Source organism: Streptomyces sp. NPDC023541 (genome assembly GCF_055559995.1).
In genome coordinates this window covers 1-56,070 of the sequence record NZ_JBVHJO010000018.1, presented here as the reverse complement: position 1 = coordinate 56,070, position 56,070 = coordinate 1, and the positions used below count along the sequence as shown (strand labels likewise).

Genomic DNA, 56,070 nt, shown 5'->3' with positions numbered 1-56,070 from the left:
GCGTGGTGTCGTCTACCAGCGGTGCCAGACAGCTTCGCGGGCCTTGTCGCGAGTGATCAAGTGGTCGTCTCCCGCGACGAAGAACAGTGCCCAGGACCGACGTGGTCGCCGACGCGCTGGGCACCGAGTTCAAGTTGCAAGCCGTCGCAGAAGAGGTCTCCCGTTGGACTGGACCTCAGGCCGGTGTCGTAGACGTCGGTATGGGGTGGGGTACGTGGAGTTGGATTGTTCCGGACGGGTTGTGGGAGATCGCGGAGCCGTTGATCCCGCCGTCGAGGGTGCGGCCGCAGGGCGGTGGAACGCAGGACACGCCTGATGAGACGCTGTTCGCCGCGATCATCTACGTGCTGGTCAGCGGCTGTGCCTGGCGGGCTCTGCCGCCCTGCTTCGGGATATCGTGGACCGAGGTAGGCCGGGTTCCAAGACGCACGTCCTGTCGGACGCGAACGGACTGCCCCTCCTCGTCGGCGTCTCGGCAGCCAACACCCACGACAGCGAAGCCTTGAAGCCCATGGTCGCCGGTCACCAAACGAGACACGACCCCCACCGCGGCCGCCACTTCAAACCCCAACGCCTGCACGCCGACAAGGCCTACGACGTCCCTCACCTGCGCAGGTGGCTCCGTGGCAAGCGGATCGGCGTCCGCATTGCCCGGAAAGCGTCGAGTCCAGCGAACGATTAGGACGTCGACGCTGGGTGATCGAGCGGACCATGTCCTGGCTGACTGGATACCGCCGACTCAACCACCGGTACGAACGCCAACCCCGCAACTACCTGGCCTTTCTCGGCCTCGCGGCTGCCATCTGCTGCTACAAACGCCTTGTCCGCCTCACCACATCGAGGGCCTTGCCGGTGCGGGGGTTTGCGCCGCCGAACACGACGGAGGGTTCGCCGAAGGCGGTGACGGCATCCGGCAGGTCCCGATCCGCAGCACACCAGTCGTGGAGAGCCCCCGGACTGCGTCGTACTCGTCCTTGGACAGGATCCGGTCGAGGGTGAGCCAGCCCCGACGGTGAGCCAACTCGGCGTACACGGACGCGGCGTGCACGTCGCGTCCGGTCTCCAGGCGCAGCAGCTTCTCGAATGCGCCTTGGATCCCGTCGGCGTAGCAGGCGCCGCTCTCCGTGAGACGGGACTGCTCGGCCGTCCAGGCGCCGGGGCCGTCCTTCTCGACAACGAGCAGGTGGTGCATGAGGAACCAGACGGCGGTGTCGAGGTCCCCGTAGGCTCCAGGACGGCGCAGGACACTCTTGAGCTGGTCCACGAGGTGAGCACGCAGCGCGGACGAGGCGGCAAGGGCGGAAGTCTTCGGCATGGTGTGATTCTGCCGGTTGTCCGGAGGAGGGGGCGTTCCGGTAAAAGAACGCGGCGACCGCGCGATTTCCGCATCTGCATCGGCTGAAGGCCGGCGGGATCGTGGGCACCATCATCTGGCTCTGGATCTCCGCGGCCCGCCCCGGCCGCACCCACGACATTACCGCCGCCCGCCGCGACCACATCCTCACCCACCTGCGCGCGGCCGGCCTCGGCGCCCTGGCCGACCTCGGCTTCCTCGGCCTCACCGACGACAGCGACGACAGCGACGACCCGGTGATCGTCACCGGCTACAAGGCACCCGCGCCCGCGAGCTCACCCCCGGCGAGAAGCAGGCCAACCGGGTCTTGGCCGCCGCACGCGCTCCCGTCGAACACGGCTTCGCGCACCTGAAGACCTGGCGCATCCTCACGAAACTCCGCACCGACCCCGCTCGCGCCACCGACCTTCTGCGCGCTCTCCTGGTCCTCTCGAACCTCGAGCTCTCACGCTGACAGATGATCAGTCATATTCGGCGCGATACGGCTCCGTCCTGCCAGCGGTAGAGGTCGCGCAGCAGGGAAATCTCGGCGCCGTGATGGATCAGCTCCCTGTTGACGTGCAGGACCCTGTTCTCCATGGGAAACCGCTCGGGACCCACCGTGGGCGGATTGTCCAGGTCAGCGTCCGAGAGCTCGCGGACCCCCGCGTTCCATCTCCCATACATCTCATCGAGCTGTTCCAGCGCCTCGTCAGCGGTCCCCGCGTAGGCGAATGTCTGGGAGTCGACGTCCTGGCCGCCGAAGTACCATCCCACCCGATAGCCCAGGCACGAGACGATGATGTGCGCCAGCCGCCAGGCAATCGTCGTCACCGGCGCAGGCACCGGGGCAGGGGACGCGAAGTCCATCGTCCATTCCCCCGAACCTTCCGACATCGGTGCGGGCGACGTGCCACGTGCGCGGATGCTCCAGCAGCCGCGCACCGGCTCCCAGAAGTACTCCTCGTCGGTAAGACCCTCCAGCCGTGGCCGCAGGTTCTTGCTCCAGTACCAGTCCAACTGGTCCGCGAGTCGCTCGCTTCTTGTCATTTCCGCACACTACATACAGCGGAGACCTGGCTGCGCCCCTCGCGGACGCCGTCGCCGGCCGTGGGCCGCGAGACGTACCGCACCAGGAGATGACGCTGGGGCCTGATGTGCCCTTCGGGCCGCGCCGCCGCGAACGGCTCAGCCTCGACCGATAACGTGACGGATGATCAAGACCGCAGACTCCCGCCCGAGATCAGCATGAGTATCCCGAGCGAGCGCCACGCCAGAGCTTCCGACCTGCATGTTCGAAGATGGCGAAGACTCATAGAGGTGCGGTCCTACAGGGCTCCATGCCCTTCGGAGCGGTCGCGCTGCCACGCCAGGCTCCTACGCAGTCTGCACTAAAAGAGCGTTTGTCCTGGCAAGGGTGTTTGGTAAGTAGCGTGGTGTCAGCGGGTTGGGTCCACGCATGGAGGCGTGTGAGGATCCGCCAGTGGAGTGCGATGTGGCGATGGCCGGCGCTGCTGGCGGTGACGCATTCGGAGATCTGGTCCTGTTCCTGGTGCTACGCCTCCACCTGTGTGGGTGGTGAGTGGTTCGAGGTCGCGCGGCCGCCGTATTTGCCCGTGGGGATGCGTTGAGAGCGGGCTGTCGCGGACGGCCTTCCCGCCGGCGTCTCCCACGCCTTCGGCATTTCCTGTTCGGCCTGCACGTTCCAAGATCGGTTGAGATGTGGCTTCTGACACCAAACCTGCACATCGCAGGTGAGCGTCAAGTAGTGGACCGGTAAGGAGGCACTTGACCTCCACTTCAGTAGGGACAGCCGGAGAACCGAGGTGGTCAGCCGAACTGGACCAGGCCGAGCAGGTTCCCCTCGCTGTCCTTGAAGTGCCCAGCGCGGCCCACGCCCTCGACCCGGCAGGCGCCGTCAGCCGTTCGGTAGCCCGGCAGGTCGTACTCCTCGAAGGTGACGCCACGCGACTTGAGGGCCGCAACCTCGGCATCGATGTCGTCGACCACCCAGGCTGCTCGGGTGCCCCCCGTCGCTCTTGCCGTAGCTGGCGGCGAGGACGAAGTGGGCGCCGCCCGACTCGTACGTCAGGGCGCTGCTGATCTCCTGGGCCCGCGTGAGGCCTGGCGGTCGTGGTAGCAGGCCCTGGCCCGGTCCAGATCGGCGGCGGGCAGCATGGTGAGAACCGGATGTCCGTCCAACATCCCTCTCGGCCTTCATCCCTCCTTGGGGGAAATTTATACCATTTCTTGACAGTTTGGCATGAATTGGAGTATCGTCAACGTGCCATGAAAGAGAAGCGCGCGTACGAGAGTCCGCTGCGTGCCGGGCAGCTTGAGCAGACCCGGCAGCTGATCCTCGCCGCGCTCACCGAGGCCATCGCCGACGAAAGCGTCCAGGAGCTGACCATCCCGCTCGTGGCGGAGCGTGCAGGCGTCGCCGTCCGCACCGTCTATCGGCACTTCCCGACCAGGGAGGCGCTCTTCGCGGCCTGGAGCGGGTGGGCCCAGGAGAATCTGCACGTGCTCATGCAGTCCTATCCGGACACCTTGGACGGGCTGCGCCGCGTTGCGCCGGAGCTCTACCGCTCGTACGACGAGCACGCGCCACTGATCCTCGCCATGCTGAACTCCAAGGCGGCCCGGCCGCTGCGGGAGCAGGGCCGCAGGCACCGGTTCCACTCGGTGGAGGCGGCGCTGGCCGAGCTCACGGCGCAGGCCGACCCGGTAGCCCGCCGCCGCGCGGTTGCCGTGGTGTACCTGCTGGTGAGCGCCCCGGCCTGGCAGGCCATGCGGCTGCAGGCGGGGCTCGACGGGGCGGAGGCCGGCACGGCCGCCGCCTGGGCGGTGCGGGTGCTCACAGACGAGCTGCGGCGAGACCCGGACGGCCCGCTACGCGACCCGGGCAGATGACCGGCGAGGAGGAGAGCCATGAGCATCGCCACGGAACGCACTTTCGCTCCACCGGGGCCGGGTACCTGGTTCCTGGACCCGACCCACTTCACCCGCCCGGTGACCAGGTTCCACGCCGAGATCTTCATCGAGGAGATGCACCGCGGCTTCGGAGAGAGCCTCCGCCGGTACGGGTCGCTGCTCGAACGGTTGGACTGGGCCTTCGTCAACGGCTTCTGCTACTACCATCCCCAACCGCTGGGAGCCCCGCCGGACGCCACGGACCACCCGCCGAGAGAGGTCTGGGAGCGACTTGCCGCCGATCATCCCGAGATCCGCACCAGGCTCGCGACCAGTGCGACCGTCTTCGAGCGCAAGCTGTGGCGCGAGGACCTGCGCCGCTGGGACGAGGAGGTCAGACCCGGGCTACAGCGCGAGCGGCGCGAACTACAGCAGGTCGAGCCCGGTCTCCTCGATACCGGCAGTCTGCTCGCGTACCTCGACCGGTGCCGGGAGCACCAGCGCCGAGCCGGCTACCTGCACCACCTGTTCAACATGCCGGCACTGCTGCCGATGGGCGATCTGCTCGCACACTGTCAGGAGTGGACCGGGCGCACCACCGGCGAGATCCTGGCCCCGCTGGCCGGATCGAGCCCCGACCCGCTGGCGGACCGGGAGGAACTGGCCGAGCTGGCCGCCGCCGTAGCAGCGGACCCCCGGGTGAGCGAGCTGCTCGCCTCCCCGGCGCGACCCCAGGAGCTGCTGGCGGCGCTGGGGGACGTCGCGGGACGTACGAGTACCGCCCTCGCCGAATACCTGGAGACGGCGGGCTGGCGCCCCGTCAATGGCGAGGACGTGGGCGATCCCTGCGTGGCGGAGTTGCCCGCCGTCGTGCTCGCGGCCATTCGCTCGGCGGTCTCCTCCTCGGCGAGGCCCCAGGCGGACGCCCCCGCCGACCAGCGCGCCGACGCGGCGGCCGACCTCCGCGACGCCGTACCAGCGCCGCACCGCTCCCACTTCGACGAGCTGCTCGCCGAGGCGCGGCTGGTCTCCCGGCTGCGCGACGAGCGCGGGTCGTGCGCGGACCTGCCGGCCATCGGCCTCACCCGGCGCGCCATCCTGGCGGCCGGCCGACGGCTCACCGAGCAGGGCCGGATCCACGCACCCGCCCACCTGGCCGAGGCGAACTACGCCGAGCTGCGCGCCCTGGTCCGTACGGGCTCCGGGCCCGACGCCGCAGAACTCGCCGCCCGGGCGCACTACCGCGACCACGCCCGGTACGCGGACGCGCCGCCGATGCTGGGTCCACCGCCGGGCGACCCGCTGCCGCCCGAGTGGCTGCCGCCCGCCGCGGCACGCCTGGAACGCGCCCTCGGGGCCGTCGTCCTTGCCATGTTCAGCAACCCGGCAGCACGGACCGAGGGGCGGACCGTGCACGGGCTTGGCGCGAGTTCGGGCGTGTACGAAGGCCCGGCACGGGTGATCAGCGGTGTGCCCGAGTTCGACCGCATCCAACCCGGCGACGTCCTGGTCACCGGCGCGACCACCACGGCCTTCAACATCGTCCTGCCCCTGCTCGGCGCGATCGTCACCGATCGCGGCGGGGCGCTCTCCCACGCCGCCATCGTCGCCCGGGAGTTCGCCATCCCCGGCGTCGTCGGATGCACGGACGCCACGGCGGTAATACCCGACGGCGCCTGGGTGCGGGTCGACGGCCGGGCCGGAGAGGCGGCGGTGGTCCGATGACAAGTCCGCTGTCGCCGAGCACGTGGTCCGCCCCCGTGCCGCTCCGCCTGGCCACCGACGAGAGCCTGTACGGCGACAAGTCCTCGCAGCTCGCGGCCGCCGCCCGGGCGGGTCTACCGGTACCGGAAGGAATCGCCCTGGAATGGCGGTTCGTCGACGCCGTCGCAGCAGGCGACGACGAGGCACTCGCCGCCCTGCACGGGTCGACCGCCGACTTGCAGGGCGGCAGGCTGGCCGTGCGTTCATCCGCGCTGGGCGAGGACTCGGCCGCGGCGAGCTTCGCCGGACAGCACCTCACCTGCCTCAACGTACGGGGTCCGGACGGGCTGACTGAGGCGGTCCGAATGGTGAGAGATTCGGCGCACTCGGCCGCCGCGCTCGCCTACCGTGAGCGGCTCGGGCTGCCCGGCCGGCCCAGAGTGGCAGTGGTGGTACAGGAGTTGGTAGTACCCGAGTGCGCCGGAGTCCTGTTCTCCCGAGACCCTCTCGACGACTCCGACGTCCTGGTGATCGAGGCGAGTTGGGGCCTGGGCGAAGCCGTGGTCAGCGGCGTGGTCGTACCGGATCACTACCGGGTCCGCCGCGACGGCCGGGTGATCGAGCGCACGGCGGGCATGAAGGACCTGGCCGTGGAGCCCGCGCCGGCCGGCGGAACGAGCCAGGTCCCGATCCCCGCCGACCGAATCCACCGACTCTGCCTCGACGACACGCGGTTGGAGAGCCTGCGGGAACTCACGGCCCGCTGCGAGCAGGTCTTCGGCGGGACGCAGGACCTGGAGTGGGCCTTCGTCGCCGACGGTCTCCGTCTGCTCCAGCGCCGGCCGATGACCGGGGCCGTGCCCCCGCACTGACCCCTGCGTAGCCGCCCACACCAGCTCGGGGCGATCACGGACTGCTTGTGGTTGAAGATGTCGCCGGCGTCCCAGATGGGGCATGACCAGAGAGGGTCGATCGATCGATCGAACGGTGCACGGGGTATGGCGAAGCTACGCCCTATCCGAGTGATCTGTCCCATGTCCGCTGGGAGTTGGTCGAGCCGGTCCTGGCAGCGTGGCGTTTCGAGCGCCGGGGCCGTGCCCTGGACTTCGGCCGGCCGTCCGAGCATGACCTTTGCGTGGGTGTTGCCGTAGGTCAGGGGTGCAACGCGGGCTCTGTTGCACCTGCGTGTCGCAGGGCGCGCCGTCGGCCCTGTGGGCTTCGGGCGGGCCTGGCGGCCGCGGTGATGGGCGCGAGGGTGCAAGGCCGGTGCGGCGCACGGCCTGGCCGGGCGAGACGGCACTGGATGGCGCCGTTGGACGGCACTGGGGCCTCCCCCATGTGGGGGAGGCGGATCATGCCGACGCATGATCCCCGCGCGCTTCGGGTCCACAACAGTGAGCCCATGGCAATCGACCCTTCCGCCGTCTCCCGACCGTCGACTGTGTCGACGACGAGGGACCGTCTATGACGGCTCTGCTCATGTCGTTCCCGGCGTTCGCATCTGTGTTGGCCCTGTTCGCGCTGATGGAGAGCGCGTGGCGTTGGCTCACAGGACTGGGCTTGATCCCCTGGCTCCGCAGGCGTACGGGGCGGTCGCTGTCGAGCATCGCCTTCGACGAGTTCACGGCGGTCGTGAACGGAAACAAGACGGTGGAGCTGGAGCAGCGCAGGGTGGAACAGCTGCGGCGGGACGACGAAATCGACGGTGCTCCGCCCCGCTCCAGCATTGACCTGACCAAGGGCACCGCGTTCATCGTTCCGCCCCAGGAAGCGGGCGGCCCGCGCGCTGACAGGCGCGCCCGTGAGGACGAGCGGTGAGACGCCGAGCGGAGGGAACCGGCGCGGAACCGGTCACGCTGTGGGGGCACGTCGCGTGATGGTGGGCGGCCGCATTCGCCGGATTGCATGTCTCGCCCGGATGGGGAGCGCCCGCACGGGTGACGGCACTGTCTGGAGGACCGGCGCGGCAAGTGCACCGAGGAGGGTGTTGGGGAGGTGTCCCCGGGTGGCTGCTCTCGTCGGCAGGGCATGACCAACACACGCCTGCTCACGCGGGTGAATCTTTCCCGCTATCCGCGACCTACTTTGCGGCTGGTGTCTGAGCTAGGCCGTGTGTCGAAAATGGATCTTGCGCGCTGAATGATCGTGGTCATGGGGCGAGGAGATCTCACGGACGAGCAGTGGGCGTTGTTGGAGCCGTTGTTGCCGAAGAGGGCCAAGGCAGGGCGACCGCCCGCTTGGCCTCGGCGGCAGCTGATCGATGGCATACGGTTCCGGGTCGGGACCGGTGTTCCATGGCGGGACGTGCCCGTCGAGTACGGACCGTGGAACCGGGTCTACGACCTGTTCCGCCGATGGCAGCGCAACGGCACCTGGCATCGGATCCTCACCCTGCTCCAGTCCCTGGCCGATGCAAAGGGTGCGATCACGTGGGACCTGAGCGTCGACTCCACGGTCTGCCGCGCCCATCGGCATGCTGCCGGGGCCCGCAAGCAGGGCGACCTGCAGAAGGAACCACCAGGAGGCATCGTCACCGAGCTCCACGATCATGGACTGGGAAGGTCGCGCGGCGGGTTCACTACCAAGCTGCACCTGGCCGTCGAGCAGGGCCAGAATCCCATGTCGATCGTCGTGACGGCAGGGCAGAGTGGGGACTCGCCGCAGTTCGAACCCGTACTGGCAAAGGTCCGCGTGCCCCGGATCGGGCCGGGCCGCCCGCGGGTCCGCCCTGATCGTGTGCGCGCGGACAAGGCGTACGCCTCCCGCAAGTACCGTGCCTACCTGCGCCGCCGCGGGATCCGCTGCACCATCCCCGACAAGGCCGATCAGGCACGCAACCGTCAGAAGCTCGGCTCCCGGGGTGGGCGGCCACCGCGTTTCGACCCGGTCGACTACCGCCAGCGCCACGCGGTGGAGCGCGGGATCAACCGCCTCAAGAGGCACCGTGCCGTCGCCACCAGGTACGACCAGCTCGCGTCCGATACGAGGCGACGGTCCTATTGCAGTGATCAACGAGTGGTTGTGGCTTCCTGGTTCCGGCTGGGCGCGATGTGGGTGGGGAGCAGTTCTCGCAGGAGTTCCACGGTGAGGTCAGGCTGCCCGACGAACGGTGAGTGGTCTGTCTGCCATTCGCGCACGTCGGTGCAGCGCGAAGCCATGGTCCGCTGGAGGCCGGGGTCGATGGCGCGGTCCTGTGCGCAGATGATGTAGGTGGAGGGAGTCATCTTCCAGCTGTGGTGCTGGGGGACTCCACGTCCGCAGCCCGGGGCTTGTGCACGCAGCAGGCCGACCGCCTGCGCGGCGAGGGGTTCAGGGCAGTCGCCATAGAGTGTGTCGATGGCCAGGCCGGGGTGCAGGGTGGTCGAGCCGTCCGGCTCGGCGACGATGGCGTCCTTGAGCTGTTGGGACGCACCGCCCAGACTGGCCGCGCTCTCGCCGGCATCGGGTACGAAGGCCGCAAGGTAGACCAGGTGTGCTGCTCCGCGGACCCCTGTGATCACCGACCCTCCGTAGGAGTGGCCGAGGACGACCGGGGGCTCGGGCAACGCGTCGATGACGGCCTGGACGGCGGCGGTGTCAGCAGCCAAAGAGCCGCGGTGGAGCTCGGGTGTAGCAACCTCGGTTCCGTCGGTCCGCAACCGTTCCGCCACCACCGCAAAGTGCTCGGGACGGTGATACAGGCCGTGAACCAGCACCACAGCAGCCAACTCGTCCGTCTCCTCAGATCGACACCAGACAGGTGAGCCTAGCCTCGAACCACGGCCACCACCTCACCTTGATCCACTTTCGATACACGGCCTGGTGGAGCTTGGGCCGCGACCCGGGCGCGGGTACGGCTCCCGCGTCGACATCGTCGACCTGACCGTCGGCACCGTGCGGGCAGCAGTATCCGGCGACCATCGGCGGGTTGTCTGCTTCCAGTGCCTGGAAGACCCCGCTCGTCACGGATCGGCTCATGAATTCCCCCTGCTGCCCGTCAATTTGAGCTCACCCTTTGTGGCTCGGGATTCGGTGGCCCGCACCAGTCCCCAGGGCGACGTGGGTGAGATAGCTGCGCTCTGCCTATCGATGCATGACTCCACGTGTGGCTACGTAGATGAGAAGTTCGGGAGTCACCGGCGGCCCTGCGAATAGGATCGAGCCTGCGAACTCGCCCGTGCCCGGGCCGCGGCCCTCGACCGGCCCGCAGTGCCGCCTCCAGAGCCATAACCGCCGGGCACCTGAGCTCTGCACCGGCAGGCCACTGCCCGCGGTGGAGACGATCTGATCCCGTCCGGCTACGACCCGCAGATGTCAGTGGCGCGGGCCATCTCGTGCTGCGGCGCCGCCCGGGCACCGGAGCACGAGGGGAGCGGCTTGGCTGAGGTGCTGGTTTTCCACCACGGGCACGGGTTGACCGTCGGCGTCCGGCAGTTTGCCGAGCAGCTGCGAGGGGCTGATCGGCGCCGCGTCTGGACGGGAGGTATGGCTTGGGGCCGGTGAACACGAGGACGCGGAACCCGTCGGCCTTTGTTCGAACAACATCGGCCTTGTTCCGGGTGGCGGCAGCGTCGCAACGGAGCGGGCCAGCATGGGCTCGACCGGCGGTGAGAGGTGCACTCTCCACTCCTACGCCCTTAGACCGTGTCCTATGTGGTGAGGCGGACAAGTCGTTTGTAGCAGCAGATGGCGGCGGCGAAGCCGAGGAAGGCCAGGTAGTTGCGGGGCTGACGCTCGTAGCGGTGGTTGAGCCGGCGGTAGCCGGTCAGCCAGGACATGGTCCGCTCGATCACCCACCGGCGCCGCCCGAGCCGCTCGGAGGACTCGATTCCTTTGCGGGCGATGCGGACGCCGATCCGCTTGCCGCGCAGCCATTTTCGCAGTTCAGGTATGTCGTATGCCTTGTCTGCGTGCAGGCGTTGGGGTTTGAAGTAGCGGCCGCGGTGGGGGTCGTGTCTCGTTTGGTGACCGAGCACCATCGGCTTCAAGGCTTGGCTGTCGTGGGTGTTGGCGGCCGAGATGCCGACGACGAGGGGCAGTCCGTTCGCGTCCGACAGGACGTGCATCTTGGAACCCGGCTTGCCCCGGTCCACGGGGCTCGGACCTGTGAGTTCGCCCCTTTTCTAGCCCGGACATGGGCGGAGTCGAGGACTGCACGGGAGAGATCGAGGAGGCCCGCGTCGTCGAGTCGGTGCAGGATCTCCTCGTGCAGCCGGCCCCAGACGCCGGCCCTCGACCAGATCAGGAACCGGCGGTGTGCCGTCGACTTCGATATCCCGAAGCAGGGCGGCAGAGCCCGCCAGGCACACCCGCTGACCAGATGAACATTCCCGTGGACGCCGACAACCCCTGCGTCGGCGGGGAGCGCGGGCGGAGAGCGGTGAAGACGGAATCTGCCCCATCCAGTCGATGACCATGGCGTTGCCATGGATGTCCTCGACGTAGTCGAGGTTCCACCGCCAGGCCTGGCGGCAGGAGGAGTTCGCGGAGGACTCGATCGCCGGCCAGACCCTCATCGAACGGGTCGCCGCCGACCATCCCACCGTCCGCAAGACCTGGGTGGACGGCGGCTACCGCCAATGCTTGTCTTCTTTCCCGATGGCCTGCGCAGCGATCTCTACACACAGCTGTGCGCATCTCCGGGCTGAGCTTGGGCTTGATCCCGAGCTTGGAGTCCTTGTCGTTCCACGCCGCGAAGAACTCTTCCTTCAGCTGGGGCGGGACACCCCACCGCTTCGTACCGGCCTGCGGCCCGCGCAGGCGGGGCCGGTGCCGGCGTGTCGCACCTGTCGGCACCCGCCTGACCCGCCGCTGGTTTCCCGACGGGCGCGCCGCCGGAACAAGAGGCGCCCGGCGGGCCGTCGGCCCGCCGGGCGCCTGTGTGCGCTGTCAGCGGTTCAGCAGGTGATCGTGGATCCGTCCAGAGCGGACTCCATGGTCACGGCGAACTCCGTCGGCCCGTCGGCCCCCACCCGGAGCAGCGCCGGGGCGCCGTCGACCTCCTTGTGGAAGCACATGCCGGAGCCGCTCCGGAACCCAGCCGGGGCCTGCTCCCGGGTGCCGACCGCTTTCCGTCCTTCCTTGCTCGCGGTGTCCCAGTAGTGGGCGACCAGCGACTTGGCGTCCACGTCGTGGGTGTAGGCGCTGTTCGCCATCACCCACGGATCGCCGCTGTCGTCCATGCACTCCACGTAGGTTCGATCCGTGACGGGCGTGGCGCCGGCTGGGACGGCGGGCGCCGCGGCCGAGACCCGGGCCATGCGCTCGACCGCCTTGCTCTCCTGGCACGAGCCCTCCGACCCGTAGAAGAGCAGATACGCCGACCCGGCCAGCAGAGCGAGCCCGGTCACGCAGCCGACGATGACGGCCAGGACCACGAACGGTCCGCGGCGCGGGGATTGTGTGGTGATCAAAGGTTCCCTTCCTATTTTCTCCACAGCACGCCGTTGTAGTAGTAGACGCGTGCGAAGAAGTAGAGGGTCGCCCAGAACACGCCCCAGGTGTACCAGCTCAGCATGGCCCACCAGTTCCGAACGGCAAAGCTGCGGGCGACGGAGTTGTTGTGCTGGTCGATCTGGGTGTCGCGTCCGGTCTGGCCCCATTCATGCGCGTCTCCCAGCCTCTTGGCCGCTCGTGCGCCGAAGTAGAAGGTCAGGCTCGCCTGCCACATGAAGTGCCGGATCGCGTTGTTCTTCGCGCCGCTCCGGAAGGTCGCGAGCAGCATTCCCGAAATCGCCGAGGCGAGGGCGCAGCCGCGCCATCCGAGCGACAGGCAGGCGTTGGCCTCGATATTCACACCGACTACGAGAAGCCGTGAGGCTAGGAACGCCGGCCCGTAGCCTTCATCGCCCGCTGCCCCTCCGACTCCACCACCGTCCCGCGCGGCCCCCCAAGGCAGCACGCCTCTGGGGAGCCAAGCCGATCACCCAGCACCATCGCGGGCGTGGCCGGCCCCAACGAGGCGGCCAGCCACCACGTTACGGCCGACGCCGCGCCCCTGAATTGTGGCGCCAGCAGTCATCACCCACGGCGTCCGCTCAGCCTTGGCCAGGCGCTGCGCACTGACGTAGGTGTGGCACGCAGGGGAGCGGAGCCAGCCGACCTCACGGCCGTCGTTCGGTGTCGGGAGCGGTGCGCCCGGGGTGCCACTCGCCTTCGGACCACAAGTAGAGCAAACCGTCGGCCGCGTTGTTACCTGGGGAGGTCTTGCCTGTCGCGCCCATGCAGGTCGTGTGCTGGCCGGCGCTGAGGTAGGTGTCCTGGCACGAAACCGAGGTGCGGCTGAACGATGACTCGACGCGTCCCTTCAGACGGATGGCGTAGGGGCCGTTGTTCTCCACGACGAGGACCGGCTGCCTGTAGCCGTCTGCACCCCAGATGAGGCATGTCTTGTACACGACTCGTGTCGTCAGAGGATGGGTCGTTGCCATACCGGGCTGTTCACGAGTGCCTACAAGCTGCAGCGACGAGAGGCGTCTGAAGATCGCTTCCCAGCTCGCCGCTGATCGCTTCCCGAAGGGCAGGAGCGGTACGGAGTCAGCCGGCGGAGCGTTGCCGAAGGTCGTCGGCGATCGCCTTCCACGTTTCCTGCGCGGACTCGGGGACTTGTGGTGTGGTGGCCTCCATCGCGGTGATGGTCGCTCCAGAACTGGTCTGAAACTCAAGGGACAGACTGGCGTCTGCGACGAGCAATCTCAGCTCAGCCAGGGCCTTGTCGGGTTCGGGGTGGTGCTGGAGCAGAAGGGCGGCGCCGGAGGCGCTGTGTTCCGGGTCGGTGTAGAGCTGACCGTCGGGGTTGATGAATAGGCCCTGCAATGCGGCCTCGCGATAGGCGGAGGGCAAACGCCAACGACCTGGACACCACCGTGGACGGTGCTGACGTCCCCGAGACCAGCTACGAGGCCTAGGTGGCCCTGCAGGTCGGCCCTCGCAAGGTCGGGGCCGCCTCCGCCATCGTCCCCGCGGCCGCCGCGCTGTTTGAGTCCCCACCACTAGCGATGACCGCGGGTCCGAGGAGCCCCGGCTCCGCTCCTGTGACGCTCTCCGGAAACTCGTTACTCACCTAATCCGTTGCTAGCGGCATTCCGCGGGACCGGGGGTCTCTCGGGATGTTCGAGTACCAGACCGTGACATCCAAGTGCAGCCGGGCTGTCGAGGCCTCAACGTAGATCGGTGCGCGGTCTGGTGCGAGTGGTGGCGGCCACGAGGGCGCCGGGCGGACGCCTTGGTGTTGCCTGGCCTTCGAGGCCTAGCAACAGAGCGAGCGGCGTCCGGCGCCTCCGTGGCCGCCACCACGAGCGGTGTTGGCGCCCGTCGGCGCTGGACGGATGCCCATTACTCACCCGGCATCGATGCCTATTAAGAGAGCGGCACCGTCCAGGGCCGTCGCGCGTCAACACCTCTCGACTTGATCATTCGTTTGTGTTGGTGGTGCGAGCCCATCGCACGGTGACCTCTTGATCCGCCCGAGCCGCGTGAGCTCCCGCATAGACCGAGGCCCGTGAGATGCGCTGGTGCCACGAACGGCTAGTGAGGTGGCGGCCCGACCGTCGCGGTCGAGGCCTGGGATTAGGTCGCTGCGTGGCCCGCATGCGCTCGTGACCAGCGCAAACACCGAGCTTTGGGGAGGGAACCTTGATCTACTGCGGAATCGACTGGGCGGAACGGACCCACGACGTCGCCCTGGTTGACGACACCGGGCAGCTGCTGGCCAAGCGGCACATCACCGACGATGTGGCCGGCTACAAGATCCTGCTGGAGTTGCTCGCCGAGTACGGCGACACCGAGGAGAACCCGATCCCGGTCGCGATCGAGACTTCCCGGGGCTTACTGGTGGCCGTCCTGCGGACCGGCAAGCGCAAGGTGTTCGCGATCAACCCCATGGCCGCCGCCCGCTACCGCAACCGGCACAGCGTCTCGCGCAAGAAGTCAGACCCCGGCGACGCCTTGGTCCTGGCCAACATCCTCCGCACCGACATGCACGCCCACCGGCCCCTGCCCGACGACTCGCACCTCGGCCGCGCGATCGCCGTCCTGGCCAGAGCTCAGCAGGACTCTCTGTGGAACCGGCAGCAGCTCGCCAATCAGCTTCGGTCCCTGCTGCGCGAGTACTACCCCGCAGCCCTGGCCGCCTTCGCGGCCTGGACCAACGGCCCATGCCGCCCCGAAGCCCGCGAACTACTCAAGACCGCACCGACCCCGACCAGGGCCGCACGTCTGACCCGCACCCAGATCCAGGCCGCCCTCAAGCGCGCCGGCCGTCAGCGCGGCATCGAAGCCGAAGCCGAGCGCCTCCGCGAGGTCCTCCGGGACGAATACCAGCCGCCGTTGGTTGAGGACGCGCTCGGCAAGCAGATGCTCGCCCTCCTCATCCAGCTGGATGCGGCCTGCACCGCCGCAGACCAGCTGGCCAAGGCGGTGGAAGAGGTCTTCCCCCAGCACCCGGACTCCGAGGTCCTCCTGAGCTTCCCCGGCCTCGGGATCCAGCTCGCCGCACGAGTCCTTGCAGAGATCGGTGACGACCGCGGTCGCTTCGTCCATGCCCGCGGCCTCAAGGCCTACGCCGGCTCCTCGCCCATCACCCGAGCTTCGGGCAAGAAGTCCGCCATCACCAGACGGTGGGTGAAGAACGACCGACTCAACCACGCCGGCTACCTCTGGGCCTTCGCCTCCCTGCGGGCATCGGCCGGGGCCAACGCGCACTACCGGCGCCGACGCGAACAAGGCGACTGGCACGCGGCTGCCCAGCGCAACCTGTTCAACCGCATGATCGGGCAGCTCTATCACTGTCTTCAGCACCACAAGTTGTTCGACGAGCTCTCCGCTTTCCCGGCACCGTCGGCGGAAGCACAAGCCGCGTGACCTGGGAGGGAACCTTGCTTACGGTGGCGGCGGCGTCCGAATCATTCGAACATGAGACCCGAAGTGCAGACGTTCGCTGCTGACGGCCCGCTCCCCGACTGGGACGCGAGTGAAGAAGAGATCGACCGGCGTGACCAGCAGCTCCGCGCGATCGCCAGGCCGGTGACCGGGGAAGAGGCGCAGGCTCTCGTCTCCTGCTTTGGTCCGGACGACTGCTACGGCGTGGCCTGGACCTTGCTTCATCTCATCGAGAGCGGCCCGAATCCCGTGCTGACCAGCAAGCCCGCGGCTGGCGCAAACGAGTGGCATCAGCGCCTCTACAACCGCGCCGTGTTCGGAGGCCTGATCCCCTGAACTTGACGGCATAGCAACGTGAGGTGTCTCATTGTGGGAGCCTCGGCTTCGGCCTGTCGGGCGCGCCGCTGCGCTCGGACCCCAGCGCCGGCCCGGTCCGGGGCAGACCAGTCCGGCTCGTCCCGGGGGTCCTTCGTCGAGACCTTGGAGACCTCCAGCCCGGCGGCTCGGCCCCGGGTGTGCTGGCTCGTATCGCACGTCAGCAGCCGAACTTCGCGGCCAGCCAGGATCACATAACCGTCAGCGTCGAGCTCGAAGTAGAACGAGATGGCTTCCTCGTCCCCAAAGCAGCGCACCCAGCGCATCACTGGTCCACCACGTCGAAGGGCTCGTCGTGCCAGCGCCAGCCGGCGGTGCCGTCGTCGTGGATGTGCAACATGAACTCCGCGACCGGGCTGCCGTCGGGGAACGTCAGAGTGAGTGCACTTCGGATCTGGGTGTAGCAGGCGTCGGCCCGCTCCCAGTCCTCCTCATCAATGGCCCGCTCTTGCTCGGCGAAGGCAGGACGGAACTCCTCGAAGCCAGGAAGTGTCTCCACTTCTGCGTGGATCCATGGCATGTCGGCGCCGGTCACAGTCATCCGGGCAATCTCCTGGTCGCCGTGGTGGAGCCTCCAGATGCTGCCGGTGGTCAGGTTCGGGTTGGCCATAGCCCCATGATGACGATCACCGCTGACAGGCGAAGCGCGGGGCGTGGCGTCCCTCCGTGTGGACGCCCACGTTATTCCCAGCCAGAAGTTCACGATCATCCCAGGGGAATCCCGGTGTAGGTGTGACGGTCACCGCCTCAGTGTGACGGTGGACATCGTGCCCACCCCTGCCTCATGCCTCAGCTGTACTCGCTGATAGAACCCCGTCATGACGTACCGATTCACCGCCCGCGCCGCCAGAACCGAGATCGACCCTGACGGCTACTTCACCGAAGCCGCCCTTGCCGAGGATGAGGACGGAAGCGGCTTCATCTTGATGTTCATGGCGGGAGAGGAGGAGCCCGATGATCAAGAGGTCGCCCTGGGGATGGACACACACTGCCTGGTCACAGCCGGGCAAGGGACCGCGTACGGCTGTGTGCGGGAAGCGGTCCTGACGGGCAACGTCCTCCGCGTCTCACTCGACCCTGATGCACTGGAAGACCTGCGGTTGACCGACAGTGAGATCGAGGCCGTCATCGAAGCGCCGGACGAAGATATCGTCCTGTTCCGCGAAGTCCTCGCCCAGGTGCTCGGCTACGGACGGGCGGACGCTGTGCCCACCCGTGTAGGCATCTGACCAGCCGGCCGGGCGTCGTGCACTGGCGCGAGCCGACCAGGTGGGCAATTACGTGAAGATGCAGTGTCATGGGGTGCCGGTAAGAACCCTGTCACCGATCCTGCTGGCCAATTCCGTTGCTGGTCGGTTGTGACGCTCGTTGGCTGTGGCCGCAGAAACCGGGCGGGCGGCAGTAAGCCGAGCCGCACCAGCCAACGCCTTCGGCGGAGTGATCAGTGGCTCCGTGGATGCCCCAGGTCTTCTGGATCAATGGATTTGGGTAGTGGCTGCGGTCATGAAGGCGTTGAGGGCGTCCTGTAGGTCTTGCTCGCGGTTGGCCAGTTCGGTTCTGGTGGATGCCGTGCGTATTGGAGTGATGGCATCGAAGGCCGAGACGGCAAGAGACACGAGCGTGGAGTCTTCGGCGAGGAGGCGGACTTGGAACTGGGCGTTCTCTGTGGCGGCGCCAAGTCGGTCGCACTCTGTGAAGGCGTGTCGCGTCTCGGGGCTGTCGGGGGCTTCCTGCAGACGGAACCAGAGGGCGACGGTGGCTTGTTTGAGTGCCGTAACAGCTCCTGCGTAGGCACTGTAAGTCGTCAGACGTTCCTGTCGTAGCTGCTGGGAACGGGCGAAGACCTCCGCTTGCGCACTCGTACGGCGCTGGACGGTAAAGGTGATGATTGAACCCAACAGGGTTCCCAAGACAGCGATCAAGCTGGCTAGCACAGCCTCCATGTCCGCATCTCACCACACGGACCTACACCCGCACAGCCTGAGGACGAGGTCAGCTGAACGAGCGATACGAGAAGGCGCCTGAAGTCGATACGGCTCGGACACCACTCAACTGTTTGCGAGCCTGGATCGCCTGGCTAATCGGGGTGTGGATTCAGAACGGTGTCACCGATCCTGTTGGTCTACTCGGGATCATGCGGTGAGGGAGAGGTCCAGTCGGGCGAGGTGGCTGGTGCGGGTTCGGTCGAGGGGATGGCCGCTCCACCAGGCGTTGAGACGGATGAGGTTGAGCGCGACCGCTGAGAACGCGTGTTCCAGGTGGGTCTTCTTCAAGCCGCGGTAGCGGGCACGTCTCATGCCGGTGACCGCGACAGCCTGGTGGATGGTTCCCTCGACGCCGGCGCGGGTGGCGTACTTCGCCCGCCATTCCTGAGTGGTCTGCTTAGTACTCCAGTGAGACTTCGTGTCCTGAGCTGGTTTGTGTCGTTGTCAGGGCATGGTGGGGATGGACGCTGAGGTTTGGGCGGCCGAGTGGGAGTCGGTTTTTGCTCGGGTGGCGGGCCGGTTTTCGCGGGTTGATCTGCGGTGGCGGATGCGGGGGTATCTGCGAGGGCTGCTGGCACCGGTTGCGCGGAAGAACAGCTGGCAGCTGGCTGAGTGGGCAGGCCACCGGGATCCCACGGGGATGCAGCATCTTCTGGCTGGTGCCCGCTGGGATGCCGATGAGGTCCGGGACGGCATCCGTGACTATGTCGGTGAACGTCTCGGCCCCGGCGGGGTGCTGATCATCGATGACACCGGGTTCATCAAGAAGGGCACCACCTCTGCCGGGGTGGGCCGGCAGTACACGGGAACTTCCGGGAAGATCGACAACTGTCAGATCGGGTGTTCGCCGCCTACGCCACCAGCCGCGGACGGGCCCTGGTGGACCGGGAGTTGTATCTGCCCAAAGCCTGGACCTCGGATCGGGAGCGCTGCCGGGCGGCGAGGATTCCCGATGAGCGGGAGTTCGCGACCAAGGGTGAACTGGCGAAGGCGATGGTGACCCGCTGCCTGGCCGCGGGCCTGCCCGCCTCGTGGGTGACGGCGGACGAGGCCTACGGCCAGGAATGGAAGTTCCGCCGTCTCCTGGAGGAACTCGGCGTCGGCTACGTGGTGGCAGTACCGAAGTCGCAGCAGGTCAAGAGCCTGGCAGGGTTCTGGCGGATCGACGAACTCATAGCCCAGGCGCCGGAGGACGCCTGGCAGAAGATCTCCTGTGGCAACGGAGCCAAGGGGCCACGAGTCTACGACTGGGCCGGCGCCGGGCTGCCGTCGATCGGTTTCTTCGACGGTGACGAGCCCACCCATCACCGCTGGATCCTGGCCCGCCGCAGCCTCACCCGCCCTGACGAGATCTCCTACTACTTCGCCTACGCACCCGTGACCTGCACGATTGCGGATCTGGCCCGCGTGGCCCGCATGCGCTGGGCGATCGAGGAGTGTTTCCAGGCCGCCAAGAACGAATGCGGCCTGGACGAATACGAAGTCCGCCGATACGTGGGCTGGTACCGGCACATCACCCTGGCCATGCTCGCCCACGCCTTCCTCGCCGCCCTGGCCGCGGACGAAACAGTAAAGGGGGCCGCAGAAACGACCCCACCAGCGACTTCGTCACTCTCACCGTGGCAGAGATCCGCCGACTCCTGGACACTCCCTGGCCCCGCCCCCGAACCCGCACTCCCCTCAGAGCGCACGCACTGAACTGGTCCGCCTGGCGACGACAACACCAGGCAACTGCACGACGCTGCCACTACAAGAGAAGAAGCAGCTCAGGACACGAAGTCTCATTGGAGTACTAGGGGGTGTCTCTTTGATCAGCGGCCCGGACAAGGACGAGAGCAAAACGAAGCGTGGCATTCGTGCCAGGCGAATTACGATGGCTGCTGCGGATCTGGAGGGGGGACGCGTGGACCAGTCGAACGGCCCGCAACTGGAGCCAGTCTGGTTGGTGGCTGCGAACGTCGTGGCATGGCGTCGATGCGGAGTGGGAGGCCAGGAGCTGCGCCCCGGGACAAAGTGTTTCAAGGGCGGGGCGAAGGTGTACGTCGCCGACGCGTACTGGGGTCCGGGGGGTGATCGGATCACGTCCGTGGGACGCGAGCGGCACACCGGGCGGTGGATCGTCATCGACATGGCGACGCGCCACCTCCATAGCTTCCGGCCGAAGCTCGTTCACACGCCGCGGGTCTTGCAGCGACTGCAAGAGGCCCGACGTGCACGTGGGTTCATCTCAGCGGATTACGCAGCGGACATCTCCGCGACGCTGGAGCAGTACGCATTCCGGGACCGAGCCGAGACGGCGCCGTACGCTCCTCACCCGGACCGATGCCTATGTCATGCCTGCCTCACCGGTGAGTCTGGGTGACGCGCGCTACTTCGCTCCGAAGCTGAGCAACGAGGACCGGCGCGGCCTGACCGCGCTGTTCTGGTCCAACGTCAACCCGTACGGCACCTTCCGCCTGGACATGAGCAAGCGCCTCGACCTGGGGCTGGCGGCTGCCGTGCCCCGCCCCCGCACAGAGGCGGACACCGCCGAGCGATTGAGTACGCAGACGCGATGAGCCGTCGCGGGACCGGCCGGCGGCCCGCATGGGCCGGAATATCGCCGAGGTGAGCAGAGCGCGCGGCAAGCGTTCGCGGACGCGTCCTGGGGAGCTACGGCGCTCTCAGGTCCGGCGGTCCGCTACGGGAGGGGACGCTGCATGATCTGCTCGATCGCGGTCGCCTGGGACCAGACTGCTTGCCACTGGCCGTCTGCGTTCTCATAGGTGTCGGTGTGCCAGTAGCTCGCGCGGGGTACCCGGCGGCGCTTGAAGATCACCTCGAGCATGGCCTGGTAGCGGATGACGGCGGCGTTCCCGTGAATGCGGACGTCGATCGCGTCGGTGACCAGCGAGGTGCGCATGTGGTCGGCGATCGACCAGCCCCCCACCCGCCGCGAACAGATATCGATCACCGTGGCGAGATAGAGCCGCGTCGTGCCGACTGCTATGTAGGTGATGTCGCCACACCATCTGGTGTTCAGCGCGTCTGCGGTGAAGTTGCGCATCACCAGGTCCGGCGTGGGCGGCGCGGTCCTGTCCGCGATCGTCGTCCGCTTCCTCTTCCGCAGGTGCCTGCCTACGATGTGATTGATCCGCATCAGCCGCGTTACGCGCTTGCGGTTGATCCCGCGTCCACGGGCACGGAGCTCGGCGTGGACGCGCGGAGCACCATAGGCACCACCGTGTTCGGCGTGGATCCCCCGGATCTCGGCCACGGTCCGCTTCTCCTCGGCCCGCCGTTCGGCGCGGGTCTCCTCGGTGACCAGGTGCCGGTAGTAGCCGGCACGGGACGCCCCGAGCACGCGGCAGATCCGCTTCACGCCGAAGTCGGCGCGGTTGTCGGAGATGAAGTCCCAGCGGCGGCGGCTCACTTCACCTCCCGGGCAAAATAGGCGGCTGCCCGGCGCAAGGATCTCGCGCTCCAGCCGCCACTCCTGCTCGGCCTGAAGCAGCCGGGCGTTCTCAGCCCGCAGCCGGTCCAGCTCCTCCGGCACGCTCACGCCACCGTCGCGACCCTTGGGCGCGGCCTGGGTCTCGTCCTTGCGAACCCACGTCCGCAGCGACTCCGCGGTGATGCCGAGATCTGCGGCCACCGCCGCGTACGTCCGCTTGCCAGCCGCGGCGCGGTAGAGCGCGACAGCATCCCTCCGGAACTCCTTCGGGTACGGAGACTTGCGTCCCACCTGGACATCCTTCCCTGGACCATCAAGATCCATTGTCAGGGTGTCCACTCCAAAGGATCAGCCTCAGGAAGGAACCTGCACCTCCCGCTGCAGCCTCCTTTCATTGGGCGTTCGACGGTGAGGTGACCGCCGTCCGGAGCGCGGTTCCAAAAACCCGACAAAAGGCGCAACTAGGCAATTGGGATCAGTGAGGCGACTTGTTACGGGTGGCTCGGTCCTAGCCATTGTCATGAAGCGGCGGAGGATCCTCACACCCCACGCGGCCTTTGCTCTTCACACGTTTGCAGTTAGCTGCCCTGTCGGGCGTTTCCGGCCATCTGCCGCTTGTGCACGGTGGAACTAGATCTTCCGGCATTACGTTCGATTTTGTTCATGGTCCCGGGGGCGGAGAGCTTTGCTGGCCCCCTGCCCAGGGGCATCTGACAGGGGAGGGGATGAGTGAAAATCAATCGTCGACGCGCTGCCAGCATCATGGCCGGCGTGACGCTGCTGTGCACTGCCGCCGTGACACCGGCCCACGCCGAGGGATCGTATGACACCTACATCTCCACTGGTATGTGAGCAACGAGTCGCGTCACTGGACGGACAGGAACTCCGACGGTGCCTGGACCGGTGTCTACTTCGAAGGCTGCTCGACCAACGGCGCCTTCAACCATGCAGGTCTCATGCTGCGCAAGGCCGTGGACTGGCAGCCAGACCCCAGTAAGGGGTCGCGCACCAACTACTGCGGCTGGGTCGACTGGAACGACCCCGATGACGCTGGCGAGTACTACTTCGTGCTGGAGAGCCTCAGCAGCGGAAGTCGCCTGTGGGTCAACAAGGTGACAGTCGGCTTCTGGCCTGGGCGCGACTCTTCTCAGCTGCGCGACCCGCTACAGGCGTCCTCTGACGCGGGCTCTGGCTGTCCGGGACGCGCGGCTCTTTCGTCACGGACGGAGAGCGACGCAGTGTTACGCCATCGATTAGCCGGCCTCTTGGCCGGCACGCTCCTGATCAGTGTTGCGGGCGCCCTGCCGGCGCACGCCGAATCAGAGCGCACCTCCTACATCAACGGCTGGATCCTGAACAAGGAGTCGAACCGTTGGAACGACCGCAACTCGGACAGCGCCTGGACAGGCGTCTACTTCGAGGGCTGTTCTACGGACGCCGACTTCTCGTACGCGGGCTTGCATCTCTATAAGGACGTCTCCTGGAACCCTGACGTCTTCAAGGGGTCGCGTACCAACTACTGCGGCTGGGTCGACTGGCAGGACCCCGACGACGCCGGGCAGTACTACTTCGCACTCAAGAGCCTCGCCAACGGAGAGGCGTTGGGGGTGAACCAGGTAAGGATCGGCTGGTAGCGCCCTCCGCCAGGAGGCTCACGGCCTCCGCTTCCATCTTCAACGGGTTCGGCACATCGATCCTGCCCCCGAAACGCCATCAGCGAGGGTAGGCCGCCGTATGCCCGGTTCACCTCCGCACTCTGACCGATCCGAGGGTGCTCGATTCGAAGGGACAAGCATGGAGATCAATCGTCAGAAGCTCGCCGGCCTGATGGCCGGTGTCGCCTTGGTGGGCCTGGTCGGTGCTAGCTCCGCGCAGGCCGAAGGCTCACGCGAGACGTACATCACCCAGTGGGCTCCGGGCAAGGAGTCCAGCCGCTGGACGGACAACAACCACGATGGTGCCTGGACGGGCGTGTACTTCCAGGGATGCAGCACCGATTCGAGCATGGGCTACAACAGAACGGGCCTTCAGCTCTGGAAGCACCAGGACTTCCGTCCTGACATCAACAAGGGCTACCGGGTCAACTATTGCGGCTGGGTCGACTGGAACGACCCCGACGACGCCGGCGTCTACTACTTCCGGCTGGACAGCCTCCTCAACGGTGGCTACCTGTGGGTCGACTACGTGAAGATCGGCTGGTAGCAGCAGGCTCCTGGCAAGGTGGGTGTCCCGGCGGTCTCAGCGCCGGGACACCCCCGCTGACGATAGTCCCACTACCTTGCCGCCTCCGGGGCGGCGGATTGCGCGCTGCGAACATGGCTTTGGTATTCGATGACATTGCTTTCCGGTACGGGAGGCAGGCGCCGGTGTTCACCGGGTTAGTCCTGACGGTCGACGCTCCCGCGACGGTGCTCCTGGGCCCGAACGGCGCCGGCAAGTCGACACTCATGGCCATAGCGGCATCCCAACTGAAACCAGCCGCCGGGACCGTGAGCTTCAACAGGGTGCGCCCCGATCGCCGCAAACAGGCCGCCTACCGCAAGCGTGTCGCGTGGATACCCCAGCACATCACGCCGGTGCCCGGTCTCACTGTGCGCGAGCAGGTCGCGTACGCGGGGTGGCTCAAGGGTATGGGCCGCGGTGCGGCGTGGGAGGCGTCGGCGAGGACTATCGAGCAGGTCGGGCTGGGCAAGCTGGCAGACCGCAAGAGCCATCAGGTCAGCGGTGGCCAGCTGCGGCGCATCGGCATTGCCGGCGCGCTGACCCACAGCAGCGAGCTGATTCTGATGGACGAGCCGACCGCGGGACTCGACCCGCAGCAGCGCCAGATGTTCCGCCAGCTGGTGGGAGAGCTCTGCCCGAAGGTGCAGGTTCTAGTCTCCACCCACCAGACCGAGGACCTCGCCGACCTCTACCACCAGGTTATCGTGCTGGACCAGGGCGACGTCCGCTTCCAGGGGAGCCCGGCAGACTTCCACGCCCTCGCCCCTGCTGGCGGAGGAAGCCGCGAACGGGCGGAAGCCGCCTATGCGCTGCTCGTCGGGCAGGAGATCTGAACGATGCTGACCCGCACCCTCATACGATCGTCCTCCGCGACGGTCATGTTCTTCCTGCTCGCCGCGTTCGTGGCCTTCCTGCTCAACGACACGCTGACGAGCTTCGTGACCCACGGCTACGGCCCCTCGGCCCTCGGCAAGGCGTCCATGGCTCTTCCGTTCGCGGCCGCGGCGTGCGCGGGTAGCGCAGCGTGGGAAGCCGCCCGCCTCAAGCGCGGCCGGATCTTCGACCAGGCCCCTGTACGCAGCCGACTGAGCGTTGCCCTACCCGTTCTTGTGCCGGTCTGGCTCATGGGCATCGGTGGTATGGCAGTGGCTCTGGTCATCTCCTCCACCGCCGTCGGCGCAGCCCCGTCCCTCTCGCATCTGGGCATGCTCCTCGCGCAGGGGCTGCTGCTGGCGGCCAACACCCTCGCCGGGTACCTTCTCGGCTCCCATCTGCCAGGCCTGGCCGCTGCGCCGCTCGGGCTGATCGCCGGCTTCTTCCTCATGGCCTTTCCCGCCTCCTGGGAGAGCTCATGGCCCCGCCAACTCGTCGCCGGCGGCTTCGGAAGCTGCTGCTCCGTGGGGACCGTCATCAGCCAGCGAGCCGTGGGGGTGGCAGTGCTCTTCGCAGCAGCAGTGTGTGCCGCGGCCCTGGCCGTCATCCACCGTGCGACGCGGGGCGCGGCTGCACTCGCGCTGGCCCTGGTCGCCATCGCTGTCGCCGTCGCCATACCCGCGGCCAAGCCCCTCGGCTACGACCCGGTCGTCGTCCGCGATGCCTCCGAGCTGGTCTGTGACACACGGCAACCCCCACAGATCTGCCTCTGGCCCGAGACCACCGACCACAGCCGTGTCATACAACAGACACGTACCTACGCAGCCCGCATGACCGAGGCGGGGCTGCCCGTCCCTGCCACCCTCACACAGAACCGCAGGCCCAAGCCGGGGGAGACCACTCTCGGCATCAACGAGGTCCCACACCTCGAAGACCTCGCCGCCAACATGGCGAACGCCGTCCTGCCCCCGCTTCCAGAGTGTGCCCGCACCACAGGCAAGTTCGCCGCCTACCCCGCTCGTGGACCCCTGATGGCCTGGATCACGGCCGTCGCAACCCAGTCACCGCCCCAGCCGGGACGGTTCAGGCCCGAGGAGGCTGCCCTCGCCCAGAAAGTGCTGCAACAGCCCCGCGAGGCGCAGCTGGCCTGGTATGAAGCAAACCGTCAGGCCCTGGCCACCTGCGACCAGCCGCCACGTCTCGACCCGACGGGGGCAGGCCGGTGATCTGGTGGCTCCGCTCACGTGCCGCGGCGGCACTGGTCGCCTGCACCCTGATCACCGCCCTTGCCAGCCTCGTCATCGGCAACGTCGAGATCCCCATACCCGTCCTGGCCGGCCAGGCAGGAAAGTTCCTCTTGGCAGACCTGATCACCGTTCTTCCCGCAGTGTTGTGGATCAACGGAACTGGCCGCGCCACCACGCCGACCGAGATCACCGCCGTGCGTCCCGTGCACCGCTGGGACACCGCCCTCGCAATGGGACTCGCCACAGCCGCCCTCACTATTACCGGCATCGCGCACGGCCTGGGCTTCACCGGCATCGCGGTCTCGGTCGGCCGTAACACTGCCGTCTACCTGGCCATCGCTCTGCTACTCAACCCGATCGTCGGCCACCGCGTCGCTGCACCCCTTACTGCGGTCTTCCCACTCGTCTGCGCCGCCGCCGGATGGCGTCCCGGCGGTGGCGCAGAACCATGGGCCCTCATCCTGCACCGCCCGAACTCGGGCCCGGCGCTCTCTGCCAGCATCGCCCTCCTGGCCGCAGGGTGTGCCCTCAGTTTCGCAACATCACCCGCAACAGGTCCTGTTCGGCTCCGACGCGCCTGATCTGGACGCTCGCGTAATTCGGCTCGGCACAGAGCTGGTGGGGGTTCCGCCGTGACGAGGGGCCCACCACCAGCTGTGTGATGCGCGGCAGTACGCTTCGAAGGGGCGGTCGGCCATGTCGACCGCCACCGACTGCGACACGGCCGGGTGCGCCAGCTCGCCCAGACGCCTGGAACAGCGCGGCGATGTAGTCCTGGAGCTCCTCGCCGGCCTTCGGGATGTCTGGCAGAGTCACGACCTTGCTGCTCATCAGCTACCCCCTTTGTGCCGGGCGACCCTATCCGCGCAACGCACTCACCAGCCATGCCTTTCCGAAGATCCCGGCGGCAACGGCAGGCCCGGGAGGGTGGCACCGGAAGGGGGCTGGACAGTTGTCTGCACGGTTGCACTAGGCGGGGGACCGGAGGTGGGAACCCCCGAAACCGTTGATCTTCCATTCGTGCAGGTCAGAGGCCGTGGGCAAGCCCCTTCGGAAAAGTCTAATTCGTTAGTAATTAGAGGTTCTGGATCTCTGAGGGGCCCGGGGCGGCGTTGTCCAGCCTGGGGCAGGACGTGTGTGGTCCGGTCGGTGCCGTGGTGACCCCTACGACACCTCCGACCGTGCGAGGTCTTTGCAAAGACTGGTGGCGCTGGGCGCCGGCCGGTCCTCGCACGTTCTGCCCCGCGGGTCCGTCGGGTTCGGGATCCTCGATGGATGAGCTGCCGCACGGTGACGCGTTTCTCCTCACGAGCTCCGAGCTCTGGACACGGCGCGCGCCCGTGCGGCCTTGCGGCGCCGCGCACGGCTGATGAGGTGGCGGACCACAGAGTCCTGGAATTAGTGCGCCGTGCGGCCCCGCGTGCTCGCCTTCGAGTACAGCACCGGAGAAGGGGCGGGATTCATGGACGTGTTCTGCGGGATCGACTGGGCGGAGGGACATCACGACGTCGCGCTCGTCGATGACACCGGCAAGCTGCTGGCCAAGTGCCGGATCAACGACGACCGGGACGGCTACCGGCTGCTGCTGGACCTGCTGGCGGAGCACGGCGACACCGCAGAGACGCCAATCCCTGTGGCCATCGAGACCAGCCGCGGCCCTGCTGGTCGCCACGCTGTGGCAGGGTCCCCGGAAGATCTACGCGGTCAACCCGATGGCTGCCTCCCGCTACTGCGACCGGCACGGAGTCAGCCGCAAGAAGTCCGACCCGGGCGACGCCCTGGTCCTCGCCAACATCATCCGCACCGATGCGCCGATGCCCACCGTGGGGCGAAGAGTGAGCTGGTGGGTGTGGGCGCGACGGCCAGGATGCGGCGGGCATCGGGGCGGGTCAGGGTTCCCGGCTTGTCCCTGAACGCCTCGATCATTGCCGGGAAGTACTCCCTGAGCAGGGACCTGAGCTGGTTGGCGACCTGCTGGCGATTCCAGACCGCGTCCTGCTGTGCGCGTGCCAGAACAGCGACCGCCTGTGCCAGGTCGGTGTCGGTGGGCAGCGACCGGTGCCATCGAGGGCGGCCAGGGCGACCCGCACTTGGACCGTCCGCATGGAGTCCCCATCCCGGCGAGCACTGAGCGAAGCACACTCGATGAGCAGCGGATCATCTAGGCCGACGATGTCGGGGTCCAGGCCGGCCCGCCGCAGGAACTCCAGCAGATCGGCGGGGCCGAGGGCGCGGCCGAGAATCTCCCCGTCGCAGCGCACCCGCCGGCCGCCTTGGGCGTCCGGCGGATAGACGACTACACGCGGGGCAGGGCTCATCCCTTCACCCTGCCGGTGCCCGGTCACTCCAGTGGCCCCGCAATTCGAACACCTGATTGAATAAATGGGTGACGCCCTTCCGCTTCCCTGCCGACCTGATGATCAGCCTCAAGCGCCAGCAGGAGTGGGAGCAATAGCTACGTGAGCGGGAGCCCTGGGCCTGCGGCGGCATCACAGCAGCGGGGGACGCCACCGGGTTGGGTGGCGTCCCCCGCTGCTGTGTGCGAATCCGACCTACTAGTACTCCAGCCGTAGATCGTGATCTCAGCCCGCGGGGCCGCCCCGGAGGCGGGTGGACGCAACGATATTGTTCTGACCTCGGACAGATCACTCCACGTCCGAGGTCAGACCCGGCGGGTCAACGGAGACGCATCCAATCCGGCGAGTCGACGCCTGTGAACTTGTTCCAGGCCAGGCAGTGCGCCTGGGATTCTGGGCCGAGGCCATCCCAGACCGTCCGCAGCTCGAACCCCTCGTCCCAGGCGTTGAGCAGTGCCTCGAGGAAGCCGGTGGCGACCAGTGCCCCATCTGCCTCGGTGCCGTCCGTCAGCACCTGCTCGAGAAGATTCAGCACTCGTCTGCGCTGATCGTGTGTCAGTTCGGATGCGCGAGCGGCAAACACGTTGCCGAATTCAGCCAGCAGGAAGGTCGGCGGGAGATCGTCATCGACGATGACCAGCTCATCGCTGACCGCCAGGAGATCGTGCCACCACGGGGGCATCGTCATCGTTGTCCTCTTGGCGCTCAGCCATAGTTCGTGATCTGGCCGCAGGGCCGCTACGGAGACGGGTACGGGTTGATCATCGGTGCGTGAATACAGATGATCACACAGTGGCCGCAGGTCACAACGTAGACCCTGCCCGCTGGCAGGAGTCGTTCGAGGGCCTGATGGGCCGCATCGCGGGACGGTTCGCGCGGGTCGAACCCCGACGGCAGGTGCGGCAGTTGGTACTCGGCCTACTGGCAGACCTGCCGCGCAAGAACTGCTGGACCATCGCCGAGTGGGCGGGGGAAGCCACCCCGGACGGCATGCAGCACCTGCTCGGCCGGGCCAAGCGGGACGCCTCTGGGGACGCAGGCTCGGAGCTGGGTGTCTGTGCAGGGTGTGCGCGGGCGCGTAGGGCGGGCACCCAAGCGCATGCGTCCGGCTGCAGAAACTTCTGGCATACGCAACGTGGTACCCGGGCCGGCCAGGCGCGCTCAGGCGGGGTGGGCCTCCTCCCATGCTTCGCGGACTTCTCGGGGGACTCGGCCCCGCGGGGGGACTTGGAAGCCGTTGGCGCGGGCCCAGTTCCGGATGGTCTCGGTGTCGATCGGTGCCCGGGAGGGGGCCTCCTGGATCTCGTATGCCAGGGGAACCGCGGGATCGAACTCGACGGGCTGGTTCAGCAGGCCGTCGGGGAACTGCGGGACCTGGGTTGTTCCGCTGAAGACGGAGGTCAGGAAGGCTGTGAGGGTTCCGTCATAGGTGAACCATTGGGGGCCTCGTGCTTCGTTGACTGCGATGCGCCAGGTGTCGGAGGCGTCTTCGGGGTCGGTGATCCAGAACACGTATTCGCCGTTGTCGGTGGATCCGATGACGAACAGGTGTCGGGGGTCGTGGGGCACGGGGTATGTGCCCTGGTCGTAGTCGTCCTGCAGGTATGCGCGGACACGAGAGGGCATCGGCCCGGTCAGGCTTGAATACGGTGTCACGCCGTGTGGGTGGTGGATGCCGATGTAGTCGTCGAAGCGGCCCGGTCCGTAAGTGGAAGCGAGCAGCTTGTAGTCCTCGGGCAGGCGCATGCCGAGCTCGGCTTCCACGCGGTCCCAGTCGATGGGATCGGGCTGGGTGGGCGGTGGGGGGCAGAGTCGGGTCAGTTCGCTAAGGTTGGTCACGGTGTTCCTTGTTGGCGTCGGCGCGGTTGGTCGGCGTGTTCGGGACTAAGGGCTGTCCCGCAAGTGATCTCAGGCCGCGCTTGAGGGCTGCCGTAGCCACACAACCTGGGCCTCGCCCTCGCAAGCGGACTACAGGAGGTCCGGGCCGGCCACTGTTTCGATCGCCAGAGGTGGGCAGAGCTCTTCTTCCCTGGTGAGGTCCGCCAGCTCGCGTGGCGGCTCGGCTCCGTTTCGGACGGCCATGACGTAGGTCCTCGCCTCCTGCAGGCTCAAGCGCGGAGCCTGCTTGCGAAGGTGATGCATCGCGGCCACCGTACCGGCGGAGTTCATCAGCGCGAGCACGGAAGCGGCCAGAGGGTCGGGCGCCCGCACCCCCTTGATCTGCCGGAGGTAGAGTTCCTCCCAGTCCTCGCCCACCCACGTGGTGACAGGGATGTGGTGGACGCTCCCGTCGTACCGGTCCACCAGATAGGGGCCGCCGCCGACGAGGAGATCGCGCAGATTGCGGGTGCGGGCGTACTCCGCCGAGTTCCAGAAGACGAGCCAGCCCAACGCGTGCTCCTTCACCTCGTGGACTACCAGCTCGTGTGTCAGCCGCATCGTGGCCAGCAACGACTCCACCCGCTCGACGGCACGCTCTTTGGAGATCACGCCTTCATCATCCACATCGGGTCAACCAGATTTCCCACCACGCCACCACGCCAGCACTGCGCACTGAGATCCCAAACGCAGTCGCAGACGCGGTCCTGTAGGCAAAGATCCGCTATCCGGGCAGGGCAAGGTTGTGAAGACGGGCGATGCCGAGCATGGCGTGGTGGACGCCGTCGCCTTTCAGGCGACAGTCGCGGAGGATCTTCCAGGTCTTCATACGGGCGAAGGTGTGTTCCACTCGGGCACGGACTTTGCGGTGGGAGGTGTTGTGGGCTTCCTTCCAGGCCGATAGTCGGTCTGGCCGGGTTCTCGGCGGTGCGGGATGATCAGACCGGTGCCGCGGTAGCCGCCGTCGGCAATCACGGTGGTCTTGCCAACCGAGCTCTTGGCGCCGGACAGCTCCCATGCCTTGCAGTCGTTGCGGTTGCCGGGCACGGGTCGGCCAACGCAGACGACAAGGCGTGAGTCGGCATCGATGACGACCTGGTGGTTGGTCGAGTAGCGGTAGTTCTTGGACTGCTCCGCCACGCTGTGGTCCCGTGTCGGCACCAGGGTGCCGTCCACGATCAGCACCGTGTCTCTGCGGAAGTGGCTCCGCAGCCGCAGCGCGAGCAAAGGACCGAGCTGGCTCACGATCCGACCCGCGGCCGACTTGGAGACCCCGAACAAGGGAGCCAGCTGCCGCAAGGTCAGGTTCGTCCGCCAGTACGCGGCAACCAGTAGCACCCGGTCTTCCAACGGAAGACTCCACGGACGGCCCCTGCAAACACGGGGCGGGCCTCCGCGCCGCAGCATGGTGATCAGTTTGCCGAACTGCTTCGGTCTCAGACCGGAGTACGGCGCTATCCATGACGGCTCCGACGCCGTGATCACAGCCCCCACATGAAGATCATGCCAGTCGTGGGCCTGGCATCCCTGCACGGTCCAGACCTACGGGCCCTGGATCTACCGGCCGAGGTCAGTAGAGCCCGCGGTCCAGAAGCCCTGGCCAGAGGACCCCCTCGTAGCCGTTGAAAGCCGCCGGGTCGATCTCCTTCAGTTCCTCGGCCAGCAGGTTCAGCTCGGTCAAGGCCCGCTCTTCCTCCTCTTCAGAGAGGTACTCCTCGGGGCCGTCCGGCTCGCTGAGAAGCTCTGAGGCTGTGACGCGACTGCCGTAACAGTGAAGGACGTCGAGCCACACACCGACACCCGAGTTGGCGAACCATGCCTCCCCATCCGGCATGACGAAGTAGACCGCCCCGGTCACCGGCTCAACGCCGAACGATGACCGCTCGGCCTGATCATCGGGGTCCGCCTGCTCGGTGAGACGGTAGAGCGGGCCACGGGACGAGAGAAGGACTGGCTTCGCCTCGCTCTGCATCACGACTCGTTCAATGAGGCGCGGAGCTACCGGGATGCCCACCTCGACAAGCTGTGCCTTCATGGAGCCAGGGATCCGCCAGCCGCACACAGCGTCCTGTCCGGCTCGTGTGACATGCCCCAGGCCGGCCCACTCTGACAGCTGGTCGTACGGCGGCATCGAACGATCCTCTTCCATCGGCTGAGCCCCTGACCCTATCGATCCGGTCTCGGGTCACGGCTCGGCCGCACTTGCGGGACAGCCCTTAGGTAGACCACGCGCTTGTCGTGCGAGCGCGAGCCCGTCATGCCGCCGAACTGCGGCAGATAGCGCTTGAGTAGCTCGTGCTTGAACACGCTGGGCAGCGCCTTGTCCGCCCAGTAGCTCCCGCCCGTACCAGACGACATGCCCACCCCCGGCTCCCCGGTATCGGCCTGGTTACAGATGGTGAAGCACGGCGAGGAGCTCCGGCAAGACCGTCGCTGACGGGGAAGGTGGCGCCCGCGCCAGCGGGGTTGTCGCGTTGAGGGTCGGCGTAACCTGCCCGCCCGTCCTCTACTGGCGGTAGAGTGGATATATGGCAGACGAGACGAGCATCAAGGTGAGCGCGGCGACCCGTGACCGGCTGGCCGCGCTGGCGACCGAGCAGGGCACGACGATCCGGCAGCTGGTCGAGGAGCTCGCCGAGGGCCGGCCGACTCAGGCCGAGTACGCGGAGCGTGCCGAGCAGGCCCGTGCCGAGCTCGCCTCGGTGCTGGGTACCGTGCCGAGCGAGGAGGCGGAGGCGAAGGCGCGCGGCCTCCTGGAGCGCCTGGGTGCTCGGCAGGACTCGGCGGCCGCGTAGTGGGGCCGATCGCCGTCGTCCTGGACCACACGACCGCCACTGCCCTGCATGATCCGAAGGACCCGTACAACGAGGCCGTCGCAGCCTTCTACGTGCAAGCCTCCGGCGGTCTGGGCACGCTCTACGCGCCCGTGCTCTCCCTGACCGTGGGCGACACCGGGCGGCCCGGCCTGCTCGCTTACATCAACGGGCTGCGGTTCATCCAGATCGAGCCCTTCGACACGGCCTCCGCCCTGTCCGCCACCGAGCTCCTGCACGCCGGGCACCCTTGGGCAGTCGTCCACGCCATCCACGCGGCCCGCCCCTCGGCAGACTTCCCCGCTGGCCGTTACCTGCTCACTTTGGAACCCGAGCTGTACGACGGCACCGGCGTCCAGGCCGTCCATCCTGATCATTGACAGGACCGTCCAAGACCAGCCGTGTCACCCGGCGGGGTCTGCATGCGCCCCGTGCTACGGTCGGCGCACTTGAAGGGGCACTCGCCATCGCTGGCCACTGCCCCTCTTTTCTTTGGGTCCGCCCGCCGATCGGTCGGCGGGCGGACCATCGTCTTGCCGGGCTCCTGGTACTGGAGGCAACTCACGAGGCACCCGGACCGGCTGGTGGCGCTGAAGAACGGGGGCGAGGTGCTGCGCAGGGCGGACAACGGGGAGCTGAGCATCCGGGGCGTACGCGGCTGGTTCCGTGGGTGTCCAGTCCGGTTCAGACTGGAGCACGCCGGAGTCGGTGGTGAGTCGGTCGGTGATCCGCTCCCACCAGCGCGGATTAATGGAAACGGCGGCCGGTGTGCAGCGGCCCTGCTACAGGTGGGGCAACTGCTCGCGTACGGGGCCGACGAGCTCGGCGTAGAAGTCAGTGCGGTCCTGACCATGGAGGATCTGGGCGCACACGGTCAGTAGGCCGGTACGCGCCTCGGGCCGGTCCAGGACGGGGGCAAGCTCGGTTCGGATGCGGGCGGCCGCGGCGGGGGCCAGCAGTGCGTACAGGTACAGGGTGGCGGCGTCGTAGCCGTGCGGGGCGCGGCCCCATCCTTCCCAGTCCAGGATGTGCGGGCCGCAGGTGATGTTGCCGTAGTGGAGGTCGCCGTGGGCGGTGGTCCAGACGACGTCGTCGACCTGGTGGCCGGTGAACTCGGGGATGACGCGGCGCAGGTACTCCTCGCGTACAGCCTCGCGGTACGTCGGCGGCGGGACGTCGGCGAGGGCGTCCAGGGCGGCGACCATCTCCTTCCACCACGTCTCGGGCAGGCCGGGGTCCTCGTCGAGGACGAGGCGCGGGGAGACGATCGGGTCGGGTGCGTAGGCGTACAGCTCGGCCCGGTAGGCGTAGCCGTCGGTGGTCCAGTCCCGGATGCGGAACAGGTCGGGGCGCGGTACCGACGCGGGGAGGGCGCGGGAGGTGGACGGGCCGTGCCACAGCTTGCCGCCCTCGGTGCCGGCCTCGGCGCAGACCACGCGGAGCCAGTGCGGGCCGGCGGCGCCCGACAGGGTCCGGCCCCGGTACCCCCACACCCGTCGGCCGGTGGCACGCAGGCCGAACTGGTCGGCGGCGTGCCGCTGGGCGGCCAGCATCCGATCGACGGTGGCGGGGGCGGGGGCCTCGAACATGGCGGATTTCTGCCTCAGGTGGGAGACGGCGGCCGCGTCCTTGGATACCAGCTCGGTAGCCAGAGCCGCCACCTGGGCTACGGAGAGGCCGGAGCGCTCGGCCAGCTCTCCGAAGGTCAGGCGAGCGCCGGACACCATGGCCTGCAAGGGATGGCCCGACCTGTTGGGGCTGTGAAGGACAGCAGCCCAGCAGGCAATGGGTCGGGCTCACGGGTGCGAGGGATGACCGCCCCTCAGTTTCAGGCTGGTAGCGGACCGGGACGTGTCAAGCATCGTGTAGGTCTCTGAGGAGTTCGATGCCCATGCGGTCGGTGTCACTGGAGGTTCCACCGATTCGGTGGATCAGGACCCAGGCGCCGTTGGGTAGCGCGCCGGCGAAGGTGGAGGAGGTCCCGGTCGCGCCGTTGTGCCAGGTGACTATGCCGGTGGTCTTCCAGGCGGGTGCGGGATCCCCTAGTTTCCGGTCGACGAGCAGGCCCTTGAGCAGGTCGGCAGTGGCGCGGGGGGTCGCCCAGAGACCGCCGGAGGGGAGGATGGCCCCGTCCAGGGTCCATTCGGGCCGTCTGCGCCCGAAGAGTCCCGTCGGGTGCAGGCAGCGTTCCGCCGGGGGGTGGGCGGTGATTTCGTGGATGGCCAGGGGTGTGAGGACGTGGTCGCGGATGAGTTGTTCGTAGGGCTGCTGGGCCGCGGCGGACAGGGCTGCGCCGAGAGCGGCGTATCCGAGGTTGGAGTATTCCTCGGTCGTACCGGCGGGCGCGGCGGTGATCTCGTCGCAGGTGCCCAGTAGTTGGTGCAGGGCGGCGGTGTCGAAGCTGCGGTAGGGGTCTTTGACCGGCAGCCCGGGAGGCTGCCGGGGGAGTCCGGAGGTGTGCTCGGCCAGATGCTGCAGGGTGATGCCGGTCCCGTGGGGTGCTGGGAGCCAGCGTTCCACCGGGTCGGCGGTGTCCAGCAGGCCGGCTGAGGCCATGCGGACGAAGGCGGTGCCGGTGAGGACCTTGGTGAGTGAACCGATCTGGACGTAACGGTCCGGGTGGTGGCCATGTGTGGTGCGGGGCGCGGCGGCGCTGGTGAGGACACATGTGGGTGTGCGTGTCCGTAACAACGGCGCGGGTCCTTTCAGGGGCGGGCGGGCGGAACGGCGCAAGCCGGGGTTCCGGCGGGCATGCGATGCCGGTGGCGGGACACCCAACGGTAGATGTGTCGTGCGGCGTTGCGCAGGAGGGGGGCCTGGATGGCTGCCCCGGCCAGTTGGCAGCGGCGGCTGGGGGAGTGGCGGAGGTACTCGGCCAGGGCCTGTGCGCCGCTGGCGATCACTTGGTCGTGGTGGAGCAGGAGGACTTCATGATCCAGGCGGGCCCGATGCGGTTGGGTGGCGGTTTCGGGGAGGAACTGCCAGGGGACGGCGGGCAGGGTCGGTTGGCCCCGGGCGGATATCTGGTTGATGACGGCCTGGCAGAAGCCGCAGTCTCCATCGAAGGCCAGGACGGGCTGAGGGTGGGCTCTTCATCAGCGCACGCGCACTGAAATGGTCACACTGGCGCCGACGACGCCAAGCCGTCGCTCGCCGCTGTCACTATCAGCGTCGGCTGCACACGATCGAGGGGCGGCCCGGGAAAGAGAACACGGGTCGGCAACCAGCCCCCTACACTCACCCAAGCCGCCCCTGACCAGGGAAAACAGCGAAGTGCTGCTGGAGTACTAGGAGGCCGGCCAGGGCGCCGATCAGCGCTCCTGCCAGCGCTGCAAAGGCGGGGCTCTGTCGTCTCGACCGGACGGTCGATCCGTTCTCGGCGTGCTCGCCGTTCTCTTCCATGATCCAGATATACCGCGGTGACGAGCCGGTATGCCTCGGTGGAAGCCGGGGACCCGATGTGGGGGACAGCCGAACGTGCGGGTGAGACATCGGGCCCGACCGAGCCGCTGGTTCTCGCACACTTCCTCGGCCGCACCTGCGGCCCCGCCGAGGTCGGGCGCTTCCACGCTCACCTGCATCCGGCCGTCGCCGAATATTCGGCGGGGCTCGTGCGCGCGCCAGGGAATGCCGCACACACGACGGCCGTGTCCGCTGTCCTACGGGCGCTTTCCGCGCCGCCGACCACGCGAAAGCCGATAGCGCCAAACGCGGCGAGGGAGAGTTGGCGCACTGCCCTCACCGCATGCCCCGACGCTCCCTACCCGCATGGCGCGTTCAGAGGCGCGGGGTCCGCAGTGGTGGCTCCGCGCCTCCCCAGGAGAAGGCGTAGGGGTCCGCGCCACCCGCGTACGAGCAGGTGATTCCGGTGTCGGGCAGGCCGAACTCCTCGCGCAGCCACCCGTCCATGGCGAGGGCGGCGACCTCCGGCCGGTAGTCGGCCAAGGGGAAGTCGAGGGAGACGATCCGCAGGTGGACACCTTCCGGATGCCGGGTTCGCAGCTCTTCGGCACGGAGCGCGACGACGAAGGAGAGCCAAGCCAGGTCCTCCCAGTACATGCCCGACGCTGGCAGCAGGAGGCGCACTCCTCGGTGGATCCCCACGGAGGGAGCCGCCGCTTCGCCCGGTGGCACGGTCTCGGCCGAAAGGTCCGCCGCCAGTCCGCCAAGCGGACTCCTGAGCCGATACTTGAATTTTCGAATCATTTCACTCAATTCGCGAACTTGAGAAGATGGAACACGCCTCGGCTGAAATAGTTCTCGACTCCCATGCCAGTGGGGCCGCGGACGTAGTCGAAATTATGCGGCTGCGCTCCGGCCTCGCTGTACAGGCGGCTGTGTTTCTCGAAGAATTCGTCCATCTTGTCGGGCGTCATCTTGGTGATGTCCACCTTGTTCATCATGTTGAAGTCGTCCGCGGACACCTTGAAGGTGAGAATCTCCACCTCGATGTCCCGTCCGCGAAGGCGTTCCGCGTAGCGGACCGCCTCGTCCAACGTGCCCCACGAGTAGACTCCCTCGCCCCACTGGCCTCGTGTGTCCGCCTCCGGCCAGGGGTTTCCGTCACCTCTCAGCCGGGTGGCATTCGCGGGGTCCTGCACGGTGTGGAACTCATGGTAGTCGGGTGCGAGCCCCAGATGATCGGTGGCCTGGAGAGGATTGGGCACATATGCCGAAGGGTTCGGAGACGGGGCGAGGCCGAGAGGGTCGGCGCTGAGATACCGGCCGACTTCGGGATCGTAGTAGCGCTGACAGTTGTAATGGATACCGGTTTCCGGGTCGAAGTACTGACCGGCGAACCGCAGGGGAGTGTATGCCGACGCATCACTGTTCCAGGCCGTGGCTCCCCACAAGGTGGCCCGGGTTCGCCAGCAGATCCGGTCCTCTTCGTCGATCAGCTCCGTAGGAGTGCCGATGAGGTCGCTGACGATGGCGAAGAACCGTTCGTCGATCACCTCCTGGGATGCTCCGTCGCGTATGACACGTTCCGTCTGGGCGAGCGGGCGCAGGGCTTCGTGGTCCCAGGTCAGGACGACGGCCGGAGCTTCGGCTTCGTTCAGCGTCGTCGTCTGCTCGCACAGGAGCGTGCCGTCCCATGTGAAGGAGACCTGCTCCACGGCTTCGTCGCTGTAGTGAGCCAGGCGCTGCTTGGCGACGCGGCGACCGAGCGGGTCGTAGGAGTACCGCCACACCGTGCCGTCGGGCGTGGTCACCCGCGTCAGCCGGTCCTCGGGGTCCCACTCGTAGAGCCAGGTATCCGGTTTCCTGGAAAGCCGGACCTTCTGGCGCATGACGACCCGGCCGAGTTCGTCGTGCTCATACCGGACTCTGCCCGCCCGGATGAGGGTCGTGCCGGCGTACTCCCGTTGCCCTGTCGCCTCCTGGCCCGGATGGGTGGTCGGCCAGGAAGCCTCGGTCTGGTTGCCGCTCGCGTCATAGACGTAGCGCTCGGTCCATGGCGCGGCGGTCACACCGGTCACGCGGCCCACGGCATCCAGCTCGAAGCGGCGGCTGCCGGAGAGCTGGTCGTCCATCGCGATGAGCACGCCGTCGTCGCGATAGCTGTAGGAGCGGTGCTGGAGGCTGCGTTGCGCACTCGACACCAGGTGGTCCGTAAGGCGGCCGTGTTCATCGTAGGTGGAGGCGAAGGTCAGCCCGTCCCCGATGCGGCGGACGGTCTCGCGGCCGACAGCGTCCCTCTCGAAGGTCAGCGTCCTGCCTGCGGTCGTGAGCTCCCTCCGTCGGCCCATCGCGTCATACGCCCAGGAGCTCACGGCCCCGGAGGGGGTCGTGCGGGAGATGCGGCGGCCGAGTTCGTCGTGGGTGTAGATAGTGGTGCGGCCGTTCACGGTCTCGGCCCGGAGGCGTCCGTGGCGGTCACGGAGGTGGGTGACCGTAGCGTCCGGGCCGACCGCTTCGGCGAGCTGCCCCGAGAGGTAGTAGGTGAACGTGGTGACCGTTCCCTGCACGTCCTTCGCGATGACGCGGCCCAACTCGTCGCGTTCGAAGCGGATCGTCCGGCCTGCGGCGTCGGTGCGGCTGGAGAGTGCGCCCGCCGCGTCGTGGGTGTAAGTCAGCACGCGATCGTCGAAGTCCGTCTCGGATATGAGGCGTCCCGCGGCGTCATACCGGTAGTCCCAGCTCTGGCCGGCGGGGTTGACGACCTGCGTCAGGCGCAGCTCCGTGTCGTGGTGGAACTCGTAGCGCACTCCGTCGGGTCCGGTTCGGGCCGCCAGGAGGTCGAAGTGGGTGTAGGCGAATCGGGTCACTCCGTCGACGGCGTCGGTGTGGGTGAGGCAGTTGCCTTCACCGTCGTAGGTCCATGACTCCTCGTTGCCGTCGGGGCCCGTTCGGCGGGTCAGTTTCCCCTCTGGCGTCCACTGGAACCTGGTGGTGGCCCCGAGTGGATCCACTAGGGCGATCGGGCGGCCGAACGCGTCACGCTCCACGCGCGTCGTCGCGCCCGTCGGATCGGTGACCTCGACGGTCAGCCCGGCAGCGTCGGTGCGGATGCGGGTTGTATGGCCCAGGGCATCCGTCACTCCCGTGCTGTGGCCCTTCTCGTTGTACGTGTAGCGCGTGGTGACACCCGATGGATCGGTGACTGCCGTCCGGTTGCCGCGTTCGTCGTGTTCCTGCACCGTCGTCGTGAGGTCGGGATGAACGACCTTGACCGGCAGCCCACGATCGTCGTACTGGACGGTGGTCTCGTGCCCGTCGGGCCGGACGGCGGAAGTCAGTCGGCCCTTCTCGTCATAGGTGAAGCGAGTGGTGCGCCCGAGGGGGTTCGTGCGGGAGAGGAGGCGGTTGTAACGGTCGCGCTCGAAGGTGGTGACCCCGCCCAGTGGATCGATCTCCGCCACCACTTGGTGGGCGTCGTTGATCAGGTATCGGTGGACAGCGCCGGTCGAGAGGGTGGTCGTGGTGGCCCGCAGCCCGGTCGTCGGGTCAGGCGCGTCGTAGTCGATGCGAAGTGCGACGTGTCCCTCCGCGCCGCCTTCGGCCACGCAGCGGTCCTGGTCGTCGTACTCGTAGTCGTAGCGGCTGCCGTTGGTGTCGGTCCACGAGGTGACCCGGGCCCGATCGTCGTAGGTGAAAGCGAGCGGCTTGCCGGAGGAGTTGAAAACCTCGGTCAGGTTTTCGCCGTCGTCGTAGCCGGAGCGGCGTATCTGCTGGTCGCTGCCGTCCGGTGCGGCGCCTGCCAGGTGCAGCGCGGTGATACGGCCTGCGGCCGTCGTCAGCAGGAGGCGGTAGCCGGCACTGTGGACGATGTTCGTGGGGCTGCCGTCGGCAGCGTACTCGAAGGTGATCCAGTTCCCGTGCTGGTCGTCGATCTGGGTCAGGGGTGCGAGACCCGTACGGCTGAGGGTGAAGTGCCAGACCCGGCCGGTGTCGGGGTCGCTGATGCTGTAGTCGTCCCCCGCACGGTCCAGGGGCCGGCGCGGGCCGTGGCTCGGCAGCACGGGTACCCCCGGTGCGGGGTGCGGGTAGGCGAGAAGGAGGCCGTCGTCGCCCACGAAGACGACTCCCTCGGAGTCGATCTCCAACCGCTGATCGGCGGTGGACGACCAGGACGGGCCGAACCAGCGACCGGCCCGGTAGTCGGAGGCCACCCGGCGGCGGAAGACCAGTGGCAGGGCGCCGGGAAGCACGACGTCCCGCTGGGGCAGGTACATCACGCCGGTCGCAAGGTCGATGGGGTCCGTCGGACCGTTCTCGACCGCGTCTTCCGTACGTGAGACCTGGGTCGGTCCGTCCGTGCCCTGGCGAGCCGCGCTTCGGGCGGCATCGTCCGCGCCGTGCTTCGCCGGCCCCACCGTCCAGGAAGCCGTCGCATCCGCCGAACGGGCCGTCGAACTCGCCCGACTCGAAGGGGACCCGCTCGCACGGTCCGCCGCCCTCGACACCCTCGCCGGCGCACTGAGCTGGGCCGGGGACGCGTTCGCGGCAGCGGCCACGGCCCGGCGCCGGGTCGAGCTGCTCTCGTCCGCCCCGTCCGCCCCGTCCGCCCAGTCCGCCCCGTACGCCTCGGATGCCGCCCCCTACGCTTTGGCCGCCCCGTACGCCTCGGGCGGCCCGGCCTACACCCACGAGCTGATCGAGGCACTCGGCGAGGCCACCGAAGCCGCCCTCGGCGTGGGGGACCTGCCCGGCGCCCGCCACTGGGCACGGCGGCTCGCGGACCATCCGCAGCTGGCCGAGGTCGGCCACCGCGCCACCGGCTGGCTCCTCGTCGCCGACACCCTGGCGGGCGACGCCGAGCAGGCACTCACCACCGGCCTGCGGTTCCGCGAAGCGTGGCAGCGCGCCGGCAGCCCCGCCCGGGCCGTCCTCGGTCCGCCCGCGGCAGCGATGGCGACGATCCACGGACTGCGCGACGACCCCGAAGCCCGCCGGGACTGGAGCACGGTGCTCACACACGTCGACCCCTCCCCGTGGAACACCCGCGGATACGGGGCGGTCTTCGACGCCATCCTCATGCTCCACCAGGGGCGGCCCGAGGCAGCCCTGGAACGGACGGCTCCCGAACCCGCACAGGTACGGCAGTGGACCACCTGGATCTGGCTCCACTGGTACGTGGCACTACGCGCCGAGGCCTCCGTGCTCGCCGCAGCCCCCGACGCCGCCACCCGCCTGGCCGAGGCCCGGACCGCCGTGGCCGGCAACCCCGTCGCCACCGCCCTCGTGGAACGCGCGACGGCACTGCTCGACGCCGACACCGAACGGCTCCTCGCCACCGCCACCGCGTTCGACGCCGCCGGCTGCCGCTACCAGTCGGCACGAACCCTGACCCTCGCCGGCGGCGAGCACACGGCCCGCGGCGCGCGCGCCCTCACCGGCCTCGGTCTCGCCCCGATGACCATCCGGTAGCCGCGCCACGACGCGGCCCTCACCCGCGGGCGCCGCCGCGACCCGGCCGGTCCGGCCCCCGCCGGACCGGCGACCCTGGCCGCCGCGTCTCACACCGCCCGCTGCACGAGCTCGGCGATCCGCGCCTCCACCTCGGGCGTCACCTCGGTCAGCGCGAAACCGGCCGCCCACATCGGACCGTCGTCCAGCGTCGCCAGGTCGCTGAAACCGAGCGTCGCATAGCGCGCCTTGAACTTCTGCGCGCTCTGGAAGAAACAGACGACCTTGCCCTCCAGGGCGTAGGCGGGCATCCCGTACCAGAGCTTGGGCGCGAGGCCCGGGGCGTTGGCGGTGACGACGGCATGGACGCGCTCGGCCATGACCCGGTCCGACTCCTGCATCTCGGCGATCTTCGCCAGCACGTCCCGCTCCGCCTCAGCCGCCTTCTCCGCAGCCGAACCACGACGTGCCGCCTTCTTCTGCTCCAGAGCGTGCGCCTTCATCGCGGCCCGCTCCTCGACGCTGAACCCCTCGTACGTGCTGCTGGCGGTGCCGGCCATGGTCACTCCTTCAGTCGCTGGTCACGACCGGTTCGCTCTGCTGCCGGGCCGATCGCCGTGACCACAGACTGCCCCCGCCGGCCCGCACACCGCCTCCGTGCCGACCACGGAGAACACCACGGACCACGAGCCGGTGGCGGACCCCGGTGCCCGCCGCCCCCTCCCCCCTACAGGCCCCGTCCACTCGGCGCCGCGGGCGCCGCGACGCCGGCGCGCTCAGGCACAGGCCCCTCGGCGTGGCGCGGCGGCCCGTACTGACGGGCTGGTCTACATGTGGGGACGAGCCGGAACGGTCGGGTGCCCCGGACGGCGCCGACATGCGGCGAATCCGCGGCGACAGAGGGTGGTGGCGATGGGCCGGGGTGACTCGACCAGGGCTGTGGACGGCCCGGAGGCGGCGTTGCTGGAGGCCTTGTTCGGCCAGTCTCCCGTGGGCCTGCACGTGTTGGACACCGACCTGCGGATCGTACGGGTCAACACCGCCACGCCTGCCATGCGGCACATCCGGACGGGAGACGTGCTCGGGCGCCGCTTCGAGGAGGTCTATCTCCCCCTCCTCGAGGACGCGGCCGCGGTCGCGTCTCTCGTCCGGGGGGTGCTCGACAGCGGCCACTGCGTGGTGGGGCATGTCGTGCAGGCCCACCCCAAGCCCGGTCCCGGGGGGCAAAACTTCTACGAGATGTCCGCATTCCGCCTCCAGACACCCCCCGGAGAGGTCCTCGGCGTCGCGCTGCTCGCGGTGGACGTCAGCGAGCGGGAGAGGGGGCGGGCACGCGCGGTGGTCCTGAACGCCGTACGCCAGGAGGTCGGGCGGTCCCTCGACGTGGTCGCCACCTGCCAGGAACTGGTGGACACCCTCGTACCGGCTTTCGCCGACGTCGCGGTCGTCGAAGTGGTGGATGCCGTCGTGCGGGGAGAGGAGCCCCAGCCCTCTCCCCTCGCGCCGGGCGTGCCCCTGCGCCGGGCCGCGTTCCGCAGCAGCGGCGACGCAGGAGCCCACGAGCCGCAGGCCCACCCGCTGGGCGACGTACGCAGCCTGCCTTCCCCCACTCCGTACACACAGGCGCTCGCCGACCTGCGGCCCCGGGTGGTGGCACTCGACGGCGACCTGCCATGGCTCGCAGCCGACCCGGACCGGACCGACGCGATCCGCCGGTCGGGGGCGCACTCCGCTGGCCGTGCGGGGCAACGTGCTGGGGCTGATCAGCCTCTACCGCACGCGGCAGCCGGTCGGCTACGACGAGCCCGACGCCGACCTCGTGCTCCAGCTGGCCGACCACACCGCCCTGTGCATCGACAACGCCCGCCGCTACACCCGAGAACACACCATCGCCGCGACGGTCCAGCGCAACCTGCTGCCCCGCCGCCCCCTCTCACGCACCGCACTGGAGACGGAGCACCTCCTCGTACCCGCCGAAGGAGTCGGCCAGTGGTACGACACCATCGCCCTCTCCGGAGCCCGCACCGCACTGGTCGTGGGCACGGTCGCCGGCAGCGGCATCCACACCGCCACCGTCATGGGACAGCTGCGCACCGTCATCCGCTCCCTGTCCGCCTTCGACCTGCAGCCCGACGAACTCCTGGCGCGGCTGCACGGCACCGTCGCGTCCCTGGCAGCCGAGCGCGCCGGCCTTCCGCCCTCCGACCCCCTTCACCAGCAGGCACTCGCAGCCAGCTGCGCATACGCCGTGCACGACCCGCTGAACAGGACCCTCACCGTCGTGGGCGCCGGCTCCGCGGCTCTCACCCTGATCCCACCTGACGGCACTGCCTGCGCACCGGAACTCACTTCCGGCTCGCCGCTGGGCGGGCCGGAGCGAACACCCTTCGCCGCCTCACGTTTCGACGTCCCCGACGAGAGCCTCGTGGTGCTCTCCACCCGCCCCATCCCGGCCCTGGAAGCGGTCGGCCGCTCCCCGGGCACCGACGGCCGCTCGCTCGCAAGCCTGCGCGACGATGTCCTCTACGCGCTTCCTGCCGAGAGCCGCGCCACGCCCACCGCGGTCCTGTTCGCCCGTACCCGTGCCTTCCCCGCCGAGAACGTCGCCACGTGGCGACTCCAGGCCGCGCCCACGGCCGCGGCGGCCGCCCGGCACCATGTGCGCCGGCAACTCACCACGTGGAACGTGGACGAGGAGACCGCCCACAACACCGAACTCATCGTCAGCGAGCTGGTGACCAACGCCGTCCGCTACGGCAAACCCCCTCTGGAGCTGCGGCTCATCCACGACCGCACACTCGCCTGCCCGCACCTGCGCCACGCCGGTCCGGCCGACGAGGGCGGCCGCGGCCTGTTCATCGTCGGCGAGCTCGCCGACGACTGGGGCGTGCGCTACAACGAGCACGGCAAAACCATCTGGACCGAACAGGCCCCCCGCACCCCGTGAATGACGAGGACGCCGGCAAGCCGCTTGGGCGGGGATGGGACCGTGGACCTCCTGACCGTCCTGCTCCGGCGGCGCGATCCTCTTCGCCCCGGCCTGCCCCGGCGGCCGGCTGCTCCTGCGGACCCGCCGCGGCTCCCTGGTCCGAGCCCGGTTGGTCCCCGTGGTCCTGCACCGCGGTGCTCCTTTCGGAGGACATGGCACCGAAGGCGCTTACACCGCGGCGTAGGAGGGGGATGTGCGCGGGTATGACCAGCAGCGACGGAGACGGGCCGGACCGCGTCCACATGCGGCCCGAGGGCGTCGGCGATGCCACGGTGGAGGCACTGGGGTCGTTGTCGAAGGCCTTGGAGACGGTGGAGCGGGCCCGCGGTCACCTGTACGGATTCCACCAGCTGACCGGGACGGCGGACCTGGAGCTGGACCGGGCGGTGAGGCTGCTCCGCGACGCCGGCCACGACGAATGGGCCGACCGCGTCGAGGAGGAGATCCTCGGCCGCAACGTCATTCCGGGCCATTGGACCTTCCAGATCGTCGAGGCGTACAACCGCACCTACTACGAGCCGTTCCGCGCCCTGGAGCGAGCAGCCCTGGACGCCATGGCAGCAGGTCGCGACCACCTCTACGAAGCGGAGATGCAGGAAGCACGCCGTACCGCCGGGCACCCCGACCACACCGCCCGCCTCCGTGCCGGGGAGCTCGGGCCCGGAACGTAGCGGCCCGTCCCGCCGCGCGGGCAGCGGCGCCCACTCTCGACTCCACCGCGAGGCGCTCTCGCAGCGACGAACGGCGCTGCGCCCACCGCCCCCGCCGGCCGGCTCTGCGGCGAGTGCCACGGCTCACCGCCGGGGACGGGCGCCTCATCATCGGCGCCCTCAACCTCCCCCGCCCGGACCCCACCCCCCCACCCCCTCACGACGGAAGGCGTCCGCCTCCTCGAGGCACTCCTCCCCACGGCCACGACGTCCGTGCTGACCCGGAGCCGGGAGCCCCTGCGGCCCTACGGCAACATCGCCGCACCCGAGCCGCCCTCTGCACGAAGGCCGCTCCGGACACCGCCGCCGGCATGCTTGCCGCCACCGCCCCGAAGGGGCCGGCCCACGGCGGCGACGGGAGCGGCGCCGGCCTCCCGGACCCGGCGCCGGGGCCGGTGCAGACGGCGCCGCAGACGGCTGTGCCGTTCCGGTGTTCCGCAGCGGGGGCCGCCGCCCGTGACCAGCCGGGTCCCGATGCGGTCTCACAGGCCGTTGGTCCGGTCACGCATCCTGCCGACCGCGGCCAGGGTGCGCAGCGCCGCGGCCTTGAGGTGCGGCCGCTCACGCACGAACCCCCGGACGGCGCGTGGCGGTTCGTGGCTGAGCCAGTGCAGGGCCGCCCCGGCCCCGGCCCGCAGCACGGCACCCTCGTGCACGATCAGCTCCCGTGTCTTGAGGGAGTCCTTGTAGGCGGCGTCGCCCCTGCCGAGATCGAGCATGCCGATCCCGGCGGCCGCGGCGGCCTCGATCATGCGGAGGTAGAGGACGCGTCCGGGACTGAACGTGGCGAAGCTGCGGTCGTAGGCGGGGAACCAGCACGACAGCACGGTGCGCGAGCGCAGACCGAAGTGCGCGGCCACGGGCCGCCCGCCCGCGTAGAGAACCGACAGCAGGCCCGAGCAGGCCGGTGTCTGCGTGGCGGCAAGCATCCGCACCAGGTTGTTGATCCACTCCTGGGCGAACCGGTCGCGCCGGCCGGACCGGCGGTACTGGGCGGACTTCCACGCCATCAGCGTCCGCAGGACCGCCGGATCACGCTCGTCGAACACGAACCGCAGCGGCCCGGCCTGCCGGGCCAGGCGGCGTTCCTGCGCCCGGGTCGCCTTCAAGAAGGTGCGGGAACCGGCCCGGAGCAGGCTTTCGTAGCCCGCGTATCCGTCGGCGAGGTCGATGACGGGCGAGGCGAACCGCCCGGTGGCGAAGGGCAGGAACAGGTCCTGGCCGCTTTCGAGGTGGTTGAACTCCCAGACGGACAGGGAACTGGCACGCAGCAGCTCGTGCGGGTCCACGGCCACACCGGGGCGCAGCACGGCCCCCTGGCAGTCGGACACACCCAGGCCGATGGCACGGCCGCGGCCCCACCGGCCCCGCTCGAAGGGAAAGAAGCCGGCCGGCTCGCCGTCCTGGCGCACCACCGCGACCCTGGCACCCTGCCGGACACGGCCGATCGCCTGGCAGAACTCCGGGCTCATGAAGGGGTTAGCCTCCGGCGCCGTACTGGCTCGCAGTTCGCCCCACCGCTCCAGGTCGGCCGGGCTCAGCTCGGCAGGGCGAATCACGTCGATGCGTTGAACGGTCACTACGGCTCCTGATACGTCGAAATGCTCACCGGGCCTGACCGGCTGCCAGCACACGAGTGGCGGGCTGCGGCCGGGCCGGGGCGCGCTCCCGGCCCCGTTGGCAGCGGCCGGAGACGGTGTGCGGGGGCGCCCTACGGTGTTGAACGACTGTCGGAGTATTAGGCAGTGGCGGGCCGGGGCCGCCGCCGCGGAGCACCCCTGCGACGGCGTTCGCCCAGTGCAATGCCACCGCCGCGAGTGCCGGTCCGAACCGGTGGCGCCCCGAGCCCCGGCGGCAGTTGTTCACCTGCCGGCCGTGACGGCACGCGCCGAGCCGGCGTCGACATACCTGCTGGTCGTGCCGCGCGCCGAGTCCGTGCGGCAACCGGTCGACATGAGCACGGGCCCGGCCGCGAGGCCTCGCCGGGGGCAGAGGTCGGCGGCCGGCCGGCGGGCGACACCGGAAGAGGCCGAAGAGATGTTCGGCGGCTTCCGGATCGTGCGGTGGGCGGGAGTTCGCCGAGCCGCACCCCGCGGGGGAGCGAGAGCGAGTACGACGGCGCGCCGGCTCTCCGCCCACTCCCGGCAGGGTCCGGTGAAGGCGGGGGCGACTCGGGATTCGGCCATGAGGCCGCGCAGCTGCGCCCGGTCCTGCAACTGGTGCCGGCGTGCCCTCGTGCCCGACGTGGGCCGGCGGCGGAACCCGACGTGCCGGCGAGTCGTCGGGCGGCGGCCGGTGGCGGTCCGCACCACCTCGCCCCCGGCCGCCTCCGCCATCGGTCCCTGCAGACCGGACGAGGAGGGGGCCGCCGTGCCTTCCCCGCCCGCTACGGCCGGCCCCGGCCGCTGCCTTCGCTCCTGCGGTCCGGGCGGCGTCGCGGCTCGCCTGCAGCAGCGCCAGGGCGGTGGCGGAGGAAGCCACCTGTATGTCCGTGGTCAGCTCCGGCCACCGCCCGCGCAGGAACGCGGCCTCTTCCTGGAGGAACCGTCGCTCGGCCAGCAGGACACCCTTCTGGCTCTGCTGCCCGTGCGGGGCGAGTCCGGGAGGCAGCGGCTGCGGTCGCATGTCGGCGTGGAGGAGCAGCAGGGCCGTATGGCGCAGGTCGGCCTCGCCCGCGGCGGTCTCCAGGACGGTCCGGTCGCGGGCGGGGTCCCCGACCGCGGCGGTCACCGGGCCACCGCGGGCCGGCCAGTCGCGCAGCACGGTCACAGGGCAGGACGCGCCGCCGGCGACGCCGAAGGCCACCGAGCGGTTCAGCAGCCGGGACAGACCGCGCCCGGGCGGCCCCACGACCACCAGCCGAGCTGTTGCGGCCTGCTCGATCAGTGCGGCGGACGCCTCCACCTCCCGGACGAGCGTTTCGACCGGGAGGCCCGGGAAGTCGGCCCGGACCTGCTCGGCGTGCGAGGCCAGCCACTGTGTCTGCGCCGGATCCTCGACCCCGGCGTGGAGGAGGCGCAAGCCGTCCGCATGGCGGATGACCGCTTGGCGTGCGGCGTAGACGATGACACGCGTGGCCTCCGGGCCGGGTTCGACGCCCGCCAGGACGAAGCCGCGCCCTGAAGGCGCCGGACCGTGTGCTGCCCGCTCCATCCGGACCTCCCGCAAGGGCCGCCGGGACACGCGCCGGCTCGGCGGTTGCTTTTCTCGCTGTGCCCCTGCCCGGCGGTCTTCGGCGTACACCCCGCCGCCGCGCGGCCCTCGAGCATCCGGAGCGCCCCTTGCCCGGCGCTCACGTGCCTCCTTGAGGCGAGCGGCACGCACTCTTTCCCGGCGCGGGTCCGGGACCGCAGCGCCGCCGTGCCATCCCGCAGCTGCCGGCCGACCGGACACTAAGCGGATAGATGATCCGATTGTGCTACGGTCCAGGAAGTGAGGAAGTGGATGAAGTATCCGTATGGCTGGGTGGAGGATGGCATGACGAGGACAGCTGTGGTCACGGCGGGGACGGGCGGCATCGGACTCGAGACGGCTCTGGGACTGGCCGACGCCGGATTCTCGGTCACCGTGGTCGGACGCGACACCGACCGGGGCGCCCGGGCGGTCGAGCGCATCAGCGCGACGAACCCGGCACACCCCGCCCGGTTCCTGCCGGCCGATCTCGGCTCGCTCGACCAGGTGCGCACGCTCGCCGAACGGATCGCCGCCGAGCACGCCGCTACCGGCCGACCGCTGACCGTGCTGGTCAACAACGTCGGGGCGATGTTCCCGCAGCGGCGGACCCTGGACGGGCTCGAAGCATCGTTCGTCGTCAACCACCTCTCGCCCTACCTGCTGACGGAACTGCTGCTGCCCACGCTGACGGCCGGCGCCCCCAGCAGGATCGTGAACGTGACCTCCGGCGCCGCCGGGCTGGGAAAGCGGTCCTTCGACGCCGTCGAGCCCCCCGGCGGCTACTACGGCTTCCACCGGTACGGCCGCGCCAAGCTCGCCAACCTCGCCTACACCCTCGACCTGGCCGCCCGCCTGGAAGGCACCGGTGTCTCCGTCTTCGCCGCCGACCCCGGAGGCGCCGCGACCGACATGACCAACGGCACCCTGGCCGACCCGAAGATCGTCTCCCCGGCCCTGCGGCTGCTGTGGCCGCTGGTACGCCGCACCTTCGAACGCTCCACCTCGGGACCGGCCTCACTCGCCGCCCGCCCCTCACTCGTCGCCGCCACCGACGACGCCCTCCAAGGCCGGACCGGCATCGTCATCGGCGCCCGGACACACCCCGTGCCGCCGCTGCGCGCAGCCACAGACCCCCGCGTCGCCGAGGACGTGCGCCGGCTCAGCGAACGGCACGCACCCCTCACAACCGCCTGACCGCCGGACGACGGACACCGGCGGCGGCATCCGGATGAGCCATCCGATTACCATGCCCCCTATGACGACGCCCCTGCGCAAGGACGCAGCCCGCAACTGGGACCGGATCGTCGCTGTCGCCCGCGCCCTGGTCGACCAGGGCACACCCCTGCAGCTGAACGACGTCGCCGGCCGCGCCGGACTCGGAGTCGGCACCGTCTACCGGCACTTCGCCACCCCCGAGGCACTGCTGGAGACCGTCGCCGCTCCCTGCCTGGAAGCCCTGGCCGCCCACGGCCGGCAGGCGCTGGCCGACCCCGACCCCTGGCACGCGCTCGAAGGCTTCCTGCTCCGCACCCTCGAAGCCCAGATCACCGACGCATCCCTGGGCCCGGTCGCCGCCGCAGCCACCGACACCCTGCCGCGCACCACAGAACTCAAAAGTGCGCTTCAGTCAGCCGGCACCGCACTCCACGAGCGGGCCCGCGCCGCCGGAGCCGTCCGACGTGACCTGGCCGCCGCCGACCTCGTCCCGCTCATGTGCGGCATCGCCCACGCCGTCAACGTCCACGGCGGCACACCCGCCGACCGGATCGACACCGCACACCGCTACCTGGCCACACTCCTCGAAGGACTGCGGACCACACCCCACGCCTGAGACCACCCGCGCCGACCAAAGGAACCCTCCAGGAGCCCTGGACGGCTGCGGCCGGCCGGCGGCACCCCTCCGAGGCACATCCGCGGCCTCGACCCTGGTGCCGGGAGCGATCGTTCCACCCGTCGGCGCCACCGCCTTCGTTCAGGGGGTGGTTCCGGCGTTGTCGAGCCGATTGACGCGCGCTACGTTCTCTCGGTCCTCCGCGTCCGCGCTCGCCTCGGCGGCGAACCAGGCGTCGAGGATCTCCTTGAGCAGCGGTTCCGAGGTCAGGCGCAGGCTGAGCGCGAGCACGTTGGCGTCATTCCAGCGACGCGCCCCGTCCGCCGTGTAGGCGTCCGTGCACAGGGCCGCGCGTACGCCCGGAACCTTGTTCGCTGCGATCGATGCACCCGTACCGGTCCAGCAGCAGACGACCGCCTGGTCCGCGTTCCCGGCGGCCACCTCGCGGGCCGCCGCCTCCGAGCAGGCTGCCCACTGCGGATCATCGCCGGGGCTGAGCGCCCCGTACGCCATCACCTCGTGTCCGCGGTCGCGTAGGTGCCCGAGGAGTGCGCGAGCCACCGGTTCGTCCATGTCCGAGGAAACAGAGATCCGCATGCTCCGAGACTAACCAGCCGGGGCATCACCGTCGCCGCAAGCCGAGGACACATGCCAAGGGCCCGACACCGGATCAGGCGGCGAAGGGGTCCGCACGGCGGTGCCGAGCAAGGGTCCACTCGCGAAGTGGCTGAACTCGATCGGCCTGCGAGCGGCAGGCGCCGCCTGCTCACATGTCCGGCAGAACGAGGATGACTTCGGAGAACTTGAGGCCGTGCCGATCAGTCACCAGCCCGCACGGGCAGCCCAGGGTCACCACATGCCAGTCGCAGACCACGGTCCATGGGCCGTCCGCATGCGCGCATCCGGAGCAGCGGACGGTCTTGGCCGTCCACACACCGTGGGCAGGTCTCTCGTAGTGCCGGAACCGACCCTCGTACTGGACCTGCCAGGAAACGGCTGCGGGCGTCCGCGAACTGGTCCCGGACGGAATCGGGGCCGCCAGTGCGGCGAACAGCGCGATCAAGTCGGGCAGGAGGGCTTCGCCCGCATCGGCCGGCGGTACCGGCAAGCCGTCTGCCGTGCCCTGGCCGGTCGGGTAGCGCGGAGCCGCCGCAGCGGCCGGCGGCTGGGGCGGCGAACCACGGCAGGAAGGCGCGAGCGACAGCGGCCAGGAGGGCCGCGGCTGGTGGACTGACCTCACCTGCGTCGAGGAGGTGAACTGCGGTGCGCCAGATCCGCTGGAGCCGCCGGTCTCGGTCCGCGGCCCGCGCCCGTGCACTGCCGGCCCTGCTGGCGGGGAGCGGGGCGGAGAGGCGGGCAAGGACCCTGGCCGCCGCGGCCGTGTCCGCCGCGGCGGGGAGCCATTCCCCGGCAGCCAGCAGCTGCCCGGCGCGGCCCGACTCGCGTGTCAACGCACCTGCCGGCAACCGTGGGGTACTGGAGATCGCCACTGGAGTCTCCTGCCTGCCGGACACTGCATCCCCCGTTCGTCGCGTGTGCCCGTCACCTGAGCCGCGGACATCACACCACATGCCCAGGCGGGAGTGGACGGGCACGCAGTGGCCTCAAGACGGGCTGATCGCTCATTTCGGCGCCGCGGCCCGCCCGCCAACATGAATGCACAGCTCGACAGTTCCCGTGCGCATCGGGCGGATCCAGTGCTCAGTCACAACAGTGCTCAGGTCCCGGCGGTCGTGGAAGCACACACGCAGTTGAACTGTTGCCGCGCCTGCGCGACCGCCGGATTTCGGTCGTACTTCGCCGGGTGCACCAGGCGTCAACGGCACCGCGCCCTGTCCCACGACCCCGTCGAGGGGTGGTCGGCCGTGGCAGGCCCGCCCCCGCTGACCGGCGATGATTGATGCGGGCGGGCTGGGCAGTGGCGTCCGCAGGTTTCTCGGGGGTGGGGCAGTGATCGAGGTCGGGCAGCAGGGCGCGTTCAGCGTGAACAGTGTCGGCATGGAGCGCCGACCGTTCCCGTTGAGCTTCAGCGTCCGCGAGGCCGAGGGGGTGTGGCGGGTGAGCGCCGGCGCGGCCCGGGCGGGTGAGCTGGCCGACCTGCTCGTGGCTGTGGCGAACGACGCGGTCGCGGTGGTGTCGCTGGAGACCAACTCCTACCTGGACGAAGACTGGCAGACGCTACAGCCCTCGCTGATCGCGGCCGAGCTCGGCGTGCCGTGCACGGTCCACCCTCTCGGATCCTGGGCGTCCGGCACATACGGACTCGCGGAGGAGTTCCTGGTGATGGACCGCGACCTCCTGCCCCGTCTCCTCGACGGCACCTGGTCGCCGTACGAGCTGACTCTGGTCGACGTGCCCGCCGACGTGACCCCGGAGCAGCTCGACGAGCTCGCCCTCGTGCTCGGCACGACCAGCGTCGGCGAGCCGCTCCTGAACCGCCTGGGAGACTCCCGGTTCTGGTTCTCGGGCCACGACGACTGCTACGTACTCCTGGAAACCCTCGACCCCGCCCTGCCGGCCGCGGTCCTGGCACGGCTGCTGACCCTGCTGGCCGGCTCCGCCCTCACCGAACTCGCCGAGGAGTCGTTCTCGCGTGTTCCCGAGCCCGGGCCCCGCCTGCCTGAACAGCTGATCGCCACCGCACCCCACTGGATCGGAGCCCTGGGCAACGTCACCGAGGATCAGGTCACCATCGGGCTGGCTACCCTGCCAGACCCCTGGCGGCTGGGCGTCTCGTTCCCGCAGCAGGCCGACCTCACCGCGACGCTCGACGTACGCCACGGCACCTGGCGGATCACCCCCGCGGAGTGACACGAGGAGCCACCCCGCCGAGGTGCCGGGGGTGGCAGCGGTGGCAGGTAACGCAGCTACGGAGCGGCACCGGGAGGTAGAGCCGGGCCGGGTCCAATGCTTGTCTTCCTGACCGGACACGGGGCACCACCGGACTTGTCCCACTGCCCGGCCGGCCAACTGCACCTCTCAGCCTTCGCGCCCGTTGTGCGACTCGGCACGCTGCGGAACCGCGCCAATCTGTGTGGCGTTCGGGCTCCCGACCTCAAGACCAGGGCGGGGACCCGGGCCACCCTTCAGTCGCGGCGCCTGACCGGCTCTCCGAGCAGCTCGGTCAGTTCCGCCTCGACGGCGGCGAGCAGCGGGGGCCCCCAGACGGTCAGCGTCTGTTCCCAGGGGTGGCCGAAGGTGCCCAGGCGGAGGTCGTCGGTGAGGTGGAGGTAGTAGTCGCCGTCGGGGTAGGTGCCTTTGCCGGGTCGGGGCGGCCGTCCAGGGAGGTCGGTGCGGCGGGGGTCGTAGCGGTAGCCGTCGTGCTGCCAGTGGAGCCAGTGGACGAACTCGCCGGGCTCGGTGGCCGTGAGCAGGCCGCGCTGGACGATCGCGTCGATCCGTTCAGGGAGGGCAGGGAGGGGCCGGTGGTGGGCGTGCAGATGCCAGGCGGCGGAGGGCACGGGAGCGCTGATCGCGGGCAGGGAGGTGGTGCTCGGCTTGAAGTCGAAGACCGTGTAGAAGCGGCCCCACAGCGGAACGTCGTCGAGGAGCCAGTCGAGGAACTGCGCGGAGCGGGTGGTCTCGGGGGTGCCGGTCGGGCGCCAGTGATAGGAGCGGACGGTGGCGGCCTCGATGAAGCCGGCCTTCAGAAGCTGCTCGCGCAGGGGGCCGCCGGCCTCGGCCAGGAGGGGACGTGAGCTCCGCGTGCGCCAGTGGGCGGTGCAGTCCTTGACGAAGTCTGCGTCGTCGCCGCTCAGCCCACCGACGATTTTGAAGGGGCGGGTCAGGTCGGCGTAGACCCAGCCCACGGCGGTCACCTCGCCGTGCTGCAGGAGGACGTCAATGTAGATGTTGCCGTGCTCCGAGGCGCCGTCCGCGATCATCTCCGCGTAGGGCACCGCGTGCGGACCGGGGGAACCGACGGCGATCTCCCAGGCCCGTTCGGCCTGCTCCTGTACCTCGTACAGGCTGCGGAGCCCGTTCCGGGGCTCCGCCACAACACCGGGCTTCTCGCCCGGCAGCTCCTCGGCAATCAGCACCGAACGCTCCCAGCCCCCAGTGAACCCCGCCGCCGTCAGCGCCGGGCCCAGGTCCGGCGAATCATGCCCGTACACCTTCCACTCCACCGGCTCGTCACGATCCGAGAAGGCTTCCTGCTGGCGGCGGACCAGGCTGGCGATGTCGGTCCCGGGCGCGAGGGCGGCGTGCTCGGCCGTGCCGTGCGTCCCGTAGTGCCGGCGGACGACCGGCCCATCGGTCTGGACCACCACCCCGACCGGATGCCACGAGGGGACCTGTCCCCGCAGCCCGTCGTATTCCGTCCACCGCTCGCCCATGTCCATGCGCGGGAGACTAGACGGGGGTCGGAGGCGTCCCGACGTCAGGACCTTGGGGGTCCACGCCTCGCGGCAGTTTCCCTACCCGACCGTCCGTATATGCATACACGCAGTTCATCCTCTGGCCCCGCCTGCACGCTCCCGTAAAAGATCTCCGCGGCTCAGGAGGTCTTGCCACTCACGTATGGGACGTGTTGTGCACGGGAGAGTCGGGCTCTCCGATCTTGTCGCAGGCGGCAGTGCGGGCTGGGCAGAATCGGGTAGACCACCTACCGTTCGGCTGTGAGCAGCTCTTTTCAGACGATCGTGGACCTGGAAGCGACCGCCGAGGACGCCGTCGCGCACGGGGAGCGGGTGGCAGCGTGGCTGGTCGGCGAGGGAATCGTGCAGCTGCCGGATCACTGCCCCGGCCCGCGGTGGGAGCGGGTGACGGGATGCCGAGAAGCGAGCGGGAGCGAGGGGCTGACCGTTGTCACGGGGCGGACGGTGTTCTTCTCGCCGCAACAGAGCGGACCCCCGGTTTGTCCGGACTGCGCGGCGGCATTCGGGGATGGACACCGCGAGGTGTTCTCGCCGGTCATGAACGCATGGTGGAACACCGGCAGGGGCGAAGTGCCGTGTCTGGCGTGCGGACGCGTGGTGCCGTTGGCCGCGTGGGAGTGGGCTGGAGACGGGCTTGCCTTCGCGTACCTGGGATTCGAGTTCTGGAACGGGCCCGCGTTGCTGCCGGAGTTCGTTACGGAGCTGGGCCAGGCACTCGGGCACCGGACCCGGTTGGTGCGAGGAAGGATCTGAGGACTGTCTCGCACAAGGGCGTACGGCCGCCTGCCTGCCGCATCCGGGCAATCTGCCGTGCCCCGCGCCGTCCACGCGACCCATTTTCCGCTCCGCCGGCCAGACCGCAGCCCTTCGAAGCAGGCCGCGGTGATCGGCGATATCGGCGAGTCCGAGGCACCGGCGATGCACACGTCCATACGGCCCTCCGCGATGGCGTGCACGGCTTTCCTCCACACCTACAACCACCACCGCTGCCCCACCGCACTGAGCGGACACCCGCCCATCAGCCGCGTCAACAACCCTGCGGGTCGATACACCTAGTACTGCAACGGTCTTTGGGCTGACTGGTTGGCTGCTTCTGGTGGTGTGTGTCCGCGTCGTTTGTAGTGGCTGATTCGGGCCTGGAACTG

49 protein-coding genes and 14 pseudogenes (1 of these 63 only partly in view) are annotated in these 56,070 nt (G+C 69.0%); 31 read left to right on the top strand and 32 right to left on the bottom strand.

Features of this window, described 5'->3' with window-relative positions:
• Positions 1–316: the end of a maleylpyruvate isomerase family mycothiol-dependent enzyme gene (locus ACZ3X1_RS31310; protein WP_467282099.1), read on the top strand. It extends 878 nt beyond the left edge of the window; 316 of the gene's 1,194 nt are visible here — the last part of the coding sequence; its start codon lies beyond the left edge, outside the window; it ends in the stop codon at positions 314–316.
• A pseudogene (locus ACZ3X1_RS31305) lies at positions 201–837 on the top strand (IS5 family transposase); the annotation flags it as partial. The gene ACZ3X1_RS31310 and the pseudogene ACZ3X1_RS31305, both read left to right, overlap by 116 nt.
• Here the strand turns inward: ACZ3X1_RS31305 and ACZ3X1_RS31300 are convergent.
• Positions 830–1,315: a hypothetical protein gene (locus ACZ3X1_RS31300; RefSeq protein WP_467282254.1), complete on the bottom strand. Its 486-nt coding sequence runs from the start codon at positions 1,313–1,315 to the stop codon at positions 830–832. The pseudogene ACZ3X1_RS31305 and the gene ACZ3X1_RS31300 sit on opposite strands and share 8 nt — an antisense overlap.
• Before the next feature lie 16 nt (positions 1,316–1,331).
• Between ACZ3X1_RS31300 and ACZ3X1_RS31295 the strand changes: the two genes are divergently transcribed.
• The gene (locus ACZ3X1_RS31295) at positions 1,332–1,808 is read left to right on the top strand and encodes a transposase family protein (RefSeq protein WP_467282097.1); all 477 of its coding nucleotides are present in this window, start codon (positions 1,332–1,334) and stop codon (positions 1,806–1,808) included.
• 11 nt (positions 1,809–1,819) lie between these two features.
• On the opposite strand, the gene ACZ3X1_RS31290 is transcribed toward ACZ3X1_RS31295, so the two are convergent.
• Together ACZ3X1_RS31290 and ACZ3X1_RS31285 are read right to left on the bottom strand one after the other, a co-directional pair.
• On the bottom strand, positions 1,820–2,383 hold the full coding sequence (locus tag ACZ3X1_RS31290) for a DinB family protein (protein WP_467282095.1): 564 nt from the start codon (positions 2,381–2,383) through the stop codon (positions 1,820–1,822).
• Positions 2,384–3,163: 780 nt separating this feature from the next.
• The gene (locus ACZ3X1_RS31285; RefSeq protein WP_467282092.1) at positions 3,164–3,343 is read right to left on the bottom strand and encodes a VOC family protein; all 180 of its coding nucleotides are present in this window, start codon (positions 3,341–3,343) and stop codon (positions 3,164–3,166) included.
• Positions 3,344–3,622: 279 nt separating this feature from the next.
• Between ACZ3X1_RS31285 and ACZ3X1_RS31280 the strand changes: the two genes are divergently transcribed.
• The 5 genes and pseudogenes from ACZ3X1_RS31280 to ACZ3X1_RS31260 form a co-directional block, all read left to right on the top strand.
• The gene (locus ACZ3X1_RS31280) at positions 3,623–4,246 is read left to right on the top strand and encodes a TetR/AcrR family transcriptional regulator (protein ID WP_356814610.1); all 624 of its coding nucleotides are present in this window, start codon (positions 3,623–3,625) and stop codon (positions 4,244–4,246) included.
• 18 nt (positions 4,247–4,264) lie between these two features.
• Entirely contained in the window at positions 4,265–5,971 is a 1,707-nt protein-coding gene (locus tag ACZ3X1_RS31275) for a PEP-utilizing enzyme (protein ID WP_356814611.1), read from the top strand.
• Positions 5,968–6,822, top strand: a complete 855-nt coding sequence (locus ACZ3X1_RS31270) for a PEP/pyruvate-binding domain-containing protein (protein ID WP_467282086.1) — start codon at positions 5,968–5,970, stop codon at positions 6,820–6,822. Before ACZ3X1_RS31275 ends, ACZ3X1_RS31270 begins: the two co-directional genes overlap by 4 nt.
• A gap of 592 nt (positions 6,823–7,414) precedes the next feature.
• The gene (locus ACZ3X1_RS31265) at positions 7,415–7,768 is read left to right on the top strand and encodes a DUF6191 domain-containing protein (RefSeq protein ID WP_467282082.1); all 354 of its coding nucleotides are present in this window, start codon (positions 7,415–7,417) and stop codon (positions 7,766–7,768) included.
• 333 nt (positions 7,769–8,101) lie between these two features.
• A pseudogene (locus ACZ3X1_RS31260) lies at positions 8,102–8,920 on the top strand (IS5 family transposase); the annotation flags it as partial.
• 38 nt (positions 8,921–8,958) lie between these two features.
• Here ACZ3X1_RS31260 and ACZ3X1_RS31255 read toward each other — a convergent pair.
• The 7 genes and pseudogenes from ACZ3X1_RS31255 to ACZ3X1_RS31225 all read right to left on the bottom strand — a co-directional run bounded on the left by ACZ3X1_RS31255 (position 8,959) and on the right by ACZ3X1_RS31225 (position 13,771).
• A complete protein-coding gene (locus ACZ3X1_RS31255; protein ID WP_467282080.1) occupies positions 8,959–9,657 on the bottom strand; it encodes an alpha/beta fold hydrolase in 699 nt (232 codons plus the stop codon).
• Positions 9,658–9,670: 13 nt separating this feature from the next.
• Positions 9,671–9,907, bottom strand: coding sequence for a hypothetical protein (locus ACZ3X1_RS31250; RefSeq protein ID WP_467282078.1), 237 nt, complete (start codon positions 9,905–9,907; stop codon positions 9,671–9,673).
• A gap of 671 nt (positions 9,908–10,578) precedes the next feature.
• Positions 10,579–11,249 (bottom strand): annotated as a pseudogene (locus tag ACZ3X1_RS31245) (IS5 family transposase); the annotation flags it as partial.
• A gap of 577 nt (positions 11,250–11,826) precedes the next feature.
• A complete protein-coding gene (locus ACZ3X1_RS31240) occupies positions 11,827–12,342 on the bottom strand; it encodes a hypothetical protein (RefSeq protein WP_467282076.1) in 516 nt (171 codons plus the stop codon).
• An 11-nt stretch (positions 12,343–12,353) separates the two neighbouring features.
• Entirely contained in the window at positions 12,354–12,725 is a 372-nt protein-coding gene (locus tag ACZ3X1_RS31235) for a DUF6973 domain-containing protein (protein WP_467282074.1), read from the bottom strand.
• Positions 12,726–13,032: 307 nt separating this feature from the next.
• The gene (locus ACZ3X1_RS31230; RefSeq protein ID WP_467282072.1) at positions 13,033–13,269 is read right to left on the bottom strand and encodes a hypothetical protein; all 237 of its coding nucleotides are present in this window, start codon (positions 13,267–13,269) and stop codon (positions 13,033–13,035) included.
• Between the two features lie 196 nt (positions 13,270–13,465).
• Positions 13,466–13,771, bottom strand: coding sequence for a hypothetical protein (locus ACZ3X1_RS31225; RefSeq protein WP_467282071.1), 306 nt, complete (start codon positions 13,769–13,771; stop codon positions 13,466–13,468).
• Between the two features lie 792 nt (positions 13,772–14,563).
• Between ACZ3X1_RS31225 and ACZ3X1_RS31220 the strand changes: the two genes are divergently transcribed.
• Positions 14,564–15,790, top strand: a complete 1,227-nt coding sequence (locus ACZ3X1_RS31220; protein WP_467282069.1) for an IS110 family RNA-guided transposase — start codon at positions 14,564–14,566, stop codon at positions 15,788–15,790.
• Between the two features lie 51 nt (positions 15,791–15,841).
• Entirely contained in the window at positions 15,842–16,144 is a 303-nt protein-coding gene (locus ACZ3X1_RS31215; protein WP_467282066.1) for a hypothetical protein, read from the top strand.
• A gap of 304 nt (positions 16,145–16,448) precedes the next feature.
• On the opposite strand, the gene ACZ3X1_RS31210 is transcribed toward ACZ3X1_RS31215, so the two are convergent.
• A complete protein-coding gene (locus ACZ3X1_RS31210) occupies positions 16,449–16,793 on the bottom strand; it encodes a hypothetical protein (protein WP_390076263.1) in 345 nt (114 codons plus the stop codon).
• 208 nt (positions 16,794–17,001) lie between these two features.
• Here ACZ3X1_RS31210 and ACZ3X1_RS31205 point away from each other — a divergent pair, with 208 nt between their 5' ends.
• Positions 17,002–17,412 carry an Imm10 family immunity protein gene (locus tag ACZ3X1_RS31205; protein ID WP_467282063.1) on the top strand — a complete coding sequence of 137 codons (411 nt, stop codon included), beginning with the start codon at positions 17,002–17,004 and terminating at the stop codon, positions 17,410–17,412.
• Between the two features lie 246 nt (positions 17,413–17,658).
• Here ACZ3X1_RS31205 and ACZ3X1_RS31200 read toward each other — a convergent pair whose 3' ends face one another.
• Together ACZ3X1_RS31200 and ACZ3X1_RS31195 are read right to left on the bottom strand one after the other, a co-directional pair.
• Positions 17,659–18,105 (bottom strand): hypothetical protein, encoded by a 447-nt coding sequence (locus ACZ3X1_RS31200; RefSeq protein WP_467282061.1) that lies wholly within the window; start codon positions 18,103–18,105, stop codon positions 17,659–17,661.
• A 210-nt stretch (positions 18,106–18,315) separates the two neighbouring features.
• Positions 18,316–18,534, bottom strand: a pseudogene (locus ACZ3X1_RS31195) (transposase); the annotation flags it as partial.
• A gap of 94 nt (positions 18,535–18,628) precedes the next feature.
• Between ACZ3X1_RS31195 and ACZ3X1_RS31190 the strand changes: the two are divergent.
• Both ACZ3X1_RS31190 and ACZ3X1_RS31185 read left to right on the top strand, forming a co-directional pair.
• A pseudogene (locus ACZ3X1_RS31190) lies at positions 18,629–19,866 on the top strand (IS701 family transposase).
• A 635-nt stretch (positions 19,867–20,501) separates the two neighbouring features.
• Positions 20,502–20,726 carry a hypothetical protein gene (locus ACZ3X1_RS31185; protein ID WP_467282059.1) on the top strand — a complete coding sequence of 75 codons (225 nt, stop codon included), beginning with the start codon at positions 20,502–20,504 and terminating at the stop codon, positions 20,724–20,726.
• 302 nt (positions 20,727–21,028) lie between these two features.
• Here ACZ3X1_RS31185 and ACZ3X1_RS31180 read toward each other — a convergent pair.
• A pseudogene (locus tag ACZ3X1_RS31180) lies at positions 21,029–21,892 on the bottom strand (IS3 family transposase); the annotation flags it as partial.
• 557 nt (positions 21,893–22,449) lie between these two features.
• Here ACZ3X1_RS31180 and ACZ3X1_RS31175 point away from each other — a divergent pair.
• The 6 genes and pseudogenes from ACZ3X1_RS31175 to ACZ3X1_RS31150 all read left to right on the top strand — a co-directional run.
• A complete protein-coding gene (locus ACZ3X1_RS31175) occupies positions 22,450–23,235 on the top strand; it encodes a hypothetical protein (RefSeq protein ID WP_467282057.1) in 786 nt (261 codons plus the stop codon).
• A 160-nt stretch (positions 23,236–23,395) separates the two neighbouring features.
• The gene (locus tag ACZ3X1_RS31170; protein ID WP_467282054.1) at positions 23,396–23,803 is read left to right on the top strand and encodes a hypothetical protein; all 408 of its coding nucleotides are present in this window, start codon (positions 23,396–23,398) and stop codon (positions 23,801–23,803) included.
• Between the two features lie 113 nt (positions 23,804–23,916).
• Positions 23,917–24,657, top strand: coding sequence for an ATP-binding cassette domain-containing protein (locus tag ACZ3X1_RS31165; protein ID WP_467282051.1), 741 nt, complete (start codon positions 23,917–23,919; stop codon positions 24,655–24,657).
• A gap of 3 nt (positions 24,658–24,660) precedes the next feature.
• Positions 24,661–25,923 carry a DUF7224 domain-containing protein gene (locus ACZ3X1_RS31160; RefSeq protein ID WP_467282049.1) on the top strand — a complete coding sequence of 421 codons (1,263 nt, stop codon included), beginning with the start codon at positions 24,661–24,663 and terminating at the stop codon, positions 25,921–25,923.
• Positions 25,920–26,525, top strand: a complete 606-nt coding sequence (locus ACZ3X1_RS31155; RefSeq protein ID WP_467282047.1) for a hypothetical protein — start codon at positions 25,920–25,922, stop codon at positions 26,523–26,525. The genes ACZ3X1_RS31160 and ACZ3X1_RS31155 overlap by 4 nt, the downstream gene beginning before the upstream one ends.
• A gap of 881 nt (positions 26,526–27,406) precedes the next feature.
• Positions 27,407–27,752 (top strand): annotated as a pseudogene (locus ACZ3X1_RS31150) (IS110 family transposase); the annotation flags it as partial.
• 28 nt (positions 27,753–27,780) lie between these two features.
• On the opposite strand, the pseudogene ACZ3X1_RS31145 reads toward ACZ3X1_RS31150, so the two are convergent.
• Together ACZ3X1_RS31145 and ACZ3X1_RS31140 are read right to left on the bottom strand one after the other, a co-directional pair.
• A pseudogene (locus ACZ3X1_RS31145) lies at positions 27,781–28,005 on the bottom strand (IS110 family transposase); the annotation flags it as partial.
• A 615-nt stretch (positions 28,006–28,620) separates the two neighbouring features.
• On the bottom strand, positions 28,621–28,989 hold the full coding sequence (locus ACZ3X1_RS31140) for a hypothetical protein (RefSeq protein ID WP_467282045.1): 369 nt from the start codon (positions 28,987–28,989) through the stop codon (positions 28,621–28,623).
• A 161-nt stretch (positions 28,990–29,150) separates the two neighbouring features.
• Between ACZ3X1_RS31140 and ACZ3X1_RS31135 the strand changes: the two are divergent.
• A pseudogene (locus ACZ3X1_RS31135) lies at positions 29,151–29,327 on the top strand (IS701 family transposase); the annotation flags it as partial.
• Positions 29,328–29,462: 135 nt separating this feature from the next.
• Here ACZ3X1_RS31135 and ACZ3X1_RS31130 read toward each other — a convergent pair.
• From ACZ3X1_RS31130 to ACZ3X1_RS31115, 4 genes and pseudogenes are all read right to left on the bottom strand, one after another.
• Positions 29,463–30,140 carry an Lsr2 family DNA-binding protein gene (locus tag ACZ3X1_RS31130; protein ID WP_467282043.1) on the bottom strand — a complete coding sequence of 226 codons (678 nt, stop codon included), beginning with the start codon at positions 30,138–30,140 and terminating at the stop codon, positions 29,463–29,465.
• A 129-nt stretch (positions 30,141–30,269) separates the two neighbouring features.
• The gene (locus ACZ3X1_RS31125; RefSeq protein WP_467282040.1) at positions 30,270–30,791 is read right to left on the bottom strand and encodes a YrhB domain-containing protein; all 522 of its coding nucleotides are present in this window, start codon (positions 30,789–30,791) and stop codon (positions 30,270–30,272) included.
• Positions 30,792–30,903: 112 nt separating this feature from the next.
• Positions 30,904–31,586, bottom strand: a pseudogene (locus ACZ3X1_RS31120) (transposase family protein).
• Positions 31,587–31,749: 163 nt separating this feature from the next.
• Positions 31,750–32,310, bottom strand: coding sequence for an SUKH-4 family immunity protein (locus ACZ3X1_RS31115; protein WP_467282240.1), 561 nt, complete (start codon positions 32,308–32,310; stop codon positions 31,750–31,752).
• A 397-nt stretch (positions 32,311–32,707) separates the two neighbouring features.
• Here ACZ3X1_RS31115 and ACZ3X1_RS31110 point away from each other — a divergent pair, with 397 nt between their 5' ends.
• Positions 32,708–32,974 carry a hypothetical protein gene (locus tag ACZ3X1_RS31110; RefSeq protein ID WP_362635008.1) on the top strand — a complete coding sequence of 89 codons (267 nt, stop codon included), beginning with the start codon at positions 32,708–32,710 and terminating at the stop codon, positions 32,972–32,974.
• The gene (locus ACZ3X1_RS31105) at positions 32,974–33,372 is read left to right on the top strand and encodes a PIN domain-containing protein (RefSeq protein WP_390080344.1); all 399 of its coding nucleotides are present in this window, start codon (positions 32,974–32,976) and stop codon (positions 33,370–33,372) included. Before ACZ3X1_RS31110 ends, ACZ3X1_RS31105 begins: the two co-directional genes overlap by 1 nt.
• Before the next feature lie 402 nt (positions 33,373–33,774).
• Here the strand turns inward: ACZ3X1_RS31105 and ACZ3X1_RS31100 are convergent, their stop codons facing one another.
• The 5 genes and pseudogenes from ACZ3X1_RS31100 to ACZ3X1_RS31080 all read right to left on the bottom strand — a co-directional run.
• Positions 33,775–34,719, bottom strand: a complete 945-nt coding sequence (locus tag ACZ3X1_RS31100) for a hypothetical protein (protein ID WP_467282032.1) — start codon at positions 34,717–34,719, stop codon at positions 33,775–33,777.
• A 127-nt stretch (positions 34,720–34,846) separates the two neighbouring features.
• A complete protein-coding gene (locus ACZ3X1_RS31095; RefSeq protein ID WP_467282029.1) occupies positions 34,847–35,683 on the bottom strand; it encodes a serine hydrolase domain-containing protein in 837 nt (278 codons plus the stop codon).
• 14 nt (positions 35,684–35,697) lie between these two features.
• Entirely contained in the window at positions 35,698–36,015 is a 318-nt protein-coding gene (locus ACZ3X1_RS31090; RefSeq protein ID WP_467282237.1) for a DCC1-like thiol-disulfide oxidoreductase family protein, read from the bottom strand.
• Positions 36,016–36,769: 754 nt separating this feature from the next.
• Positions 36,770–37,096, bottom strand: coding sequence for a hypothetical protein (locus ACZ3X1_RS31085; protein ID WP_360898188.1), 327 nt, complete (start codon positions 37,094–37,096; stop codon positions 36,770–36,772).
• Between the two features lie 107 nt (positions 37,097–37,203).
• Positions 37,204–40,800, bottom strand: a pseudogene (locus tag ACZ3X1_RS31080) (RHS repeat-associated core domain-containing protein); the annotation flags it as partial.
• On the opposite strand from ACZ3X1_RS31080, the gene ACZ3X1_RS31075 reads away from it, so the two are divergent.
• Positions 40,751–41,863: a hypothetical protein gene (locus tag ACZ3X1_RS31075; RefSeq protein WP_467282026.1), complete on the top strand. Its 1,113-nt coding sequence runs from the start codon at positions 40,751–40,753 to the stop codon at positions 41,861–41,863. The pseudogene ACZ3X1_RS31080 and the gene ACZ3X1_RS31075 sit on opposite strands and share 50 nt — an antisense overlap.
• Before the next feature lie 89 nt (positions 41,864–41,952).
• On the opposite strand, the gene ACZ3X1_RS31070 is transcribed toward ACZ3X1_RS31075, so the two are convergent.
• Complete coding sequence (locus ACZ3X1_RS31070; protein ID WP_467282024.1) at positions 41,953–42,402, bottom strand: iron chaperone; 450 nt, start codon at positions 42,400–42,402, stop codon at positions 41,953–41,955.
• A 271-nt stretch (positions 42,403–42,673) separates the two neighbouring features.
• Between ACZ3X1_RS31070 and ACZ3X1_RS31065 the strand changes: the two are divergent.
• From ACZ3X1_RS31065 to ACZ3X1_RS31055, 3 genes and pseudogenes are all read left to right on the top strand, one after another.
• A pseudogene (locus ACZ3X1_RS31065) lies at positions 42,674–43,105 on the top strand (PAS domain-containing protein); the annotation flags it as partial.
• Positions 43,106–43,580: 475 nt separating this feature from the next.
• The gene (locus ACZ3X1_RS31060; RefSeq protein ID WP_467282021.1) at positions 43,581–44,789 is read left to right on the top strand and encodes a SpoIIE family protein phosphatase; all 1,209 of its coding nucleotides are present in this window, start codon (positions 43,581–43,583) and stop codon (positions 44,787–44,789) included.
• Between the two features lie 245 nt (positions 44,790–45,034).
• Positions 45,035–45,502: a hypothetical protein gene (locus ACZ3X1_RS31055; RefSeq protein ID WP_467282018.1), complete on the top strand. Its 468-nt coding sequence runs from the start codon at positions 45,035–45,037 to the stop codon at positions 45,500–45,502.
• Between the two features lie 521 nt (positions 45,503–46,023).
• Here ACZ3X1_RS31055 and ACZ3X1_RS31050 read toward each other — a convergent pair.
• Both ACZ3X1_RS31050 and ACZ3X1_RS31045 read right to left on the bottom strand, forming a co-directional pair.
• Positions 46,024–47,121, bottom strand: a complete 1,098-nt coding sequence (locus ACZ3X1_RS31050; RefSeq protein ID WP_467282015.1) for a GNAT family N-acetyltransferase — start codon at positions 47,119–47,121, stop codon at positions 46,024–46,026.
• 25 nt (positions 47,122–47,146) lie between these two features.
• Positions 47,147–48,694: a universal stress protein gene (locus ACZ3X1_RS31045; protein ID WP_467282013.1), complete on the bottom strand. Its 1,548-nt coding sequence runs from the start codon at positions 48,692–48,694 to the stop codon at positions 47,147–47,149.
• A gap of 324 nt (positions 48,695–49,018) precedes the next feature.
• Here ACZ3X1_RS31045 and ACZ3X1_RS31040 point away from each other — a divergent pair, with 324 nt between their 5' ends.
• Positions 49,019–49,909 (top strand): SDR family NAD(P)-dependent oxidoreductase, encoded by an 891-nt coding sequence (locus tag ACZ3X1_RS31040; protein ID WP_467282011.1) that lies wholly within the window; start codon positions 49,019–49,021, stop codon positions 49,907–49,909.
• A gap of 61 nt (positions 49,910–49,970) precedes the next feature.
• A complete protein-coding gene (locus tag ACZ3X1_RS31035; RefSeq protein ID WP_467282008.1) occupies positions 49,971–50,546 on the top strand; it encodes a TetR/AcrR family transcriptional regulator in 576 nt (191 codons plus the stop codon).
• Between the two features lie 141 nt (positions 50,547–50,687).
• On the opposite strand, the gene ACZ3X1_RS31030 is transcribed toward ACZ3X1_RS31035, so the two are convergent.
• Positions 50,688–51,143, bottom strand: coding sequence for an RpiB/LacA/LacB family sugar-phosphate isomerase (locus tag ACZ3X1_RS31030; protein WP_467282004.1), 456 nt, complete (start codon positions 51,141–51,143; stop codon positions 50,688–50,690).
• A gap of 169 nt (positions 51,144–51,312) precedes the next feature.
• A complete protein-coding gene (locus ACZ3X1_RS31025) occupies positions 51,313–51,609 on the bottom strand; it encodes a hypothetical protein (protein WP_467282001.1) in 297 nt (98 codons plus the stop codon).
• 935 nt (positions 51,610–52,544) lie between these two features.
• Between ACZ3X1_RS31025 and ACZ3X1_RS31020 the strand changes: the two genes are divergently transcribed.
• The gene (locus ACZ3X1_RS31020) at positions 52,545–53,357 is read left to right on the top strand and encodes a hypothetical protein (RefSeq protein ID WP_467281999.1); all 813 of its coding nucleotides are present in this window, start codon (positions 52,545–52,547) and stop codon (positions 53,355–53,357) included.
• A gap of 275 nt (positions 53,358–53,632) precedes the next feature.
• Here ACZ3X1_RS31020 and ACZ3X1_RS31015 read toward each other — a convergent pair whose 3' ends face one another.
• A complete protein-coding gene (locus tag ACZ3X1_RS31015; protein WP_467281997.1) occupies positions 53,633–54,889 on the bottom strand; it encodes a DUF2716 domain-containing protein in 1,257 nt (418 codons plus the stop codon).
• Between the two features lie 276 nt (positions 54,890–55,165).
• Between ACZ3X1_RS31015 and ACZ3X1_RS31010 the strand changes: the two genes are divergently transcribed.
• Positions 55,166–55,678, top strand: coding sequence for a hypothetical protein (locus tag ACZ3X1_RS31010; RefSeq protein WP_467282252.1), 513 nt, complete (start codon positions 55,166–55,168; stop codon positions 55,676–55,678).
• A gap of 101 nt (positions 55,679–55,779) precedes the next feature.
• Here the strand turns inward: ACZ3X1_RS31010 and ACZ3X1_RS31005 are convergent.
• Positions 55,780–55,884: pseudogene (locus tag ACZ3X1_RS31005) on the bottom strand (beta-ketoacyl synthase N-terminal-like domain-containing protein); the annotation flags it as partial.
• On the opposite strand from ACZ3X1_RS31005, the pseudogene ACZ3X1_RS31000 reads away from it, so the two are divergent.
• Positions 55,874–55,981 (top strand): annotated as a pseudogene (locus ACZ3X1_RS31000) (IS481 family transposase); the annotation flags it as partial. The pseudogenes ACZ3X1_RS31005 and ACZ3X1_RS31000 sit on opposite strands and share 11 nt — an antisense overlap.
• Positions 55,982–56,070 lie beyond the last annotated feature (89 nt).

Excerpts from the sequence above, each read along its gene's own strand:
- ACZ3X1_RS31020 (WP_467281999.1), top strand. The coding sequence starts at position 52,545 with ATGGAGCGCCGACCGTTCCCGTTGAGCTTCAGCGTCCGCGAGGCCGAG.
- ACZ3X1_RS31290 (WP_467282095.1), bottom strand. The coding sequence starts at position 2,383 with ATGACAAGAAGCGAGCGACTCGCGGACCAGTTGGACTGGTACTGGAGC.
- ACZ3X1_RS31300 (WP_467282254.1), bottom strand. The coding sequence starts at position 1,315 with ATGCCGAAGACTTCCGCCCTTGCCGCCTCGTCCGCGCTGCGTGCTCAC.
- ACZ3X1_RS31070 (WP_467282024.1), bottom strand. The coding sequence starts at position 42,402 with ATGGCCGGCACCGCCAGCAGCACGTACGAGGGGTTCAGCGTCGAGGAG.
- ACZ3X1_RS31110 (WP_362635008.1), top strand. The coding sequence starts at position 32,708 with ATGGCAGACGAGACGAGCATCAAGGTGAGCGCGGCGACCCGTGACCGG.
- ACZ3X1_RS31035 (WP_467282008.1), top strand. The coding sequence starts at position 49,971 with ATGACGACGCCCCTGCGCAAGGACGCAGCCCGCAACTGGGACCGGATC.
- ACZ3X1_RS31140 (WP_467282045.1), bottom strand. The coding sequence starts at position 28,989 with ATGACGATGCCCCCGTGGTGGCACGATCTCCTGGCGGTCAGCGATGAG.
- ACZ3X1_RS31040 (WP_467282011.1), top strand. The coding sequence starts at position 49,019 with ATGACGAGGACAGCTGTGGTCACGGCGGGGACGGGCGGCATCGGACTC.
- ACZ3X1_RS31185 (WP_467282059.1), top strand. The coding sequence starts at position 20,502 with ATGCCTGCCTCACCGGTGAGTCTGGGTGACGCGCGCTACTTCGCTCCG.
- ACZ3X1_RS31280 (WP_356814610.1), top strand. The coding sequence starts at position 3,623 with ATGAAAGAGAAGCGCGCGTACGAGAGTCCGCTGCGTGCCGGGCAGCTT.
- ACZ3X1_RS31055 (WP_467282018.1), top strand. The coding sequence starts at position 45,035 with ATGACCAGCAGCGACGGAGACGGGCCGGACCGCGTCCACATGCGGCCC.
- ACZ3X1_RS31205 (WP_467282063.1), top strand. The coding sequence starts at position 17,002 with ATGACGTACCGATTCACCGCCCGCGCCGCCAGAACCGAGATCGACCCT.
- ACZ3X1_RS31100 (WP_467282032.1), bottom strand. The coding sequence starts at position 34,719 with ATGGTGTCCGGCGCTCGCCTGACCTTCGGAGAGCTGGCCGAGCGCTCC.
- ACZ3X1_RS31170 (WP_467282054.1), top strand. The coding sequence starts at position 23,396 with ATGGAGATCAATCGTCAGAAGCTCGCCGGCCTGATGGCCGGTGTCGCC.
- ACZ3X1_RS31215 (WP_467282066.1), top strand. The coding sequence starts at position 15,842 with ATGAGACCCGAAGTGCAGACGTTCGCTGCTGACGGCCCGCTCCCCGAC.
- ACZ3X1_RS31165 (WP_467282051.1), top strand. The coding sequence starts at position 23,917 with ATGGCTTTGGTATTCGATGACATTGCTTTCCGGTACGGGAGGCAGGCG.
- ACZ3X1_RS31250 (WP_467282078.1), bottom strand. The coding sequence starts at position 9,907 with ATGAGCCGATCCGTGACGAGCGGGGTCTTCCAGGCACTGGAAGCAGAC.
- ACZ3X1_RS31045 (WP_467282013.1), bottom strand. The coding sequence starts at position 48,694 with ATGGAGCGGGCAGCACACGGTCCGGCGCCTTCAGGGCGCGGCTTCGTC.
- ACZ3X1_RS31275 (WP_356814611.1), top strand. The coding sequence starts at position 4,265 with ATGAGCATCGCCACGGAACGCACTTTCGCTCCACCGGGGCCGGGTACC.
- ACZ3X1_RS31270 (WP_467282086.1), top strand. The coding sequence starts at position 5,968 with ATGACAAGTCCGCTGTCGCCGAGCACGTGGTCCGCCCCCGTGCCGCTC.
- ACZ3X1_RS31265 (WP_467282082.1), top strand. The coding sequence starts at position 7,415 with ATGACGGCTCTGCTCATGTCGTTCCCGGCGTTCGCATCTGTGTTGGCC.
- ACZ3X1_RS31115 (WP_467282240.1), bottom strand. The coding sequence starts at position 32,310 with ATGCCGCCGTACGACCAGCTGTCAGAGTGGGCCGGCCTGGGGCATGTC.
- ACZ3X1_RS31210 (WP_390076263.1), bottom strand. The coding sequence starts at position 16,793 with ATGGCCAACCCGAACCTGACCACCGGCAGCATCTGGAGGCTCCACCAC.
- ACZ3X1_RS31030 (WP_467282004.1), bottom strand. The coding sequence starts at position 51,143 with ATGCGGATCTCTGTTTCCTCGGACATGGACGAACCGGTGGCTCGCGCA.
- ACZ3X1_RS31160 (WP_467282049.1), top strand. The coding sequence starts at position 24,661 with ATGCTGACCCGCACCCTCATACGATCGTCCTCCGCGACGGTCATGTTC.
- ACZ3X1_RS31015 (WP_467281997.1), bottom strand. The coding sequence starts at position 54,889 with ATGGACATGGGCGAGCGGTGGACGGAATACGACGGGCTGCGGGGACAG.